General features: G+C 60.6%; 52 protein-coding genes and 1 pseudogene (2 of these 53 cut by a window edge). 27 read left to right on the forward strand and 26 right to left on the reverse strand.

Annotated features, from left to right (window positions below):
• The 3 genes from B5526_RS16535 to B5526_RS16545 all read left to right on the forward strand — a co-directional run.
• Nucleotides 1-482, forward strand: partial view of a ketopantoate reductase family protein gene (locus B5526_RS16535; protein ID WP_079539585.1) — the 3' portion only. The gene continues 493 nt to the left of window position 1, outside the view; 482 of the gene's 975 nt are visible here — the last part of the coding sequence; its start codon lies off the left edge, out of view; its stop codon occupies nucleotides 480-482.
• 97 nt (nucleotides 483-579) lie between these two features.
• Nucleotides 580-843, forward strand: a complete 264-nt coding sequence (locus B5526_RS16540; RefSeq protein ID WP_244562311.1) for a hypothetical protein — start codon at nucleotides 580-582, stop codon at nucleotides 841-843.
• A 229-nt stretch (nucleotides 844-1,072) separates the two neighbouring features.
• The gene (locus B5526_RS16545) at nucleotides 1,073-3,097 is read left to right on the forward strand and encodes a DUF2278 family protein (protein ID WP_079539587.1); all 2,025 of its coding nucleotides are present in this window, start codon (nucleotides 1,073-1,075) and stop codon (nucleotides 3,095-3,097) included.
• A 43-nt stretch (nucleotides 3,098-3,140) separates the two neighbouring features.
• Here the strand turns inward: B5526_RS16545 and B5526_RS16550 are convergent.
• Nucleotides 3,141-3,314 (reverse strand): annotated as a pseudogene (locus B5526_RS16550) (MFS transporter); the annotation flags it as partial.
• A gap of 641 nt (nucleotides 3,315-3,955) precedes the next feature.
• On the opposite strand from B5526_RS16550, the gene B5526_RS39020 reads away from it, so the two are divergent.
• Nucleotides 3,956-6,583 carry an autotransporter outer membrane beta-barrel domain-containing protein gene (locus B5526_RS39020; protein ID WP_244562312.1) on the forward strand — a complete coding sequence of 876 codons (2,628 nt, stop codon included), beginning with the start codon at nucleotides 3,956-3,958 and terminating at the stop codon, nucleotides 6,581-6,583.
• A gap of 185 nt (nucleotides 6,584-6,768) precedes the next feature.
• On the opposite strand, the gene B5526_RS16560 is transcribed toward B5526_RS39020, so the two are convergent.
• Nucleotides 6,769-8,190, reverse strand: coding sequence for an MFS transporter (locus B5526_RS16560; RefSeq protein ID WP_079539591.1), 1,422 nt, complete (start codon nucleotides 8,188-8,190; stop codon nucleotides 6,769-6,771).
• A 150-nt stretch (nucleotides 8,191-8,340) separates the two neighbouring features.
• Here B5526_RS16560 and B5526_RS16565 point away from each other — a divergent pair, with 150 nt between their 5' ends.
• On the forward strand, nucleotides 8,341-8,748 hold the full coding sequence (locus B5526_RS16565) for an EF-hand domain-containing protein (RefSeq protein WP_079545054.1): 408 nt from the start codon (nucleotides 8,341-8,343) through the stop codon (nucleotides 8,746-8,748).
• Nucleotides 8,749-8,762: 14 nt separating this feature from the next.
• Here the strand turns inward: B5526_RS16565 and B5526_RS16570 are convergent, their stop codons facing one another.
• The 3 genes from B5526_RS16570 to B5526_RS16580 form a co-directional block, all read right to left on the reverse strand.
• Nucleotides 8,763-9,155 carry a hypothetical protein gene (locus B5526_RS16570; RefSeq protein WP_079539594.1) on the reverse strand — a complete coding sequence of 131 codons (393 nt, stop codon included), beginning with the start codon at nucleotides 9,153-9,155 and terminating at the stop codon, nucleotides 8,763-8,765.
• Between the two features lie 176 nt (nucleotides 9,156-9,331).
• Nucleotides 9,332-9,763 (reverse strand): YkvA family protein, encoded by a 432-nt coding sequence (locus tag B5526_RS16575; RefSeq protein ID WP_433994630.1) that lies wholly within the window; start codon nucleotides 9,761-9,763, stop codon nucleotides 9,332-9,334.
• Nucleotides 9,760-10,944 (reverse strand): ABC transporter substrate-binding protein, encoded by a 1,185-nt coding sequence (locus tag B5526_RS16580; RefSeq protein ID WP_172842058.1) that lies wholly within the window; start codon nucleotides 10,942-10,944, stop codon nucleotides 9,760-9,762. Before B5526_RS16580 ends, B5526_RS16575 begins: the two co-directional genes overlap by 4 nt.
• 150 nt (nucleotides 10,945-11,094) lie before the next feature.
• Between B5526_RS16580 and B5526_RS16585 the strand changes: the two genes are divergently transcribed.
• The gene (locus tag B5526_RS16585; protein ID WP_079539600.1) at nucleotides 11,095-12,078 is read left to right on the forward strand and encodes a PQQ-dependent catabolism-associated beta-propeller protein; all 984 of its coding nucleotides are present in this window, start codon (nucleotides 11,095-11,097) and stop codon (nucleotides 12,076-12,078) included.
• 1 nt (nucleotide 12,079) lies between these two features.
• On the opposite strand, the gene B5526_RS16590 is transcribed toward B5526_RS16585, so the two are convergent.
• On the reverse strand, nucleotides 12,080-12,286 hold the full coding sequence (locus tag B5526_RS16590; protein WP_079539602.1) for a hypothetical protein: 207 nt from the start codon (nucleotides 12,284-12,286) through the stop codon (nucleotides 12,080-12,082).
• A gap of 129 nt (nucleotides 12,287-12,415) precedes the next feature.
• On the opposite strand from B5526_RS16590, the gene B5526_RS16595 reads away from it, so the two are divergent.
• The 8 genes from B5526_RS16595 (at nucleotide 12,416) to B5526_RS16630 (ending at nucleotide 18,241) form a co-directional block, all read left to right on the forward strand.
• The gene (locus B5526_RS16595; protein ID WP_079539604.1) at nucleotides 12,416-12,598 is read left to right on the forward strand and encodes a hypothetical protein; all 183 of its coding nucleotides are present in this window, start codon (nucleotides 12,416-12,418) and stop codon (nucleotides 12,596-12,598) included.
• Nucleotides 12,599-12,715: 117 nt separating this feature from the next.
• A complete protein-coding gene (locus tag B5526_RS16600) occupies nucleotides 12,716-13,825 on the forward strand; it encodes an S-(hydroxymethyl)glutathione dehydrogenase/class III alcohol dehydrogenase (protein WP_079539606.1) in 1,110 nt (369 codons plus the stop codon).
• Between the two features lie 54 nt (nucleotides 13,826-13,879).
• Nucleotides 13,880-14,449: an S-(hydroxymethyl)glutathione synthase gene (gene gfa / locus B5526_RS16605; RefSeq protein ID WP_079539608.1), complete on the forward strand. Its 570-nt coding sequence runs from the start codon at nucleotides 13,880-13,882 to the stop codon at nucleotides 14,447-14,449.
• Between the two features lie 97 nt (nucleotides 14,450-14,546).
• Entirely contained in the window at nucleotides 14,547-15,389 is an 843-nt protein-coding gene (gene fghA / locus B5526_RS16610) for an S-formylglutathione hydrolase (RefSeq protein WP_079539610.1), read from the forward strand.
• Between the two features lie 47 nt (nucleotides 15,390-15,436).
• Nucleotides 15,437-15,778, forward strand: coding sequence for a hypothetical protein (locus B5526_RS16615; protein ID WP_079539612.1), 342 nt, complete (start codon nucleotides 15,437-15,439; stop codon nucleotides 15,776-15,778).
• Between the two features lie 95 nt (nucleotides 15,779-15,873).
• Entirely contained in the window at nucleotides 15,874-16,776 is a 903-nt protein-coding gene (locus B5526_RS16620; RefSeq protein ID WP_244562313.1) for an ABC transporter substrate-binding protein, read from the forward strand.
• The gene (locus B5526_RS16625; RefSeq protein ID WP_079539617.1) at nucleotides 16,777-17,517 is read left to right on the forward strand and encodes an ABC transporter permease; all 741 of its coding nucleotides are present in this window, start codon (nucleotides 16,777-16,779) and stop codon (nucleotides 17,515-17,517) included. It begins immediately after the preceding gene.
• Nucleotides 17,477-18,241, forward strand: coding sequence for an ABC transporter ATP-binding protein (locus B5526_RS16630; RefSeq protein WP_079539619.1), 765 nt, complete (start codon nucleotides 17,477-17,479; stop codon nucleotides 18,239-18,241). Before B5526_RS16625 ends, B5526_RS16630 begins: the two co-directional genes overlap by 41 nt.
• Before the next feature lies 1 nt (nucleotide 18,242).
• Here the strand turns inward: B5526_RS16630 and B5526_RS16635 are convergent, their stop codons facing one another.
• The gene (locus B5526_RS16635; protein ID WP_079539622.1) at nucleotides 18,243-18,863 is read right to left on the reverse strand and encodes a response regulator transcription factor; all 621 of its coding nucleotides are present in this window, start codon (nucleotides 18,861-18,863) and stop codon (nucleotides 18,243-18,245) included.
• 235 nt (nucleotides 18,864-19,098) lie between these two features.
• Here B5526_RS16635 and B5526_RS16640 point away from each other — a divergent pair, with 235 nt between their 5' ends.
• Both B5526_RS16640 and B5526_RS16645 read left to right on the forward strand, forming a co-directional pair.
• Nucleotides 19,099-20,499, forward strand: a complete 1,401-nt coding sequence (locus B5526_RS16640) for a histidine kinase (protein WP_079545055.1) — start codon at nucleotides 19,099-19,101, stop codon at nucleotides 20,497-20,499.
• Nucleotides 20,500-20,622: 123 nt separating this feature from the next.
• Nucleotides 20,623-23,055: a TonB-dependent receptor gene (locus B5526_RS16645; protein WP_079539624.1), complete on the forward strand. Its 2,433-nt coding sequence runs from the start codon at nucleotides 20,623-20,625 to the stop codon at nucleotides 23,053-23,055.
• Between the two features lie 12 nt (nucleotides 23,056-23,067).
• Here B5526_RS16645 and B5526_RS16650 read toward each other — a convergent pair whose 3' ends face one another.
• Both B5526_RS16650 and B5526_RS16655 read right to left on the reverse strand, forming a co-directional pair.
• Entirely contained in the window at nucleotides 23,068-23,913 is an 846-nt protein-coding gene (locus B5526_RS16650) for an ABC transporter permease (protein ID WP_079539626.1), read from the reverse strand.
• Nucleotides 23,910-24,686: an ATP-binding cassette domain-containing protein gene (locus tag B5526_RS16655; RefSeq protein ID WP_244562315.1), complete on the reverse strand. Its 777-nt coding sequence runs from the start codon at nucleotides 24,684-24,686 to the stop codon at nucleotides 23,910-23,912. Before B5526_RS16655 ends, B5526_RS16650 begins: the two co-directional genes overlap by 4 nt.
• Before the next feature lie 297 nt (nucleotides 24,687-24,983).
• Here B5526_RS16655 and B5526_RS16660 point away from each other — a divergent pair, with 297 nt between their 5' ends.
• Nucleotides 24,984-25,346, forward strand: coding sequence for a hypothetical protein (locus B5526_RS16660; RefSeq protein ID WP_433994631.1), 363 nt, complete (start codon nucleotides 24,984-24,986; stop codon nucleotides 25,344-25,346).
• 24 nt (nucleotides 25,347-25,370) lie between these two features.
• Here B5526_RS16660 and B5526_RS16665 read toward each other — a convergent pair whose 3' ends face one another.
• Both B5526_RS16665 and B5526_RS16670 read right to left on the reverse strand, forming a co-directional pair.
• On the reverse strand, nucleotides 25,371-26,222 hold the full coding sequence (locus B5526_RS16665; RefSeq protein WP_079539632.1) for a quinoprotein dehydrogenase-associated SoxYZ-like carrier: 852 nt from the start codon (nucleotides 26,220-26,222) through the stop codon (nucleotides 25,371-25,373).
• Between the two features lie 96 nt (nucleotides 26,223-26,318).
• Nucleotides 26,319-27,221, reverse strand: coding sequence for a quinoprotein relay system zinc metallohydrolase 2 (locus tag B5526_RS16670; RefSeq protein WP_079545056.1), 903 nt, complete (start codon nucleotides 27,219-27,221; stop codon nucleotides 26,319-26,321).
• Nucleotides 27,222-27,671: 450 nt separating this feature from the next.
• On the opposite strand from B5526_RS16670, the gene B5526_RS16675 reads away from it, so the two are divergent.
• The 4 genes from B5526_RS16675 (at nucleotide 27,672) to B5526_RS16690 (ending at nucleotide 31,678) form a co-directional block, all read left to right on the forward strand.
• The gene (locus B5526_RS16675; protein ID WP_079539634.1) at nucleotides 27,672-29,552 is read left to right on the forward strand and encodes a methanol/ethanol family PQQ-dependent dehydrogenase; all 1,881 of its coding nucleotides are present in this window, start codon (nucleotides 27,672-27,674) and stop codon (nucleotides 29,550-29,552) included.
• A gap of 172 nt (nucleotides 29,553-29,724) precedes the next feature.
• Nucleotides 29,725-30,201, forward strand: coding sequence for a c-type cytochrome, methanol metabolism-related (locus B5526_RS16680; protein WP_244562367.1), 477 nt, complete (start codon nucleotides 29,725-29,727; stop codon nucleotides 30,199-30,201).
• Nucleotides 30,198-31,124: a substrate-binding domain-containing protein gene (locus B5526_RS16685; RefSeq protein ID WP_079539636.1), complete on the forward strand. Its 927-nt coding sequence runs from the start codon at nucleotides 30,198-30,200 to the stop codon at nucleotides 31,122-31,124. Before B5526_RS16680 ends, B5526_RS16685 begins: the two co-directional genes overlap by 4 nt.
• On the forward strand, nucleotides 31,121-31,678 hold the full coding sequence (locus tag B5526_RS16690; RefSeq protein ID WP_079539639.1) for a PQQ-dependent catabolism-associated CXXCW motif protein: 558 nt from the start codon (nucleotides 31,121-31,123) through the stop codon (nucleotides 31,676-31,678). Before B5526_RS16685 ends, B5526_RS16690 begins: the two co-directional genes overlap by 4 nt.
• 30 nt (nucleotides 31,679-31,708) lie before the next feature.
• On the opposite strand, the gene B5526_RS16695 is transcribed toward B5526_RS16690, so the two are convergent.
• A complete protein-coding gene (locus B5526_RS16695; protein ID WP_244562317.1) occupies nucleotides 31,709-32,353 on the reverse strand; it encodes a hypothetical protein in 645 nt (214 codons plus the stop codon).
• Between the two features lie 165 nt (nucleotides 32,354-32,518).
• Between B5526_RS16695 and B5526_RS16700 the strand changes: the two genes are divergently transcribed.
• Both B5526_RS16700 and B5526_RS16705 read left to right on the forward strand, forming a co-directional pair.
• The gene (locus B5526_RS16700; protein ID WP_079539643.1) at nucleotides 32,519-34,060 is read left to right on the forward strand and encodes a hypothetical protein; all 1,542 of its coding nucleotides are present in this window, start codon (nucleotides 32,519-32,521) and stop codon (nucleotides 34,058-34,060) included.
• A gap of 124 nt (nucleotides 34,061-34,184) precedes the next feature.
• On the forward strand, nucleotides 34,185-35,105 hold the full coding sequence (locus B5526_RS16705; RefSeq protein WP_154071336.1) for an ankyrin repeat domain-containing protein: 921 nt from the start codon (nucleotides 34,185-34,187) through the stop codon (nucleotides 35,103-35,105).
• Between the two features lie 292 nt (nucleotides 35,106-35,397).
• On the opposite strand, the gene B5526_RS16710 is transcribed toward B5526_RS16705, so the two are convergent.
• The 13 genes from B5526_RS16710 to B5526_RS16775 all read right to left on the reverse strand — a co-directional run bounded on the left by B5526_RS16710 (nucleotide 35,398) and on the right by B5526_RS16775 (nucleotide 52,672).
• On the reverse strand, nucleotides 35,398-35,985 hold the full coding sequence (locus B5526_RS16710) for a c-type cytochrome (protein WP_079539648.1): 588 nt from the start codon (nucleotides 35,983-35,985) through the stop codon (nucleotides 35,398-35,400).
• Nucleotides 35,986-36,105: 120 nt separating this feature from the next.
• On the reverse strand, nucleotides 36,106-37,785 hold the full coding sequence (locus tag B5526_RS16715; RefSeq protein WP_244562318.1) for a pyrroloquinoline quinone-dependent dehydrogenase: 1,680 nt from the start codon (nucleotides 37,783-37,785) through the stop codon (nucleotides 36,106-36,108).
• A 478-nt stretch (nucleotides 37,786-38,263) separates the two neighbouring features.
• Entirely contained in the window at nucleotides 38,264-40,747 is a 2,484-nt protein-coding gene (locus B5526_RS16720) for a two-component system VirA-like sensor kinase (RefSeq protein ID WP_079539652.1), read from the reverse strand.
• The gene (locus B5526_RS16725; RefSeq protein WP_079539654.1) at nucleotides 40,744-41,760 is read right to left on the reverse strand and encodes a cytochrome-c peroxidase; all 1,017 of its coding nucleotides are present in this window, start codon (nucleotides 41,758-41,760) and stop codon (nucleotides 40,744-40,746) included. Before B5526_RS16725 ends, B5526_RS16720 begins: the two co-directional genes overlap by 4 nt.
• 171 nt (nucleotides 41,761-41,931) lie before the next feature.
• Nucleotides 41,932-42,627, reverse strand: coding sequence for a hypothetical protein (locus B5526_RS16735; RefSeq protein ID WP_079539658.1), 696 nt, complete (start codon nucleotides 42,625-42,627; stop codon nucleotides 41,932-41,934).
• 319 nt (nucleotides 42,628-42,946) lie between these two features.
• Nucleotides 42,947-43,672 (reverse strand): response regulator, encoded by a 726-nt coding sequence (locus B5526_RS16740; RefSeq protein WP_079545058.1) that lies wholly within the window; start codon nucleotides 43,670-43,672, stop codon nucleotides 42,947-42,949.
• A gap of 175 nt (nucleotides 43,673-43,847) precedes the next feature.
• The gene (locus B5526_RS16745; RefSeq protein ID WP_172842059.1) at nucleotides 43,848-44,855 is read right to left on the reverse strand and encodes a helix-turn-helix domain-containing protein; all 1,008 of its coding nucleotides are present in this window, start codon (nucleotides 44,853-44,855) and stop codon (nucleotides 43,848-43,850) included.
• A gap of 231 nt (nucleotides 44,856-45,086) precedes the next feature.
• Complete coding sequence (locus B5526_RS16750; protein WP_079539662.1) at nucleotides 45,087-46,469, reverse strand: FAD-binding oxidoreductase; 1,383 nt, start codon at nucleotides 46,467-46,469, stop codon at nucleotides 45,087-45,089.
• A gap of 119 nt (nucleotides 46,470-46,588) precedes the next feature.
• Nucleotides 46,589-46,720: a hypothetical protein gene (locus tag B5526_RS39450; RefSeq protein WP_283807624.1), complete on the reverse strand. Its 132-nt coding sequence runs from the start codon at nucleotides 46,718-46,720 to the stop codon at nucleotides 46,589-46,591.
• 57 nt (nucleotides 46,721-46,777) lie between these two features.
• Nucleotides 46,778-47,728, reverse strand: a complete 951-nt coding sequence (locus tag B5526_RS16755; RefSeq protein WP_079539664.1) for a c-type cytochrome — start codon at nucleotides 47,726-47,728, stop codon at nucleotides 46,778-46,780.
• 164 nt (nucleotides 47,729-47,892) lie between these two features.
• The gene (locus B5526_RS16760; RefSeq protein ID WP_079539668.1) at nucleotides 47,893-49,239 is read right to left on the reverse strand and encodes a glycosyltransferase; all 1,347 of its coding nucleotides are present in this window, start codon (nucleotides 49,237-49,239) and stop codon (nucleotides 47,893-47,895) included.
• A 160-nt stretch (nucleotides 49,240-49,399) separates the two neighbouring features.
• Nucleotides 49,400-50,611: a Bcr/CflA family efflux MFS transporter gene (locus B5526_RS16765; protein ID WP_079545059.1), complete on the reverse strand. Its 1,212-nt coding sequence runs from the start codon at nucleotides 50,609-50,611 to the stop codon at nucleotides 49,400-49,402.
• A 429-nt stretch (nucleotides 50,612-51,040) separates the two neighbouring features.
• The gene (locus B5526_RS16775) at nucleotides 51,041-52,672 is read right to left on the reverse strand and encodes a class I adenylate-forming enzyme family protein (RefSeq protein WP_079539672.1); all 1,632 of its coding nucleotides are present in this window, start codon (nucleotides 52,670-52,672) and stop codon (nucleotides 51,041-51,043) included.
• A gap of 478 nt (nucleotides 52,673-53,150) precedes the next feature.
• Between B5526_RS16775 and B5526_RS16780 the strand changes: the two genes are divergently transcribed.
• From B5526_RS16780 to B5526_RS38665, 4 genes are read left to right on the forward strand one after another with little or no spacing between them, the layout of a single operon-like run.
• Nucleotides 53,151-54,134, forward strand: a complete 984-nt coding sequence (locus tag B5526_RS16780; RefSeq protein WP_079539674.1) for an HlyD family secretion protein — start codon at nucleotides 53,151-53,153, stop codon at nucleotides 54,132-54,134.
• A 1-nt stretch (nucleotide 54,135) separates the two neighbouring features.
• Nucleotides 54,136-55,359, forward strand: coding sequence for an ABC transporter permease (locus B5526_RS16785; RefSeq protein ID WP_079539676.1), 1,224 nt, complete (start codon nucleotides 54,136-54,138; stop codon nucleotides 55,357-55,359).
• Nucleotides 55,356-56,534 carry an ABC transporter permease gene (locus B5526_RS16790; protein WP_079539678.1) on the forward strand — a complete coding sequence of 393 codons (1,179 nt, stop codon included), beginning with the start codon at nucleotides 55,356-55,358 and terminating at the stop codon, nucleotides 56,532-56,534. Before B5526_RS16785 ends, B5526_RS16790 begins: the two co-directional genes overlap by 4 nt.
• Nucleotides 56,531-56,782 (forward strand): hypothetical protein, encoded by a 252-nt coding sequence (locus B5526_RS38665; RefSeq protein WP_197688447.1) that lies wholly within the window; start codon nucleotides 56,531-56,533, stop codon nucleotides 56,780-56,782. The genes B5526_RS16790 and B5526_RS38665 overlap by 4 nt, the downstream gene beginning before the upstream one ends.
• An 847-nt stretch (nucleotides 56,783-57,629) precedes the next feature.
• Here the strand turns inward: B5526_RS38665 and B5526_RS16805 are convergent.
• On the reverse strand, nucleotides 57,630-57,671 hold the 3' portion of the coding sequence (locus B5526_RS16805; protein WP_079545060.1) for a carbohydrate porin. 1,950 nt of this gene lie beyond the right edge of the window; the window shows 42 of its 1,992 coding nt (coding positions 1,951-1,992); its start codon lies beyond the right edge, outside the window; its stop codon occupies nucleotides 57,630-57,632.

Genomic DNA, 57,671 nt, shown 5'->3' on the forward strand with positions numbered 1-57,671 from the left:
ACATGCTGCTGGTCGGGGAATGCGATGACGCCCCGAGCGCACGGATCGAGCGCGTGCGCGCCGTGCTCAAGGAAGCCTCGATCCAGTCGGGCGAGGTCACGCGGATCAGGCGGGCAATCTGGTCCAAGCTGATGACTAACATGTCGATGTCGGTGCTGTGCCTGATTACCGGGCAAACCGCTAGGGCGGCGAGAGCCGACCCCGCGCTCCGCGATGTGGTGCCGCGGCTGCTCGACGAGGCGCAGGCGATCGGCCAAAGCTGCTATGCGGATGTCGAGCGCGTCACGCGCTCCGGACCTGCGCCCGATCACAAGCCTTCGCTGTTGCAGGATTACGAACGCGGCCGGCCGATGGAAATCGATACGCTGGTGCGCGCGCCGGCGGCGTTTGCGAAGGCCGCAGGCCTGTCGACGCCGATGCTCGACCTGTTGGCGGGGCTCGCCGTCCAAAAGGCAGGGGATAAGGGGCTCTACCAGGGTTGAACGCCGGTTCGAAGCAACCGTCATCATCGGCAGGCGGGATTTGCGCTATGAAGGTCAGGAGCAAAATCGCGTCGCGGAAACGCAGCAAGGCAAAGGAGTGCTGCCCTTGAAATTTCTTGCATCCCTCATGCTGGCGCTGTTGACCGGCGCGGCTCCCGCTTCCGCTGAGGTTGAGCAATGCCGCTTCATCCCGGCCAAAGCCGAGCGGGAGGCGTGTTACACGCGACAGGAAGCAGCGCTTGCCGCCAAGCGCAAGCCCGAGCCGAGCCGCGACACCACGACGCTGGACCAGTTGCAGCAAATGCGACGGGACGATGACGCGGTTTACCAAAGCCTGCGCAGCATCTGCCGGGGATGTTGAGCGGGTTTTCCGATCATTTTGCAGCCGCATTCAATCTCGCAATCGTCGAATGCCGCTTCACAAGCGGGGCGAATTGATGGAAGATTGCAACCTCTGGAAGATCGAAGACATTTGAAATATTGGGGCGGGAGAACGGACGGTCGAGATTTTAGGGACGTCCTGCCCACCCCGCGACATTTCGACATTTGCACGCGCCGCCGTGCCGAGAGACATTGTTGGAGAAACGAATATGGCATTCAAAACCTATGGATTGCTGATCGGAAAAATCATCGCATCGCGCCCGAAGCGGCGGGGAAGTCCGCATTGGCTTCTCATGGTGCAGCCCGGAAACCCCGAACATCCCCCCTACCGTGTGGCGGTCAATCTGCAGTCGACGGAGCGCGGACGAACGCCCGAACTGCAATATCAGATCGTGAATTTTGGCAAACGCGGCACGCCCGCCGGCGACAAGCTCATCAAGGATATTGTGAAACTCGGCATGACGGCGGACTTCGTCCCGGCCAGCTCGGGGTCATCCCTGCCGCAGCTGGATTTCGTGCGCGGCGGTTTTCTCAATCCGAAGAAATTCGACGATCTTCGTCGAGGTTCGAAGACGCTGGAGAACGAATTCAAAAAAACGCTGACCGAGGCCAGAAAATCCGGAAAATCGGGCGCGCTGATTGCCGTTTTCGGCACCGGTTCTCCGGTCGACCCGGAGACCCATGAAGCGGTCCCGACCGGCTTCACCGGCATCGAAAACATTCATATGAACCAGGGCGCCAAGAACCTCATCAATGGCAAGCCCCATTATGTCGAAAACGCCCCCAACCAGGACGGCGGCGTCATCTTCTTGCTTCCGGGCGGAGCCAGGGGCTTCTTTGTCAAGTTCCACTCGCAGACGACAACCACCCGCGACGACGGCAACCCCGCGGAGACGGGGATCACGGAGATCGACAAGACCTCCACTTCTGTCCGCAACGCGATCATGCCTAAGCCCCGCAAGCGGTCGATGGCGGCGCGGCGCACCACACGCAATACGGTCTCGGCTCCCGTGACCGCGACCGCACTCCCCGCGAAAGGCAAGACCAACCCACCGGCGACGCTAAATCCGCAAGGCTATATGTTCGCCGACATCGACCCCAAGGATGCGTCCGGCACATTCATTCCGGACGACGACGGGAATACCTACAACACCCCTTACGTGCAGGTGCGGTCCTTGGGCCAAACCAAGGGCCCGGTGCCGACGCCGCGCATCTATCCGCGCATGGATCTCGCGACGGTCATCGGCGCCAACCCGCCGGGTTATGTGAGCAACGCAAGCGGCAAGAGCCTCGCATTCGACGTGATCGGCGACAGTGGTGCTGCGACCGAGAAGAACCTGAACGAATTCGAACTCAAGGTTACGGATTTGATGACGCGCGACGCGGTCACGTCGTCTCCGCCGGCCTTCTTGTATCATGTCGGCGACGTGGTCTATTTCTACGGCGAAGAGAACTACTATTACAGCCAATTCTACGAGCCGTTTAAGGGTTATCCGGCGCCCATCTTCGCGATCCCTGGAAATCACGACGGCATCACCTATAACGATTCCATGGTTTCGCTGGATTCGTTCCAGAAGGCGTTTTGCGCGGAAAAGCCGGGCGACCGGTGGGTCGGCTCCGGCGCCATCCTGCGCTCTCCGATGACGCAGCCCGGGGTCTATTTCACGCTCGATACACCACTGCTGTCGATCATCGGCCTCTACAGCAATATCGGCGAATCCTTTGGCTGGCTCGACGAACCGCAATTGCTGTTCCTCTATCAGGAGCTGGTGCGGCTGAAGAAATTACGCAGCGGCGGAATGCCGGCGGTAATCTTGGCGATCCACCATTTTCCGCGCTGGTTTCCCGATCAAAAGCCGGCGGACCCGACCAGCGCCGCGATCGATGCGGCCTGCAAGAAGGCGGGCTTCTGGCCGGATGCGGTGATTTGCGGCCATGCGCATCTCTACCAAAGGGTGGTGCGGCAAGATACCGGGCAAGACATTCCTTACGTCGTGACCGGCGCCGGCGGCCATGTCGTAACTCCCGGCCAGGAAGTCGGAAAATCCTTCATGAAGCAGCTTGATCCGCATCTGGGCCTTACGATTTTCGAATCCGGCTATGTCCGCGCGACGGTTGCTAGTCCATCGCGCGGCGATCCGACGCTGCGCTTCGAGTATCGCAGCGTCAAGCCGAAGGGCGGCGGTCCGGACGACGCCTGCGAGGTCAACCTCAGAACCAACAAGCTGGTTTGAAGCCGGCTTTCCGGGAATGTTCACTGACCCGAAAGCAAAACACTCACTCGCCTCTTGCGCCGGAGGGCGACAACCTCAGCATGCTGAGCGCCGCGCCGAGCAGGGCAAAGCCAACGCCGGCCAGCAGCGAGAGCCGGGTGCCCTCCACGGGATAACGAGCCAGAAAGAGCGAGACCAGCGCCGCACCTGTGGTCTGGCCCAGCGGTCTACCAAAGCCTGCGCAGCATCTGCCGGGGATGTTGAACGCCCGCGCGTCCCATCGCATGCCGCGGCTCAAGACGCTGCGGCCGTTCCGTCCCGGCGATCGAGGCGGGCACCGAGATCGATCTCTCAGCCGCTCGCTGTGCGAGCGTTCGGTTCCAAGATGACTTGCTGGCGCGGCTTCGAATCGGTCAGCCTCGATTACCCTTCTTAGCGTTTCCCTTCGTCACCGACAGAACGCACGAGTCAGCAGCAGGCTTTTCAAGAATTTTATAAAAGTTTTAGACCGCATCTGTTTTGAAGTTCTGTCGGATAGTGGCAGTCGGGACACGACTAAACGTTGTAGGATTCGCAGCGATTTGCAGTCGGAAAATATTGCTCGCGAATATTGAGCAGCGATTTCATGACCAAGCCGTAGGTTAATCAAGGAACAACTGTTCTTAGAAGGAACAGATGCTTGGAACCGAGGCCCGCAAAGTGTCGCGCCCCCCGCTGATGGGGTTCTCGCCAAAGCACGATGAAGCCGCAGATTTCTGCGGCGTAGATCATGTATGTAATCCAGATCGGTTGCATGATCATGATTCGGCGTCGAACCCGGCGCCCGCGTCCCGAACGATCGATCGTCGTCGTCATGGTTGGCGAAGGATCGCGCTCGCAGTGCTTGCTCTATGCGGTGCGGGTAGCCCGATCGACATCGCGAAAGCCCAGTGTTCGATTTCCTCAAGCTATAACGGCACCTTCGTTCAGCCTGGCGTCGGATCCTGTACGATCACGCCGGGTACCACCCTCGGCGCGTCTCCTTTTGGCTTCTATCCGGCTCCCTACACGGGGCCAGTCTCCATCAACGCAGGTGCCGGCGACCAGATCACCGCCAACGGCATCACCATATTTTGGGTAAACGGCCAGGGCATCGGTGGTCTGGCCCGGAACGGCGGCGTGCTCATCTTCGGCGGCGGATCAACCATCAACGAGGGAATAAATGGCGGCGGCGGGAATACTGGCCTGGTCGCGGATGGACTCAACAGCCAGATCATCGCGACCGGTCTCGCCGTCAATATGGGAGGCGCGGGAAACAATGTTGGCGCCAATGCCGTCAATGGCGGCACGATCACGCTGAACAGCGGGACGGCCGTCTCGTTCCTTCAGGGCGGCGGCGGGAATACTGGCCTGTTGGCATCCGGTGCGGGCAGCCGGATCATAACGAATGACGCGACCGTGATTATCCCGCTCGTCGGGGGTTCGGGCGGTAATGATACCGGCGCGCGAGCCGAGGGAGGTGCTGCCATCACGCTCAATGGAGGCGCGGTCACCCTTCAGGGCAATGGCGGCGGCGAGACGGGTCTGCTGGCGACTGGCTCCGGCAGCAGCATCAGCGGCACCGGCGTGGCGGTCAACGTCTCAAGCAATGGCGGCAATGCTCGCGGCGGGTTTTTGCAAAACGGTGCGACCATCGACCTGACCGGCGGCAGCGTCACCACGTCCGGCGGCGCCGGCAGCTATGGATTTCTCTTGCAAGCGCCGGCAGGCGTGACGAATGCGCTGGGCCTCGACGGCACGATAGTCAGCTCGGCGTCAGATGCGTTCGCGGTGCAAGGGGGCGGCGCCGCCATCAACGCCGTCGACGCGACGGTAACCAGCAATAATGGAATCCTGCTGAGTGCCGTGCAGAACGCCACCGTCACAATGTCGAGCAATCACTCGGTACTGACGGGCGCGATTTTCACCGACAACACCAGCACAAGCAACGTCACGCTCGCTGGCGGAACGATCTGGAATATGACCGGCAGCTCCAACGTCACCAATCTGGTGAACAACGACAGCGATATCATCGTTACCGCACCGGTATCATCAACGGCCTTCAAGACTTTGACCGTGGTGAACTACACGGGCACCGGCGGGACAATCACGCTCAACACCTTTCTCGGTGCCGACAATTCGCCGTCCGATCGGCTGATCGTCAATGGCGGCACGGCGACAGGCTCGACAAATCTCAGGATTCAAAACGCCAACGGCCCCGGATATCAGACGGTTGCCGACGGCATCCTGGTCGTGAATACGACCAATGGCGGCGCCACGACTCCCGGCGCCTTCACGCTCGCTGGTGAGGTGCGCGGCGGCGCCTACGATTATTTTCTGTTCCGCGGCGGCCTCAGCGGCAATGCCCCCGATAACTGGTTCCTGCGCTCTTCGTTCGATGTACCGCCGATACCACCGACACCTGAAGTTCCGCCCCCCATATTGCCACCCGATCCGCCGCCATCGACGCTGCCGCCGGGCATCTATCCGATCATCGGGCCGGAACTCGCTACCTATGGTGTCGTCCAGCCCGTCGCCCGGCAATTGGGTCTTGCGACGCTGGGCACACTCAATCAGCGCATCGGCGACACGATGACACTGGCGAACGCCGGTACTGATGCGGCTGGATGGGGCCGCTCGGATTGGGGACGGTTATTCGGACGGCAGGTCAACGATCATTATCAGGCCTTTGCCGATCCGCGTGCAGACGGCTGGATAGGAGGCTTGCAGGGCGGCGTCGACCTCTGGCGCGCCAACTGGCTTTCCGGCCACCGCGACGCCGCGGGCGTTTATTTCGCCTATGGCCAGGCCAATGTTAATGTGAACGGTCTCGTCACCAATGCGGCTGCAACCGGCTATGTGCTCACCCATACCGGCACCCTCAGTCTCGACGCGTTTTCCGCGGGCGCCTATTGGACTCACTACGGTCCCAGCGGCTGGTATCTCGATGCGGTCCTGCAAAGGACGTCATATGGAGGTAACGCAACGACGCAATTCGCCCAGTTACCGACCAACGGCGTTGGCTTCATTTCGTCGCTGGAAGCGGGCTATCCAATACCACTGCCGCTTGGGCCGCATTTCGTGCTGGAGCCTCAAGCGCAGATCATCTGGCAGAAGGTTTCGTTCAATGATGCCAATGACGGTTTGGGCACGGTCGGCCTCGGCGCGACCTCAGGTCCGACCGGACGGCTAGGCGTGCGCGGCCAATGGACCATCGATAGCAACAATGGAATTGTGTGGCAGCCTTATGTGGGAGTTAATTTCTGGCGAAGCTGGGGTACGAAAGCCGCGACGACGTTTTCCGCGATCGATCAGGTGCAGCTGATCGAGAGCACAACACGCACGGAAGTCCTGGGCGGTGTAACCGCCAAGCTTAACAACCGTCTCAGTTTCTACGCCCAAGGCGGCTATCAATTCGTGATAGATCGATCGAACAACGGTAACCGCAGCGGCGCCCAAGGCAATATCGGGCTTCGATATACCTGGTGAAACCCCTCCAACCGATTCCTGTCCATTTGGAAGAATCGGCAGTTTCCGTTTCTGCACCAAGGCGCACTCCGCTCCGCTTTGACCGGAGGTTCAACTTCGGTCACCATGACGAGGGAATTCACTTTCGGCAACGGAGTTGCGTCAGCCTGCGCAGCATCTGCCGGGGATGTTGAACGGCATTTGCCTCACTCGCCCCTCAGGCGCTGGTCCTCGCGGACCCGCACCCGCTCGGCGCCTCTTGCGCCGGAGGGCGACAACCTCAGCATGCTGAGCGCCGCGCCGAGCAAGGCAAAGCCAACGCCAGCCAGCAGCGAGAGCCGGGTGCCCTCCACAGGATAGCGAGCCAGAAACAGCGAGACCAGGGCCGCACCCGTGGTCTGGCCCAGCAGTCGCGCTGTCCCAAGCATGCCGCTTGCGCCGCCGCTCCGCTCGCGCGGCGCGGCTGCGATCATGGTGCGGTTGTTGGGGGTCTGGAACAGACCGAATCCCGCGCCTGCCAGCGCCATCCGCCATATCACATCGGCAATCCCGGGATCATCCGGCAATAGCGCCAACGCGCCAAGGCCGAGCGCGAATAACAAGAGCCCGATGCCGCCCAACAGCCCCGCCGGGTAGCGTTCAACCAGTCGCCCGGCGAGCGGCGCCGCGAAGGCAACCGCAATCGGCCAAGGCGTGATCAGAAGTCCGATCTCGACCGCCGAATAGCCGAACCGGCTCTCCAGATAAAACGGCAGCGCCACAAGCGCCAGCATCTGGGCGCAGAAGGAGGCTATTGAAGTCGCGATCGACAGCGCGAAAATAGGAATCCGCAGCAGGTCCAACGGCAATAGTGGCGAAGCCATTTGGGTCTGCCGCAGCACCAGCAAAACGCCGGCGACGGCAGCGACGCCGAATTCCGACAGGCTGGTGATGAAAGCTCCGCCATGACCGGCGCTATCGATGGCGAGGATGCCGAGGCCGAAGGTGACCGCGCTCAGCGCAGCGCTCTGCCAGTCGAAGGCGTGACCGGCCGGCATTGTGTGTGGCAGACAGCGCCACCCGATGAGGAGCGCGATGATGCCAAGCGGGACATTGACGGCGAACAAATACGGCCAGGTTCCGACCGCCAGAATGGCGGCTGCGACCGTCGGTCCGACGGCGGCGGAGACGGCAACCACCATGGCGTTGATGCCGATACCACGCCCGAGCAGGTCGCGCGGGTAGATGTATCGGACCAGCGCCATGTTGACGCTCATGATCCCTGCGGCGCCAAACCCTTGCAGGATGCGCGCCACGGTCAGCAGCGGCAGCGTATGCGCCAGCGCGCAAAACAGCGATGCGATCGTGAACAGCAACAGCCCCGCCAGATAGACGCGGCGATAGCCGGCGATCTCGCCGAGCGACGACAGCGGCAGCAGCGAGATCGTGATCGCCAATTGATAGCCGTTGACGATCCAGATCGAAAACGCCGGGTCCGCGTTGAGGTCCCTGGCGATGGTGGGGAGTGCAACATTGGCAATGGCACCGTCCATTACCGCCATCACAAGGCCAAGTGCTATCGTCAGAATGGCCCAATTGCGCTGCGGCGGCGGCAGGCCATCGGCGTGCTCGATCTTGGCGGACGACATGGGATGAATTTGGGCTTTCAATATCCTGGCAGTTTTGCGCGGGCGTTAGGCCGCGGGGAGGAATTATCAAGGATCGGTCCCAAGGGCGAGGGAACTCACTTTCGGCAGCGGAGTTGCGTCATGCAAGTCGAAACCGGACAGGCTGACCCCATGATATCGCGCCGCACATTGGTTCTCGCATTTACCGCGACTGCGCTGCTCGCCGGTGGGATGCCGGTCTCGGCAAAATCCCCCCGCTCTCGGCTGGTCGGGATGCTCGATACGGATAATGATGGCACGGTCGACCTCGCCGAGGCCAAGAAGGCCGCATCGGATCTGTTTGACAGATTGGATCGGGACCATGACGGCACGCTCGACCAACGCGAGCTTGCTCGCAGATTAACTCCGAAGGAGTTCGCCGCTGCCGATCCCGACCACGATGGGACCCTCACCAAGGACGAATACCTCGCCGTGGTCGAGCAGCGCTTCAGCGCCGCGGATCCGGATCATGACGGGACGCTGGACGCCAAGGAATTGAATTCAAAGGCTGGTCAAGCTCTCTTGCGACTTTTGAAATAGTCGCAAGCCGTCAATCAGACCCCGCCGGGTTGAACGTAGCAGAACACGTACCCGCCGCGACTCAAGAATACGATGCCGTGACCGGTTGGATTCGACCTGTCCCATTTGAGCTTGTTATTCGGGATCTCGATTTCCGTTCCGAGCGCGACGTGAGGCCGGCCGCGCGGTTCGTCGGGCCGGTCATCTGTGATGGTCGCGTAGGTTTTGCCGTCTTTGACGTGGATCTCGTCAGCCCAATAGGCGTCGGCCTCGCCGCAACATGACGCATTCGGAACGTCCGGCTGCATGAGGGCCTGATACCATTCCCGGATTTCGGGATCGACTGCTCCCCATTGTCCGATATCGCGGGCGTTAACGACTGAAATCGAGCAAGCAAGAATACCGAGACAAAGGATGATGCGCTTCATCCGGTCCAACTCCTGGGTTTACCGGCGAAGTCAATTCAAGCAAGCTTCGTGCCGAAAATCGTTGCACTGCGGTAAGTGACAGGGATATCAACAACATTTGCGCAGTTCCGACGCCGCTGAGCCCCGTATTTTTACGGACGGCCCAAGCTGACCACCGCGGTTCCAATAGGGGAACCCTACCTTGGACCCCAGTGGGCAAACACGATCCAGCCGAGCGCAGCCGCCGCAAAAATCCAGATCGCAATGATGGCGGCCGCGGCGACCCTGTTGCGCGGTCGCGTCGCGGCCTCGTCCGCCATCGCGCGACACTCGGCCATGACGTCTTCGGGGATCAGCGACAGCACCAGCCAAATGCCCAGCGGCACGATGATCAAATCGTCCACATAACCCAGCACCGGAATGAAATCCGGAATGAGATCGATCGGCGAAAGCGCATATCCCGCGACCGCGATGGCGAGAATCCTTGCATGCCAGGGCACGCGCGGGCTTTGAGCCGCAAGATAAATCGCGTGCGCATCCCGTTTCAGTCTGCGCGCCCAACTCTTGATCTTGTTGAGCATGAAATAGCTCAAATCACCCTTCGCGGCCGGACGGCCAACTATCGTCACTTAAGCTTGCACTTGGTTTCGGGCCGATCGAGGCCAAGCGTATCAAGCGCCGATACCTGATGAAGGAAACCCTCCTGCGGCGATACCGACACCGTGTTTCTGCCGTCGAACAGCAGGATGGGCTGGCGCAGTTGCAGGTTCCAGTCACGCAGCGTGAGCTTCTGACCCTTGAAGGCGGCAACCGAGAATTCCGGGCTCTTGATGTAGGCAAGCATCTTGCCGGGTTCGCCGGAATTGGCGCGGACCGCCGCTTCGCCGATCATGCGCACCGCCGTCCAGGCCTGGATGTCCTGCGCCGTCATCGGGCGCGAAAACGCTTTCGTAAAACGGTTTTGCAGCTGCACGGCGCCCCATTGATCGAAAGCGGCATTCCATGTGGTGGGCACGAGTCCCGCGGAGCCTGCGACCGGACGGGGATCCCAGGTACGATACGGCAGGTACCCGGCAAAAACCTCGCTTTCATCCGCCGCAACAAGCACGTCGTGGTCGGGCAGGCCTTGCGTCACCACCGGCATCTGCCGCTGAATCTCGGCGACGCCGCTATCGGTGCGTCGCGCGCCGCCAGAGTCCTTGAATTCACGCTCCTCGACGATCTTGGCGCCGAATCGGATCGCGGCATGGCGCAATGCATCGGCAAACAAGACATCGTTTTCGTGCGAGCCTTTCAGCAGCACCCATTTGCGCCACTTCTTCCAGATCAGATATTGCGCGAGCGCGTCGGCGAGCATGGAACGCGTGGGAGCGACATGAATCACATTGCCCCGACAATCCTGTTCGCGCAGCCGTTCGTCCAGTGCGGATACGTTGATCAAGGTCTCGCTGCGCGCTAGGCCTGCGTCAGCCACCTTCAGCAGCCGATCCGCATCGAGGTTCGTGACGATGAACGACACGCCCTGGTCGGCCAGCGAATTCATGGCTGCGACCGGGTCGTCGCCCTCGCCGAGCAATTTATCGATCAGCGTATAGCGCTGATTGAGGAAGCGCCCGGTGGCATTGTCGTCTTCGGTTGCGAGCTGGGCTCCGGCAAGCCCGTCATTGCCGGCCGGGATATCGATCAGCGATATCCGGATTCGCGATGGTGCCTGGCGGAGGTAGCCGATCTTGATTTCCAGCGGCTGCTCGGAGAGGCCCGCTGCGCTGGAAGCGATCAGTGCGCAGATACCAAGCAGCAGCCGAAGCAAATCACGCCTCCCATAAATTATTTTTGTCATTCTTTGTCACACTTGGCGCTCGAAAGTACTCCATTTACCGCTTGGCGCAATGCGACCGATATTCATTGCATCGACGGAATGGCACCCTATTGTTCCAGATAAAAGTCGGGAGGACGCTAAATGTTCGATTTGCGCTGGATCGCGGTAGTTGGCTTTTCACTACTATGGATGTCTGTCTCGGCCGATTCTGCCTTCGGTTACCTTGCCTATGTTTCGAACGAAAAGGGCAATTCCGTCTCCGTGATCGACACCGACAAATTGGAGACGGTCGCAACCATCAAGACCGGGCAACGGCCGCGCGGCATCGAAGCCTCCCGCGACGGCAAATACGTCTATGTGGCGCTCGGCGACGACGACCTGATCCAGGTCATCGACACCAAGAGCCTGACCGTCATCGGCGACTTGCCCTCCGGCCCGGATCCCGAACAGTTCACCCTCGATCCCTCGGGAAAGATCCTTTACGTCGCCAATGAAAATGACGCGATGGTGACCGTGCTCGACCTGGAGAAGCGCGCATCGATCGGCGAGGTCTCGGTCGGCATCGAGCCCGAGGGCATGACGGTCAGCCCGGATTCCAAGATTCTGATTTGCACGTCAGAGACGACCAGCATGGTCCATTTCATCGATACGGCAACCCGCCAGATCGTGGACAATTTGCTGGTCGGTTCCCGTCCGCGGTTTTCGGCATACAAGGCTGACGGATCGGAGTTATGGGTCACCTCGGAAATCGGCGGCAACCTCGCGATCATCGATCCGGCCACGCGCAAACTCAAGCAGACGGTGACGTTCGAGATCCCCGGCCTTCGATCCGAGGCCATTCAGCCCGTCGGCATCAACATTACCAAGGATGGCAAGCTTGGCTTCGTCGATCTGGGGCCTGCCAATCGGGTCGCTGTGGTCGATGGCGTCACGCACGCGGTCCTGAAATATCTATTGGTCGGCCAGCGGGTTTGGCACGGCGCCTTTACGCCGGACGAGAAATATCTGCTGGTCGCCAATGGCGTCTCGAACGATGTCTCCGTCATCGACGTGGCGCGCTTGCATGTCATCAAATCGATCCAGGTCGGAGAATTGCCCTGGGGCATAGCCTTCGGCCCGCACTGAATTAAATTTTCCGCTTCTTGCTGTCGGGATAGTTGCAGCTCCATTTCCTGGCCTGCCACTGCGGATGTTTGCCGATCCACTCGGCGATATAGGGCTGCGCAGCCATCATGCATTGCTCGACTGAACCGTCCCAGGCGAACTGAAGATATTTTTCTTCGCAATGGGCGGGATCGGCGATGGCACAGACGGTCAGGATGATTTCAATCAATCTGCCCTCCCCTCAAAGCCGCTTCGTCACATTACGCCCAATTGCACCGACGTTTTCAAATTTCGAAAATAATCTCGCGCCGCAGCGGAACCTGATCCGCGATGTCCGTCGCCGTCGTCGATCACCGCGTTGCCCACATTTCCTGAAGGACATGCCGGCGATCTGCACGGTGGGCATTGCCGCATCTCGATCGGCGAGAAAAAAGACAGCGAGACTTACAAAAAAATCGCCGGCCTTGACATTGAACGCGAGCGTGCAATCTTTTCAAAACTACGGATCGATTTGCTCAGGAAGCACGATGTTACATTATAACATCGTGATCGCAGTGCGATTTGCCCGACGGACTTCCAATTTTCAACGGACTTCCAATTTTCAAAGACCATCAATTTTCCAAGCTCAAGAAAAACGATTTGAGTGGAGGAACGGCAAATGAAGACACGCGCCGCTGTCGCGTTTGAGGCAAAGAAGCCCCTTGAAATCGTCGAGCTAGATCTGGATGGCCCCAAGGCGGGCGAAGTCCTTGTCGAAATCAAGGCGACGGGGATCTGCCACACCGACGCCTATACGCTTGATGGCTTCGACAGCGAGGGGATTTTCCCCTCGATCCTCGGCCATGAGGGCGCCGGCATCGTCCGGGAGGCGGGAAGCGGCGTGACCTCGGTGAAACCAGGCGATCACGTGATCCCGCTCTACACGCCGGAATGCCGCCAATGCAAAAGTTGCCTGAGCGGCAAGACCAATCTATGTACCGCGATCCGCGCGACCCAGGGCAAGGGCCTGATGCCTGACGGCACCACCCGCTTCAGCCACAAGGGCAAGCCGATCTTCCATTATATGGGCTGCTCGACGTTTTCGAACTTTACCGTGCTGCCGGAAATCGCGGTGGCGAAGATCCGCGAAGACGCGCCCTTCGACAAGAGTTGCTACATCGGCTGTGGTGTGACGACCGGTGTCGGCGCGGTGGTGAACACCGCCAGGGTGACGCCGGGCGCCAACGTGGTCGTGTTCGGGCTTGGCGGCATCGGGCTCAATGTCATCCAGGGCGCCAAGATGGTCGGCGCCGACAAGATCATCGGCGTTGACGTCAACGACAGCAAGGAAGAATGGGGCCGCCGCTTCGGCATGACGCATTTCGTCAACCCCAAGAAGATCGATGGCGATATCGTCCAGCATCTGGTCGCGCTGACCGACGGCGGCGCCGACTATACCTTCGACTGCACCGGCAACACCACCGTGATGCGCCAGGCGCTCGAGGCCTGCCACCGCGGCTGGGGCACGTCGGTCATTATCGGCGTGGCGGAAGCCGGCAAGGAAATTTCAACCCGGCCATTCCAGCTCGTGACCGGCCGGGTCTGGAAGGGCACCGCGTTCGGCGGCGCGCGCGGCCGAACCGACGTGCCGAAAATCGTCGACTGGTACATGAACGGCAAGATCCAGATCGATCCGATGATTACCCATGTCCTCAAGCTGGAGGAGATCAACAAGGGATTCGATTTGATGCATGAGGGCAAATCGATCCGTTCGGTGGTTGTTTTCTAAACCAAGAGCCGTGTTCTAAATCAAGAAGCGTCAAACAAACAGGAGGAATGACCCATGACTGTTCATATCCACCCATCGGTTGACAGCGGAGTAAAGCAGGGCACCGGGAACTTCGCCGGCGGAACCCTTGTTTGCAAATGCCAGGACAAGCCGGTCAAGGTCGGCATCAAGGGCGACGTCGCACACAATCACGCCTGCGGTTGCACCCAATGCTGGAAACCCGAAGGAGCAACCTTTGCGGTGATCGCGGTCGTCCCGCGCGACAACGTGACCGTTCTTGAGAACGGCGACAAGCTGCGCGTGATCGACGCGTCGGCGACGATCCAGCGGCATGCTTGCAAGGTTTGCGGTGCCCATATGTACGGCCGCATCGAGAACAAGGGCCATCCGTTCTATGGTCTCGACTTCATCCATCCCGAATTGTTCACCGAAGGCGGCTCGGCCGCTCCGGGATTTGCCGCGTTTGTGTCCTCGGTGATCGAGTCCGGCGTCGAGCCGTCCGAGCTGCCAGCGATCAGATCGCGCCTCAAGGAACTCGGACTCGAGCCCTATGATTGCCTGTCGCCGGCACTGATGGATCACATCGCCGCGCACGTGGCGAAATCGAGACCCAAGGCGGCCTGATCGCCATGCCCGGCTCGGTCGGTGAACAACCACCTGCCGAGCCTGGGCCGACCGCCGTTGCAATCCCGTCGCCGTGCGGCGCTGGAGCCGTAAGATCATGACGGTCGAAACCGTTTCCCTCAACCGGTCTCACGATGGCATGCAGGGCGTCTACCGGCACGCCAGCCGCGAGACTGGAACCGGCATGACCTTTTCGGTCTTTGTCCCTCCACATCAAGACGGCGCGAAGCTACCGGTGGTCTGGTATCTGTCAGGCCTCACCTGCACCCACACCAACGTCACGGAAAAGGGCGAATTTCGCCAGGCGTGTGCCGAATTGGGCCTGATCTTTGTCGCGCCGGACACCAGCCCACGCGGAAATGTGCCCGGCGATCCTGCAGGCCTCTACGATTTCGGGCTTGGCGCCGGATTTTATGTCGATGCCACAGAACAGCCATTCGCGCGCAATTACCGCATGTGGAGCTACGTCACCGAAGAGCTGCCTGGGCTGATCGCCGAGCATTTTCCGGCCGATCCCAAGCGCCAATCGATCCTCGGCCATTCCATGGGTGGGCATGGCGCACTGACGATCGCGCTGCACCATCCCGACCGCTATCGCGCGGCCAGCGCGTTTTCGCCGATTGTGGCGCCGTCACAAGTGCCTTGGGGGATCAAGGCATTGTCCGGATATCTCGGCGAGGCGCGCGACGCCTGGCGCAAGCACGATACCGTCGCATTGATCGAGGATGGCGCGCGGTTTTCCGATTTTCTGGTCGATGTCGGCGATGCCGATCAATTCCTGAGCGAACAACTTCGCCCCGAACTATTGGAGCGCGCCTGTTCGCAAGCCGGTATTCCCCTTATCCTTCGCCGCCAGCCCGGCTATGACCACTCTTATTACTTCGTATCGACCTTCATGGCAGATCACATGCGCTGGCACGCCGCGCGAATGAAAGCATGATCCAGCCTCAATCGCGTGGCGGTATCGGGCCAAGGGGAGCAGCAGGAATGGCGAAGACGACGGCCCGGATAGCCCTCATTTTGGCGTTCGTTCCCACCGGCGCGCTCGCCAAGGACACCCAGTTCTGGAACCTGACGGCCAATACGATCACCGCGCTGCAGCTTTCTCCGGCCGGCAAGAACGAGTGGGGTTCGAACCAGGCCGACAATGACCGCGACCACACCGTCGATCACGACGAGCGGCTGAAAATAACCGATACCGCGACCGGCACATATGATGTCAAATTTGTCGACAAAAGCGGGAGGACCTGCATCGTCGCGAATGTTCAGGTCAAGGCGGGCTCGATCTTCACGATCGAGGAGAAAAATCTAACAAGCTGCTCCAGATAGAAGCGATCGATCGCGCGGAAACATCGGCAATGTTCAGATTTTTCGTAACACTCTGCCTTGTGGTCGCCGCTGCACCGGCGCTGGCCGGCGAGACCTTGCGCATCGGCCTGCAGACGACCGGCACGTTTGCCTGGCAACTCGACGTGATCCGCCGCCACCACCTTGCCGATCGCGCTGGCCTCGATTTGAAAATCAGCGCATACGCTTCGCCAGATGCCGGCAAGCTCGCGCTCAATAGCGGCTCGGTCGATCTCGCCGTCGTCGATTGGCTCTGGGTTGCGCGAGCGCGCGCGCTCGGCGCCAAATGGCTGTTCTATCCCTATTCCAGCGCGGCCGGCGCCATTATGGTGAAAAGCGAATCGCCGGTACGGAAGATCGACGATCTCAGGGGTCGGGTTCTCGCCATTGCGGGCGGTCCGCTCGACAAAAGCTGGCTTATTGTCCAGGCGGCGGCGCTCCGCCGGGGCATCGATCTCAAGCGCGAGGCGACCCTCGCATACGGTGCCCCGCCGCTGATTTTTCAGAAATTAGAGCAGGGCGAAGCCGAAGCGAGCCTCAATTTCTGGAATTTCTGCGCCAGGCTCGAGGCAAGAGGCTATCGGAGGATCCTCGATGTGCGTGATGCGGAAGTGGCCCTCGGGCTGCAACAGCCGGTGGGCCTCATCGGCTACACGTTTTCTGAGGAATTCGCCGCGAGCCACAGGAGCATGATTGATCGCTTCATCGCGATTAGCGAACAGGCCGATGACATCATGCTGCGATCCGACGGGGAATGGGAAGCCCTTCGCCCGCTGATGAACGCAGAGGATGAACCGACGTTCAAGGCATATCGTGATCAGACCAGAGCGGGAATTCCGAGACGGCCGATCGCCGAGGAGGAAGCGGACGCCCGCAGGCTTTTCAAGGCCCTGGCGAGCATCGGAGGCCCGGAGCTCGTGGGTCCTTCGCAAGAACTTGATCCAGGTCTCTATTACCAGCCTGCTCCGAACGGAAACTGAGTGTTACCGAGAATCTATTCGCTGGCCGCTCTGATCGCCATTTGGGCCCTTGCAGCGGCATTGGCTCAATCACGTCTGTTGCCGGGCCCGCTCGCGATTGGGACGACAATCCTCGCCGACCTTCGTTCCGGCGAGCTGCCGTACCAGATCGGCTGCACGCTCGCGCGCGTGATCGTCGCGTTCGCGATCGCGATGGTGCTGGGCATTATCGCAGGTTATGCGATGGGCCGCTCGAGAACGATCGATCGATACGCCGATCCGTGGCTCGTCGTGCTTCTCAACATGCCGGCGCTGGTGACGATCATCTTTGCCTATATCTGGATCGGCCTCAACGAGACCGCCGCGATCCTGGCGGTAGCAGCCAACAAGCTGCCCAATGTGGTCGTCTTCATGCGCGAGGGCGCCCGCGCGCTCGATCCCGACTTCGACGAGATGGCGAAGGCCTTCAAATTCACCTGGTTTTCCAGAATTCGTCATGTCGTGATACCGCAGCTCGCGCCATTTCTGGCGGCAAGCTCGCGCTCCGGTCTGTCGATCATCTGGAAGATCGTTCTGGTGGTCGAGTTGATCGGGCGCCCGAATGGCGTGGGCTTCGTCCTGGGTTCGGCATTCTCGTTGTTCGACATGGCCAAAATACTAAGCTATGCGATCTCCTTCATCGCACTTATGCTGGTGATCGAAAGTCTTTTGGTGCAACCGCTTGAACGACGCGCAATTCGCTGGCGACGCCAACCCGCTTGAGCTCCGCATCGATGCGAAGAGCTTTCTGTCGGCGGATGGCACGCCGGTGGAAGTCGTCCGCGGCCTCGACCTTCGGCTCGAAGCGGGGTCGTTCGGGGCGCTGATCGGCCCTTCCGGATGCGGCAAGACCACGATCCTTAGAATCGCAGCCGGGCTCGATCCGGATTTCCGCGGCGTGGTTTGTGCACCGGGATCCGGGCGTCTGGGCATGGTATTTCAGGAGCCCCGCCTGCTGCCTTGGCGAACGGTCGAGGAGAACATCCGGCTTGCGCTGCCGGCAGGCAAGGCCGCCGCCGATCTGACGGAACTGGTCGAGATCCTTGGCCTCGGTTCCCACCTGGCACGATATCCCGGCGAGTTGTCATTGGGGCTTGCACGCCGCACCGCCATTGCCCGGGCATTTGCGGTGCGGCCGGATTTTCTGCTGCTGGACGAACCTTTTGTGTCGCTGGATGAAACGGTCGCCGCAAGACTGCGCAACGAGCTTGTGGCGCTGACGACGCGGACAAAAGTGACGACCTTATTTGTGACCCACGATCTGGCCGAAGCCATCCAGCTGGCGGATCGCCTGTTTTTTCTGTCCGACCGCCCTGCGCACATTATCGCCGAAAGGACGCTGCCGCCGCCCCGGGGAGCGCGCAGCAGCGACGTCATTGCGTCGATCGCTGCTGAAATGCGGCTGTTGGTGTCGCAGGCGACGGCCGATGCCAAACGAGGTTGTTAGGTCATACCAGCCGACTCTCGATGGCGAAGCGCACCAGTTCGGAGGAAGAGCGCAAACCGAGCTTCTGGCGCATGATGGAAGACGTATTGGCGATCGTCTTGTAGGACGCATTGATCAGCCAGGCGATCTCGGAAAGGCTCTTGCCGGCGCCCAAGAGACGCAGGATCTCGATCTCGCGCTGCGTCAATTTCGCAAGACGGCTTTCGGCCAATCCCGGCCCGGCAAAGGCGATGCTTTGTGCGATGGCGGACGGCAAAAATACCCCGCCGTCGCCCACCTTGCGAATGGCTTCGAGGAGATCGCCGGGGTCACCAGACTTGGAGACATAGCCTTTGGCGCCGATCTCGATGGCGCGCGCCGCAAAGATCGGATCGTCGTTCATGCTGAACATGATGATGCGGGCGGTTGCATCGCGCGCCAGGATTCGCCGCGCCAGTTCAAAGCCCGAAACACCCGGCAAATTGATGTCGAGAACGCAGACATCGGGACGCTCAGTGATAAAAGCCCCCTCGCCGCTTTCGGCATCCGCCGCTTCCAGAATCGTCACATCGGGATCGCCGGCCAAGAGCGCGCGGCAGCCCGAGGCAACGATGGGATGATCGTCAACGATCAGGATGCGCATTGATCTCGATCCGAGGCGCTCGCAGTTAAGCATTTGTAGACCAGTTTGCAGCGCAACACGAACGGCCCCGGCCAAATGGCCGCAGGGTGCGGATGTTGACCGTTTGCCTCCACCACCTTCGGACGATGCCTTTCCGGAAGAAGTGCAGTACCGTTCAATTAGATAATCAGTGTTTTTGGCTGTCAACGTTTTGCAACTCTGCAACCGGATGCAGCCGCCGAAGTGGAGCCTGGCAATGTGGCAGAAGCTCTCTTTGCGCGCACGGCTGAACACGCTTTTGGCGCTCGTGATGGTGCTCGGTCTGGTCGTCAACATCGCACGGCTGCTGCTGGAGGCAGGCCCGCGGGTGGCGGCCGAAGATCAAAGCGTGATCAGGCTGGCGCGCGGTTTTGTCGAGACTTCGGTGTCGGATCTCAACGACGCGCCAGATCCCGAAGCAAGGCTCGACCAGATAGTCGCGGGCCTGAAGCAATTGCGCCATGTCAGTATCGCGCGCGAGCCTCATCCGGCCGCCGGCAGCGCGCCCGCGGCCTCAGCGTCGCCCAGCGACCCGGCCGAGCCGCGGCAGGTTCCCGAATGGTTTCTGAGCGTCATTCACCCGGAACAGACAACGGTGCGCGTTCCGATTGCCGTGAATGGGCGGTCGCTGGGGTCGCTGGTCATTACCTCGCACCCGACCGACGAAATAGCCGAGATCTGGGACGGCATCGTCACCCAGATTGGAATCGGCTCCGCGATCGCGTTAGCGCTCTTTCTCATCACGATGACCGTCGTCAACCGCGCGCTGGAGCCAATAAAATCGCTCGCGGATGCGATGGGCTCAATCGAGGCGGGCCGCTATGATACCCGTGTCACGCCCAGCGGCTCGCCTGAGCTCGCCGCGATCTGCCGAAAACTGAACGATCTGGCATCCGTGCTGCAAACAACCGTCGAGGACAAGCAACGCCTCGCCGAGCGGGTGGTTTCGTTGCAGGACGTCGAGCGCAAGGAGATCGCGCGCGACCTGCACGACGAGTTTGGCCCCTATCTGTTTGCGCTCCGCGCGCACACCACCTCGCTGACGCGATTGGCAGATAGCCCTGAGCCCGATCTTGGCGCTTTGCGCCGGCACATCGGCGCCATGTTCGATCAGGTCAATGCGCTGCAGCGATTCAACCGGCGCGTCCTGGAGCGACTGCGGCCCGTGGGCCTTGCGGAACTTGGCCTTACCGATGCGCTCGAGGCGCTGTTGCGGCTTTGGCGCGAAACCTATCCCGGTGTCGTAATTCAAACCTCGATCTCGCCATCGCTCGGCGCCCGCGGCGAGACGGCGGAATTGACGATCTATCGCATCATTCAGGAAGCCCTGACCAACGTGTTCCGCCACGCCCGCGCGACAGAGGTCGATATCACGATCGCGCCGGCGGCACCCCGCCGAACGGGAACCGCCGAAACGGAAGCCATCATGGTGAGCGTCCGCGACAACGGCGCTGGCCTTCCGGCCGATCACAAACAGGGCTTCGGAATGCTTGGCATGCGCGAGCGGGTCTTGGCATTGGGCGGCACGATGACGGTTGCGTCGACAAATCGTGGCGTCACCGTGGAGGCGCTGGTTCCCTGCGGGCTCCAGCCATCCCCAATATTTCAACCAACGTGAGTCAAAACCAGCCGATCGGGATTTTTTCCCGATGGCGCGACCTAATTTTCCCGATGTCGATCGCCTGTCGATATCCTAGCATTCCTGACCTGGAGACTTTAAGAAAAGCCAAAGCGGAATGCGATGCGGCGGATACGCGCTCGATCCCTGTTTATCGTGCCGGCATCGATATGCCTGTTTTCCGGGAATGATATCGCGCGCGCCGAGGATCCGCCCGGCGCGGTGCAGGCATTGCCGCCCATCGTGGTCACGGGAACCAAGACTGGCGTTAAGCGCGGCCAGACGACAGGCGCCACCCGCATCGCCCGGACCGTGCCGAGGCTCGTGGTCTACCCGACCACGCCGTTATCGGGCCCAGGCTCCGGTATCGATCCCGAAAAGGTGCCGGCCAGCGTCAACGTCGTCGACGCCAATCAGATCAAGCAGGCCGGCTCGCTGAACGTCAGCGATGCCCTGCAAAAATACGTGCCGGGTATCGTCGTCAATGAAGTTTCCGGCAATCCATTCCAGCCGAACGTGCAATTTCGCGGCTTCGTCGCTTCGCCTGTGGCCGGCACCCCGCAGGGGCTTGCGGTCTACCAGAACGGCGTGCGCATCAACGAAGCGTTCGGCGACACCGTCAACTGGGATTTGATTCCGACCGCGGCGATAAAATCGGTCACGGTGGTGACCAATAATCCAGCCTTCGGCTTGAACGCGCTGGGCGGCGCCATCGACATGCAGATGAAAGACGGCTTTGCCTATCAGGGCGCCGAAATCGACACGATGGGCGGCTCGTTCGGGCGCATCCAAAGCTCGGCGCAGTGGGGAAAACAGGTCGATCATTTTGCCGTCTACGGCGCGCTCGAGGGATTGCACGATGACGGATTTCGCAATTTCTCGCCCTCGGATGTTCGCCGCTTTTACGGTGATGTCGGCTACCGGAACGATGGAAACGAATTTCATCTCAACATGGGCGCCGCCGATAACAGGTTCGGCGCGACCGCAACGGCGCCGGTCGAGCTGCTTCAGCAATTTTGGGGCGCGACCTTCACCACGCCGCAAATCACCAACAACCGCGTTGGCTATGTCAATCTCACCGGGAAAGTCGAGGCCACGCCGAGCTGGACGATCGAAGGTGTTGCGCATTTGCGGGTTTTCGACCAGAAGACCGAGGATGGCAACCCGACCGGAACTCAGCCCTGCACCACCGATCCGACGCTGCTCTGCTTTGGCAACGGCAGCACGCCGGCAAATGGCCTGAATGGGGCCCAGCTCGCTAATCCCTTCGATCCGAGCGCCACACTGGGAGAGATCGACCGAACGACGACGCGATCGACGACGACGGGCGCGTCGTTGCAAGCCACAAATACCGATCAATTGTTCGGTCACGGCAACCATTTCACGGTCGGAACAAGTTTCGATTCCAGCGTGACGCACTTCTCGGCCCTCCCGGAACTGGGCACGATTGGTCCGAATTTCGTCGTCAGCGGTAGTGGAATATTTCTCGGCCAATCCGGCAATCCGGTTTCGATCGGCCCGGTGGCGCTTCGCACCACCAATCAATATAGCGGGCTTTATGCGCTCGATACGTTCGACGTCACCAACGCGTTCTCGATCACCGGCGGCGGCCGCTTCAACCTCGCTGATATCAAGCTCGAAGACCAGATCGGCAGCGCGTTAAACGGCAATGCCAGCTATACCCGCTTCAATCCGCTGATTGGCGGCACCTATAAGATCACCCAGGGCGTTTCGGCCTATGCCGGCTATTCCGAAGCCAACCGCGCGCCAACCCCGCTGGAACTCGGTTGCGCCGATCCCGCCCGTCCCTGCATCGTCGCCGCATTCCTGGTCTCCGATCCGCCGCTGAAACAAGTCGTGTCCCGCACCGTGGAAGCTGGCCTGCGCGGCAGCAGTGAAGTGAACATCGGCACGCTCGGGTGGAAGCTCGGGGTATTCCGCGCGGATAATACCGACGACATCCTCGCCATTCCCAGCCCAGTGCTGCAGGGATTCGGTTATTTTCAGAACGTCGGTTCGACGCGCCGGCAGGGGATCGAGGCCGAAGTCAATCTCAAATCGAGCGCCCTGCAGCTATACGCCAGCTACGCCCTCGTCGACGCCCGATTCCTTGATGCTCTGCAGGTCGGCTCCAACAGCCCCTTCGCAGATGCCAACGGCCACGTCCAGATCGTTCCCGGCGATCGAATCCCCGCCATCCCGCGAAACCGGGTCAAGGCCGGCATCGATTATTCGATCACCGATGCGTTCAAGATCGGAGGCGACGCCCTGTTCGTCAGCAGTCAATATTTTGTCGGCGACGAATCCAATCAGGCGCCGAGGCTGCCGTCCTATGCGGTTTTCAACCTCCACGCCTCGTACCAGATCGACAAGACGATGCATATCTACGCGCGTGCGGACAATATCTTTGATAATCGCTACGCGACCTACGGAACATTCTTCAATACCGGCACGGTTCCGAATTTCGCCAATGGCGGCGCGCCCTTCACCGACCCGCGCTCGATCAGCCCGGCGCGGCCGCGCGCGCTCTATGTCGGCCTGAAGGCCACGTTCTGAAGGATGCCCTGCTCAGCCGGCGGGACCATTGCGGCGGGCGAGGAAGCCGCGGGCGGGATCGTAGGCCAGGATCGCGCCAAACAGAAACGCCAGCGTGCAACCGAGCACCACGCCGAGCGACACCCAGGCCACCTGCCCATAGAGCGCAAAGCGGATCAGCTCAACCGCATGCGTGAAGGGATTGAGCTCGCAGACATAATACAGCAGCAGGCTGGATTCCTTGATCCGCCACAGCGGATACAGCGCCGACGATGCAAAGAACATCGGAAAGATCACAAAATTCATCACGCCGGCAAAATTCTCGAGCTGCTTGATCAGCGACGAAATCAGCATGCCCAATGCCCCCAGCATGAATCCGCTTAGCAGCAGTGCCGGCAGCAGCGCCAGATAGCCGAGCGGCGGCGCCTCGATATCCCAGAACCAGGCGATCAGCAGGAAGGCGTAGGCTTGCAGAACGGATACCAGCGTGCCCGCCAAAAGCTTCGATGTGAGCAGCCACCAGCGCGGGAACGGGCTGACAAGCAGCGTGCGCATTCCCCCGGTTTCACGGTCATAGACCATCGTCAGTGATGATTGCATGCCGTTGAAAAGCTGGATCATCGCGATCAGGCCGGGCGCGATATAGACTTCGTAGAGCACGTAAGTCTCGTAGGGCGGAATGATGGAGACGCCGAGCACCTGCCGAAATCCGGCGGCAAAAATGAAGAGCCAGACCAGCGGGCGCACCAGCGCGGAGACAAAGCGTTCGCGCTGATGGATGAAGCGCAACGCCTCGCGCCAGACGATGCCCTTGAGGCAGATGAAATACTGCGAAAGCGTAAAACCTTGGTGGTCCGTTGCATCGACCGTGACCGTCATCCCGCCGGCTCCCGTTCTTCCTGGTCGGCGGCCCCGGTCAGCCGGTTGAATGCGTCGCGCAAGTCGCTAGCTCCGGACTTACCGACGACCTCGCCGAGCCCGCCATGCGCAAGGATGTTGCCCTTGTGCAGGACCACCACATCGTCGCCGGCGCCGGCTTCGTCGATGAGATGCGTCGCCCACAGCACGCCAATGCCCTCCACCATCGAAAGCCTGCGAACGTGGTCGAGAATGTCGGCGCGCGCCTTGATATCGAGGCCGACGGTGGGTTCGTCGAGCAGCAGCAAACGGGGCTGGTGCAGCAGCGCCCGGGCAATCTCGATGCGGCGCATCTGACCTATTGAAAGATTTCCGACCCGATCCAGCGCGCGATCGGTCATGGCCACGCGATCCAGGACTTGCGCGATCAATTCCTTGGCTCGCTTGCTGGCGATACCGTGCAGCGCAGCATGGTACATCAGGTTCTGTCGCACCGAGATGTCGATATCGAGCGCGCGGGACTGAAACACGACGCCCAATTTGCTCAGGGCCGCACCCGGATCGCGCGCGACATCGTGCCCGAAAATGCGGATTTGACCCGATCTTATCGCATAGAGACGTGTAATCAGCGAAAACAGCGTCGACTTCCCGGCGCCATTCAATCCCAACAGGACGTTAAAGGACGACGGCCTGACAGTGAGGCTGACATTATTCAATGCGACCCGCGCACCGTAGCGATGGCTGACGCGATCGATCTCAAGCGCGGGCACTTGCGCAAGCGGGAATGGCTTCATTACCACTCCCGAACGCGCCTTGCCCATCCGCAAGCTAGCACATCGGAACCCCATACGTCGCGCAATCCACCGCCGATGAAATGCGTCATGCTTGGTATTTCCGACACGCAGGTCTTGAGGTTCATGTTCGCGATTTAGCCTACCGCGTTGTGTGCAGCAAGCTTCGGCGACGCTAGCTTGACCCGGATTCCCGATCCTGACAAAAATTATTCATGCTGGCGAAATTCAGTGCTGTACCTTGTGTTGCAGCGCACCGAACGTTCGGCATGTAAAACGCGCCGCTAGAGAATGTTCACGATGGCCTGCCTGCGCATCTTGTTCCGATCAAGCGCTTTGTTGGCGATCTCAATCGCGGCCGCGAGCCCGCGCGCCATGGCCGAAGATCTCAATGACTATCCAACCGCGGCGCGCGCGGACTATGTTTTCGGCTGCATGAAGGCCAACGGCGAAACTCAGGAACTTTTGCAAAAATGTTCCTGCTCGATCGACGTCATTGCCTCGATCATCCCTTACGACCGTTACGTGACCACCGAGACTGTTCTCTCGATGTCCCAGGTCACGGGTCCGGTCGGTTCCGAGTTTCGATCGACCGAGCAAGCCAAGCAGGCGCTGCAGGAATTCCGCCGGGCCCAAGCGGAGGCAGAAGTTCGCTGCTTTTGAACGAACTCCCTTCGGATTCCGCCGCTACAGCAGCGATTTTTCGATCGACCATTCGTCCTTGAAGCGATTCTTGCTGGTATCGACGGCTTCGGCGCGGAAACTGGCGGCGCCATTGGGCTGGTAGTTGAAACGGATATTGGGATCCTCCGAGATCGCGATCCCGCCGTCCATCGCCACCACGAGATCGTCGCCCTGCCATATCCTGAGATTGTCGATAAAGAACGGCGGCACGTAAAGCCGCGTCAATTGATCCATCTGCAGGCCCGAATTCTGCGGATGACGCAGCATGATCTGGGCCTCCGGCAGCGCGGCGCCCTCGACGCGGAAGCTGCGGAACTTCATCTGACCCAGCATCGCCTTGGTCGCGTCGCTATTCGATGCAGCCGGCGCGGAGCACCCGCCGGACGCTTTCACATAAGCCTTGACGCCATAGAGCTGGCCATCGCTGAGTTCGGCAATCGCGCGCACATAGGAATAGGAATCGACCCGGACCCGGGTTGAAATCGAGGTGACGCCGGACCGTGGACCGATGGTAAACGTCCCGGCGACGGGCGCGGGGTTTTCGTCGATGACAAGCGTCAGCGATTGCAGCGTCCGCTTTTCGTCACCGGGAAGGTTGACGCGCATGCCGATCGGCACGATCGCGGCATCCTCGGCGCGCCGCGGCGCATCGAGGATCACGAGCCCCGAACCATCGAGGATCGGACGATTTTTGAAAATGTCGCCCTTGATGCTGTTCCAGGTATCTTCCGCGGGCTGCTCAGCCTGGGCGCGCGCCGCTGGCGGCCCCGCAAAATAAGGCCCTGCAAAATAAGACCCTGAAAGACAAACCGTGGCGATCAGAGCCGGCACGGTCACTCTGGAGAGAATCGACATGGTCGACCTCCATTTCCGCAATGAAGCGCCGGTCAACCTATCTGAAACACGCTCGAGCAACAAGCCGCGCTTGCCGTTGTCGGAGATTCGGTGGCGTCACTCCCATTCGAGCTCCCCGAAGGCGGCAATGACGTTGCGCGAACTGTATTCGTCGAACAGCTCCCAGCGCGACTGTTCGCTTCGTCCGGCCTCTTTGGCTGCCTTGGTAAGGGGTATCCCTTGCGCGATGAGGCCGCGCACTTCGGCAGCGAGGCTTTCGAAGTAGCGGCGTTCGTCCTCGACCGCACCGCGCCAATCGCTGACGACCGGACCATGCCCGGGAACAACGCGTTCAATGGGCATGCGCCGGAGCTCCTCGAGGTCGGCGAGGAAGCCGCGAATGCTGCCGTCGAGCACCGGCAGGTGCCCGACGAACAGGAGATCGCCGGCAAACAGCGTAGAACTTTGGCCGTCGAGGACCGTCAGGTCGTTGTCGGTATGCGCCGGCTGCCAGGCCTTTAGGCTCAATAGACGGCCGCCGAGATCGATCTGCATGTCGTTATCGACGAGCAGCGTGGGCGGCACAATCCTCACCTCGTCGATGAGTGCATCGCCGAGCAACCGACGAAACGCCTTTAAATAAAATTCTCCGCGTGCCACCAGCGCGCGCGGCAAGTTCCTGTGCCCCACGAAAATGGTCCCTTCGCTTGCGAATGCGGCGTTGCCAAACAAATGATCGGGATGAACATGGGTATTGATGACATAGCGAACCGGCTTTGACGTCACGGCGCGGATCGCCGCAAGCAGGCGCGCTCCTTCGCGCACGCTGCCGCCGGAATCAATCACGGCCACCGTATCGCCGCCGACAACAAAACCGACATTGGCGGTGTCACCCTGATTGGCCTCGCTCATCATCTCGATATTGCCGATGTGAGCGTAGACGCCGGGCGCGACCTCCGAGACGGATAACGGCGTGACCGCCGCTTGCGGCTGCGCATTGCCATCGCGCGGAGGCAACATCAAACCAAGAATCGCGCCAAGGACGATGCCCACGAAACGCAATGCCCACCTCACGCGCCCATCGGGGTGGGCACGGCAAAGCACCGAGCAAAACAAAGTGCTTCGGCAAATCGTCAGTTTATTGCCTCCCACAATTCACAACGAAGCTCGCGGTTCCCACATGGTCTGAAAAATTTCTACGCGCATCGCGGTGCAGTGCAAGAGCGCCGAAAAAATCGGACATCGACGCTGTCGCATTTCATAACTTGCGTATGCTTGCAGAGTTACATAAGCTTTTTCTTCTTCTGAAACCAAGGTGAAGCGTGCTTCCTGATTCACAGATGTGAAACGATTCACAGGACTGTGACAGGTGCCGGAAGAATTCATCCAAAAGAGGGCGGCCGACGTCCCGCGGAGAATCTGATCCAAGGAGCGTCAGCCACCCTCGGCAAAAACCCAGGGAGGAAGCGAATGAACAAAATCTTAATCGCTACGACTTCGATCTTCGGCCTATTGGCCGTGCAAGGCTTTCCCGCGCGCGCCGATCAGGACTTGGACAATCGAGCCAAGGATCCCAAACAATGGGTTATGCAACAAGGCGATAACGCCAACACGCGCTATTCCAAGCTCAATCAGATCAATTCATCCAACGCCAACAAGCTGCAGGTAGCCTGGACGTTCTCGACCGGCGTGCTGCGCGGTCACGAAGGCGGACCGCTCGTGGTTGGCGACGTGATGTACGTGCACGCGCCGTTTCCAAATACGGTCTATGCGCTCGACCTGAACCATGAAGGCAAGATTCTCTGGAAGTATGAACCGCGGCAAGATCCCAACGTCATCCCGATCATGTGCTGCGACACCGTCAATCGCGGCGTCGCCTACGCGGATGGCAAGATATTCCTGCATCAGGCCGATACGACTCTCGTCGCGCTCGATGCCAAGACCGGACAAAAGGTCTGGTCGGTGATGGATGGCGAAGCCGGCAAGGGACAGTCCGGCACGGACGCTCCGTTCGTATTCAAGGACAAGGTTCTCGTCGGTATTTCCGGCGGCGAATTCGGCGTGCGCGGCTGGGTCAGCGCCTACAACATCAAGGACGGCAAGCTTGCCTGGCGCGGCTTTTCGGAAGGGCCGGACTCCGACACGCTGATCGATCCCGTCAAGACGACGGCGCTCGGCAAGCCGGTCGGGCCTAATTCGTCGACCTCCACCTGGCAGGGCGACCAGTGGAAGATCGGCGGCGGCGCCACATGGGGTTGGTATTCCTACGATCCCGAATTGAACCTCGTCTATTACGGTTCGGGCAACCCCTCGACCTGGAATCCGGTGCAACGCCCCGGCGATAACAGGTGGTCGATGTCGATCTGGGCACGCGACCTCGATAGCGGCGCCGTCAAATGGATCTACCAGATGACGCCGCACGACGAATGGGACTTCGACGGCGTCAACGAGATGATCCTGACCGATCAGACCGTCGGCGGCACGCCGCGGAAGCTCCTCACCCATTTCGACCGAAACGGTTTCGGTTACACGCTTGACCGGACCAACGGCGAATTGCTGGTCGCGGAAAAATTCGATCCGGTGGTGAACTGGGCAACCAAGGTCGACATGGACAAGTCGTCCAAGACCTACGGTCGTCCGCTGGTCGTCGACGCCTATTCGACGCAGCACAACGGCGAAGACTCTAACTCCAAGGGGATTTGCCCGGCGGCGCTTGGCACCAAGGACGAACAGCCTGCGGCCTATAGCCCCGACACGCAGTTGTTCTACGTGCCGACAAACCATGTCTGCATGGACTATGAACCCTACAAGGTATCCTACACTGCCGGTCAGGCCTATGTCGGCGCGGCGGTGGCGATGTATCCGCCCAAGGGCGAGACCAACATGGGCAACTTCATCGCCTGGGACGGCAAGACCGGCAAGATCGTGTGGTCCAACAAGGAGGAATTCTCCGCCTGGGGCGGCGCGTTGGCGACCGCCGGCAATGTCGTGTTCTACGGCACGCTTGAGGGTTACTTGAAGGCCGTCGATGCCAAGACCGGGAAGGAACTCTACAAGTTCAAGACCCCGTCCGGCATCATCGGCAACGTCATGACCTATGAGCACGGCGGCAAGCAATACGTTGCCGTGCTTTCCGGCGTCGGCGGTTGGGCCGGCATCGGCTTGGCGGCCGGTCTGCTTCAGCCTGAAAACGCCGCCGCCTGGCATGGCGCGGTCGATCAGGGCAAGTTGCCGCCCAAAGAGAAGACTGTCGATACCGCGGGCCTTGGTGCTGTCGGTGGCTATGCGGGTCTTGCGTCCTATACCTCGCTCGGCGGGACGTTGACCGTGTTTGCTCTGCCAAGCAACTAAGGCCGACGCCACGGCTGGGTGACAATGAATTCGGCGCGCCGCCGCTTGCGTTGCGGCGCGCCGATTTTTTTGCCCAACCACCATCTCCCAAAATTGTGTGAGGACAGTTTACGTGAGCATCAATCAGTGGAAATTCGTGCTCGTCCTGTTGGCGGGCGTGTCGGCGAGTACTTTGGCGAGCGGCGTCGCATGCGCCGACGGATCGGGCGATCCGGCGGTGGCTTCCTCCGACGACGGCAAGTACGCGGACAAGGACGGCAGTCCGACCTACAAGGTCGGTGAGGACGGGGTTGTCGACTGGTACACTTATTCCGGCTTTCGTCGCTATCATTCCGACTGCCATGTCTGTCATGGCCCGAATGGCGAGGGATCAAGCTATGCGCCGGCGCTGGCCGATTCGTTGAAGACGCTGAGCTACGTCGACTTCAACAATATCGTGACCAATGGCCGCAAGAACGTGGACGCCGCCAATGACAAGGTGATGCCGGCGTTCGCGGACAACGTCAACGTGATGTGCTTCCTCGACGACATCTACGTGTATTTGCGAGCCCGCGCCAACAACGCCATTCCGGGTGGCCGTCCTCCGAAGCACGAGGACAAGCCCGAGGCAGCGAAGGCGGCCGAAACCAGCTGTACGGGCATCAAATGAGTTCGGGACGCAGCAAAACATCGGCGACGCCGACACCTCATATTTCGAGGTGGCCGGCAATCATTCTGAAAGGCGTGACCGCCGTGCTGGCATGCGCCCTTGTCGGTTTGCAATCCGGCAGGGCCGCGGCCCAGGCCAGCGATCCCGGGTCGCTCGAGCTTGTCGATCCCAACGTCTTCCGCGCCTGCGGCGATCCGCGCAATCTGCCGTTCTCCAATGAGAAAGGCGAAGGGTTTGAAAACAAGCTCGCCGAACTCTTTGCCGCCAAGCTCGGCAAGAAACTCAGCTACACCTACGTCCCGCAGGCAACCGGTTTCGTCCGGATGACGCTGGGCTCGTACCGTTGCGATATCATCATGGGATTTCCGCAAGGCGACGATCAGGCGCAAGTAACGATCCCCTACTACCGGACCACCTATGCCTTGATCGCAAAACGCGGAAGCGGCCTGGAAGACGTCACCGCTATCGATGATCCAAAGCTGAGGGATAAGCGAATCGGCATTGTCGCGAGGACGCCGCCGACCACGAACATGGCGATCAACGGCCTCTTGGCCCACGCAAAATCCTACCCGCTTTTCATCGACACCCGCGCGGACTCCTCGGCGCAGGCGATGATCGACGATCTCGCCCGAGGCGATATTGATTGCGGCATATTATGGGGGCCGATGGCGGGCTATTACGCCAGCCGGGCCGACCCGCCCTTGTTGGTCGTGCCCTTGACCAAGGAAACCACGGGACCGCCGATGATTTTTCGCATCGGCATGGCGGTGCGCCCGGCGGACCAGGAGTGGAAACGTGCGATCAACAAGCTGATCACGGAAAATCAGGCGGAGATCAACAGACTGCTGATCAGCTACCACATCCCAATCCTCGACGAGGCCAACGTGCCGATCACGGCCGAGACGCTTTCGAAGCGGCCATGATCGCAACCGCCATCCGCTTCGCGTTCGCTGCAATGGTCATTGCTGCCGCTGAGGCTTTGGCAGCCGACGTGCCCGAGCCGGATGCCTATCGCCTCGACAACTACCGTGCGCCGACACCCGCAACACTGCGCGGCGCCAGTGTCATCGGGACGGACGAAGCGGAGGAGATCTGGCGCAGCCATACGGCTTCCTTTGTCGACGTGATGCCGAGGCCGCCGCGACCGCGGGAGCTACCCGCCGGAACGATTTGGCATGACAAGCCACGAGCCAATATTCCCGGCAGCATTTGGCTACCTGACACCGGCTACGGCGAACTCGCGCCGAGCATGGCTGACTATTTCGCGAAAGGCCTGGAAAAGGCGACCAATGGCGATCGCGCCAGAAGGCTGGTCATATATTGCCTGGAGAATTGCTGGATGTCGTGGAATGCCGCCAAGCGCGCGCTGGCGCTCGGCTATTCCGACGTCGCGTGGTACCCTGAAGGGACCGACGGCTGGTTTGCCGCGCTGCTTCCGCTGGAAGATGCCACGCCGGAACCGCGTCCGGGCGAATAGACCGATCCATCGGCGCCACGCTCAAGACTCTCATTTCGCCGGCGCATCGGCGCTCAAGACGTCCTGTATCGCTCTTCCCAAGTCGAACAGCCGCTTCTCGATCAGGACGGGCACGTCGCAGACATAGGTGGTCGATTTCCGCCGGTCCTCGAAAATACGGGTCTGCCACGACAGTTGCGTGGCGAGCGCCTCGCTCGAGGTTTGATCGGCGTCGGGCTTGTCCTGCAATTCCCTTATCTTCTGGGTTTTGTCGCGGATGTCCTCGGCCATGGCCTTCTGTTTGCGTGAAAAGCGTTCGATCCCGCTCATGACCTGGTCGCGCCGCGCGTTGAGCGTCGAATACAACGCGACGAACAGCGATTTTGCCTTCTGCTGCTTCACCTCGGGCGTTCCGGTTACATAGTCGGCGATCAATTTGCGCGCGTCGTCCATGGAGGTACGGCGCGCGGCCAGACGCGCGACGAGTTCCGCATCCTTGGCGTCGACGGGCTTATCCTTGTCAATTGCCTCGATCGGGGGACCGCTCCAGACACTCGCGATCGAAATCTCCGGAACCTTCAATTGCTGGCAAGGCCAATCCGGATAGCGGGGGTCGAGCGCAAGTGCCGGCTGCGTCGCGCACATCGTCAGCGCTACCGCGACGCAGCACAAAAAAATACGCGTCGAAAGAGCCACGCCGCCTCCCTGGAGTCCTGTATTCGTCTTTTTCGCAGGCCCGCCGATGCTTGTCGAAACGAGATCGCTGATGCAGGCCTATCGAAAATATATTCGGTATGCTGTGGTCCCCGCAAATCAAATTCGGTCGGGTTTACGATGCACCCTGCCCCGGAAGTCTTGCGCATGCTCACGCCCTTTGTCGCGTGGCTTTACGGTTGCCTGACGTCCGCGCTGCCGATCACTCCGGTGTATGCCGATGCCGCCGGCGCTCCCATGATCGAGCCTTCAAGCTTGCCGCGCATCGGCAGCGTCGACCAGCGCTTCCAGTCCTACAACATCGAAATGGTCGAAGTCACCGGCGGAAGATTTTGGAAGCCCTATCGATCGGAAGGCGGCGCTCGGCCGGCGCCTTCCCCGCGATCGGGATCGGACACGCCAGCGAGCATGCATTCGAATTTATATCAATACCGGCCGCCGATTGATCTCACCAACGCGCGCTTACGAAAGCTCGCGACGGCGCTGGCGCCTGCCTACCTGCGGGTCAGCGGCACCTGGGCCAACAGCACTTACTTTGCCGATCAGGACAACGCGCCGTCGTCGCCTCCCGCCGGATTCAAAAGCATCCTGACGCATCAGCAGTGGCAAGGCGTGGTCAATTTCGCGCAAGCGGTCGACGCGCGGATCGTGACCTCGTTCGCGATAAGCGCTGGCACCCGTGACGCCGTCGGCGTCTGGCAGACGGATCAGGCCAATCGTGTTCTTGCTTTTACACGCTCGGTCGGAGGCCGCATCGCCGCCGCTGAATTCATGAACGAACCTGATCTCGCCGAGATGGGCGGCGCTCCATCTGGCTATGACGCTGCCGCCTATGGAAGGGATTTTGCAATTTTTCGCGCGTTCATGAGGCGGACTGCGCCTGAGACCATGATCCTGGGCCCCGGCACGGTCGGCGACCCCACGCTCGCCTCCGACCTGCTCGCCGCATCCGATCCCAGCGTCGATGTGTTCTCCTATCACTATTATGGCACGTTGTCGGAGCGGTGCAGCGGCAACAGCGCTCCGGAGGCTGCGCTTTCCGAACCATGGCTTTCGGGGACGGATCGGGCCCTGAGTTTTCACAAAACGCTTCGCAACAAATTTGCACCCGGCAAGCCGATCTGGCTCACCGAAACCGCGGAGGCCGCGTGCGGCGGAAACAAGTGGGCCGCAAGCTTCCTGGATACGTTCCGGTATCTCGATCAGCTCGGGCGGCTTGCCAAGGCCGGCGTTCAAGTCGTGATGCACAACACGCTCGCGGCAAGCGATTACGGCTTGCTCGACGAGAGGACGCTGCAGCCGAGGCCGAATTATTGGGGCGCGTGGCTCTGGCGACAATTGATGGGACCCACGGTGCTCGACGCAGGTCCGTCCAGCCCATCCGGACTTCACGTCTACGCCCATTGTCAAAGTGGCACGCCGGGCGGCGTGGCGCTTCTCGTGATCAACACCGACCGCGATGCACCGCATACGCTCATGCTTCCGATCCCGTCGCGGCGTTACACGCTGGACGCCGCTAGTCTCTTGGACGAGCGCGTCAGGCTAAATGGCCGCGCCCTGGCGCTTGAGACGGGTGATGAATTGCCGACGATCGCAGGCGCTCCAACGGACGCCAGTACCCTGGTGTTCGAGCCGACCACAATTACTTTTCTGGCCGTTCCAGAGGCCGGAAATCGGGCGTGTCGATAACAGTCGTTGCCGCCGAGCTCGGCGCGGCATTTTTTTCTGCTGAAATCCCTCTTGTCCCTGGTCTAGGATTGCCGCTGCAGCAGCCTCATGGCTGAAATAACAAACGTCCCCGGGAGCGACCGCCTTGCATCGCCACACTGCGTTTCTATGCTCGATTACGATCGCGGTGCTGAGCGCAGCACCCGATGCGCGCGCCGCGGACCCCGACCGGTGCCAGGGACTATCCCGCCGGCATGAAATTGCAAAGCCGCAAGTTTCGGCGATGGAAGTGTCGTTGACGCTGTTTTCGGCGGTCGACGGCAATTGCCTCGACCTGACGACAAAACTGCTCGATGAGGGCGCATCCCTCGACGCGCGGGACCGGCTTGGCGCCCGGCCTCTGAGCCATGCCGCGAAGTCCGGCCATCCCAGGATGGTCGAGCTGCTGCTGGCGCGCGGCGCGCCGATCGATGCCCGCAATCTCGACGGTGCCACCGCGCTGTATTTTGCCGCCGAAGGCAGCCATATCCTGATCGCGCAACGGCTGATCGAACGCGGCGCCGACGTCAATCTCACCGGACCGAGCGCGATCTCCCCGATCGCGGCCGCCGCCTATGCCGGCAATGACTTGATCGTCGAGGCGTTGCTTGCCCATGGCGCCGATTCGCGAACACCCGACGACACCGGAAAGACGCCGCTCATCTATGCGGCGGCGAGCGCCAGGCTCGATATCGTGAAGCGATTGCTGGCACAAAATATCGATGTCAACGCGCGCTATCGCAATGATTTGACGCTATTGATGTGGGCATCGGGTCCGGATGATCAAGTTCCCGAAGCGCAGGCGATCAAGGTTGTTGCTTATCTCGTGGACGCCGGCGCACATATCGACGACCGCGATGACCGCGGCCGCACCGCGCTGATGATCGCGGCCGAAGGCGGCCATGCTGACATCGCCGATCTTTTGCTCGCGAAAGGCGCCGATCCCTCTCTGAAGGACAAAACGGGAAAACGCGCCGCGGATCTGACGGTATTGTCCTCGCTGCGCGAGCGGCTGATGCCGCCGTAGAGCGGGATGCGCTAAGACTGCGCGTGCGCAAACTCGTTTCCTTCTCCCCTTGTGGGAGAAGGTGGCCGTAGGCGGCCTTCGGCCGCCGTTCTTTTTAATTAGGACGCCGATGCTTTGCATCGGCTATGCGAAGTCCGTGACGGATGAGGGGTCTGCATCCGCGGAGAGAACCCCTCACCCGCCTTCGCGGAGTTTATCATCGGGCGGCGCTTCGCGCCGACCCGTTGGCGAAGCCACCCTCTCCCACAAGGGGAGAGGGTACAGCCGTCGACTAATCTCACCTGCTAAGTACTCACAGGCCCGCCAGATATTCCGCCAGCGGCGCAAGGTCCTCAGGCGAGGTGGCGAGCATCAGGTCGGACATGCCCGGATTATTGCCGCGCGCGCGGGTGCGGAAATCGTCCATGGTCTTGGTCAGGTATTCCTTGCTCATGCCTGCGAGCCTAGGGATCGTGCCGTCACCCTGAAAGTGATCGAGATGGCAGCCCGTGCAACCCACCGAGCGGTTGGCGTTCAGCGCCTTCTCGGCCATTTCCTTCGGCGCGCGAGGCTGGCCCAGATCGGGCCACGGCTTCTTCGAAAAATAATCCGCGATATCGAGCATGTCCTGTCGCTCCAGGGAGGAGGCGATCGGCTGCATGATGTCGTTCTTGCGATCGCCGCGCTTGAAATCACGCAGCTCGATATAGAGGTAGCCCGCTTGCTGCCCCCAGATGATCGGTGTGGTCTTGTCGACCGGTTTGCCGGACGCGCCATGGCAGCCGGCGCAGACTTGCGTCTTTTCTTCGATGCTTTGGGCGTAGAGCGGCGTTACGCCGACGTTCAACAGTGCCGCCAAAGCGACGGCGCCGAAACTGCACGATCCCAACCTGCCGCTCATTGATCCGATCCAGTGAAGAAACCTGACAATAAAAGAAGCGGGACCGCAAACGGGTCCCGCTTCACGCTTGGACAATCGCAGATACCGCTTAGATCATGATCCGATTAGATTGATCACGCTCTAGTCAAGCGAAAACGCGATGATGTTGTTGCCGCGGTGGAAGTCGATCTGGGTGTTACCGCCCGCTCCCACCACGATATATTGCTTGCCGCCCACCATGTAGCTCGAGGGTGGCGCGTTGACGCCGGCGCCGGCACGAAAACTCCACAATTCCTTGCCGTTGGACGAATTGTAAGCCGCGAACTTGCCGTTGCCTTCACCCGTAAAAACAAGACCGCCGGCGGTTGCCAGAATGCCGCCGATCATCGGCTCGGGTGTCTTCACCTGCCATTTGATCTTGCCGGTGTTGTAGTTGACGGCGGTGATGTTGCCCGCCTGGGCCTCGCCTGGGATCACCTTGAAGGCGCCGCCAAGCCACAGCTTGCCGTTCGGATAGGGCGAGTTCTCGACAAAGTAGTTCATCGGCTGATGCAGGTTGATGGCGTAGGCAAGCTCCTGTCCGGGGTCGGTGGCGATCGGCGACCATTCGACGCCGCCGTTCGCCCCCGGAAGCATGCGGGCGCCTTCCTTGGTGGGAAGGGTCCACATGTTCTCCTGCGGCACCATGGCGTCGGAGAAACGGATCAGGCTGCAATCCTTGCGGTCGTGAACATAGATGTGGCCGGTCTTTCCGGCATGGATCAGGCCCGGGATGGTCTTGCCGTCCTTGCCCTTCACATCCAAGAGCACCGGCGGGCTTGCCGCATCGAGGTCCCAGACGTCGTGGGCGATGTACTGGAAGTGGCAGAGGTATTTGCCGGTATCGAGATCAAGCGCGACCAGCGAGTTCGTATAAAGATTGTCGCCGGGCCGGATCGAGCCATCGAGATCGGGCGAAGGATTGCCGACGACGAAATAGATCCGGTTGGTTGCAAGATCGATGGCAGGATTCTGCCATACGCCGCCGCCCAATTTCTTGTAGGGATCGCCGATCTTGGCGAGCTGATCCTTTTCGGCCTGGATATTGCGGTGCATGTCGCGGCCGGTGGCGTCCTTGGTCGCCCAGACGCCTACGCTATTCTCCGGGATGGTATTGAACGACCAAATCAGTTTTCCGGTTTTGGCGTCGTAGGCCCGCATGAAGCCGCGGATGCCGTACTCGCCGCCGTTGGTGCCGATCAGAACCTTGTCCTTGATGACGGTCGGCGCCATCGTCTCGCTGTAGCCGAGCTCCGGATCAGCAATGTCGGTGGACCAGACGACATCGCCGGTCTTGGCATTGAGGGCGACCAGTTTGGAGTCGAGGGTGGCCAGGTAGACGCGGTCGCCGAGCACCTGGACGCCGCGATTGTTGGGGCCGCAGCAGTAGGTCGTTATCGGTCCCATCTTGTGATTATAGTGCCACAGCTGAGCGCCGGTCTTGGCGTCGAGCGCATAGACATGGCTGAACGACGTCGTCACGAACATCACGCCATCGACGACAATGGGCGACGTCTCCAGCGATTCCTTGACGTCGGTCTGGAAGATCCACGCCACGTGCAGGTGTTTTACGCTGTTGCGGTCGATCTGCTTGGCCGGATAAAACCGTGTCTGGGCGTAATTGCCGTTGGTCAAAAGAAAATTAGTTGAGTTCTTGTCCGCCGAGTTGAGCTGCTGTTGAGTGACCGGAGAAACCATCGCCTGGCCCGACGCCGCCTTGGTCTCCTGCTTGGTTTCCTGTGCGCTGACAGGGCCTGTGAGCAAGCCCGCCACAGCGAACACAGCGGCGCATCCAATAGAAAATCTATGCATGTTTCCGCCCCAATTTTTATTGTTGAATCTAACCGGCACGTTGCACGCCGGACATTTCAAATCTGAACCGACTAGGTTGGTTTGACAAGGAGAAACGGCGCCGGCGAGGTTCGCAGATGTTGCCGTGGCCGGACATTTTGTGATCGGCAGATCGGCGCGCCTCGCAATGTCAGGTTTCACCGACTGAGCGCCTGCAGCAGGCGTCAAGCCGTCTGGATTGCGGGCCCAGAAGCGCGAGTTTCGCGCGTAACATCATTCGCTTGGGAGGCTGTTGCAGTGCATTTATGATTTCGGAGGCAGTCTGAATTTCGCACTGCCGCATCACGCGAGTCTGCTTGCCGAGAAATGATGAAGCACTTGAAAGCGTGATCGCCGCACACCGGCGCCGAAAAATCGCGCGCAATTCTCAATCAGCGAATTCGTGACTTGTTCGTCGCTGGGCGCGATCTTACGATTGCAGCTGCGGGGCTCCAGAGGCCTGAAGACAACGCGACAATGCCCCGGCCAACTCCGAATACGCCAGCGGTTGACGGACCACTTCGAAAATTCCAGAAGATGCCAGCCTTTGAGCGTCCAGATCCCGCGCTGAAGGTGTCGCCAGAATGATCGGCAGGTCAGGCGCAATATCATGCAACGCGGTTGCGAAATCGAGCGCAGCGGCGGCGCCGCGCGGGTGGCTTACGAGCGCCGCGTCAAAACGGGTTTTCACGGCATAGGCTTGCGCGGCCTCAGCAAGCTCGGTGAAGCCGACCGGCTCATAGCCGAGAGCCGCCAGAACCTCCTCATACCGCAGCAAGCGCTCGCGTTCCGCTTCAAGCACCAGCACGGTTTCGCCAGCGCCACGACCGGCCACGCCTGGCGAATGTTGAATGGATATCGGCTCATTGGACGAGACCGATGGAAGCCAGATATCGAACCGCGTTCCAACTCCGGGAGTGCTCGCTACCGTAACAGCCCCGTCGTGTTCCTCAACGATTTCACGAACCGTCGCAAGCCCGAGGCCGTTGCCGTCGGGACGCGTCGTAAAGAACGGCTCGAAAATCCGCTCCAGCGTCGCTTCGTCCATGCCACGCCCCGGATCCGAGATCGACAGGATCGCGAAGCGACCAGGGCCGATATCGATACGCCCGACCCGCAACGCCTCTGTTACCTCCCGCACTTCAATCAGAATCTTGATGTCGCCCGGCCCATCCATGGCTTGTGCAGCGTTGTTGCAAAGATTCAGGATGACCTGCTGTAATTGCGCGGGTTCGGCCGATACGACCGCCGCTTCGGACGTCTCCTTCACCCTGATCCCGACCTGGGAAGGTAGCGACGCAGCCAGCAACCCCTTGGTTTCCGCAACCAAGGCCTTGAGACAGACATGCTCCCGCCTGCCCTCGCCGCTTCGCCCGAATGTAAGAATCTGATCGACGAGTTGGCGTGCCCGCTCGCCGGCGCGACGAATTTCGGTGAGGTTGGCTGCCGGCTGCCGGTCTGAGCTGACCGGGGCATCGGCCATTTCCGTATAACCGAGGATGGCGCCTACGATGTTGTTGAAGTTATGGGCGATCCCGCTCGCAAAGTTGCCAATGGTCTCCATCCGGCGGGCCTGTTGCAGGTTCGCTTCCAGACGCTCCTTCTCCCGCTCGAGAAAGACCCTGCCGACCGCTTGGCCGATCGCATCGAACGCCATGCGAAACAGTGAGACTTCAGCCGATGGGATAAGGGCTCCTGCGCGCAGTGCATCGAAGCCGAGAATCGCAGGGGTTCTCTTCTGACATATGTTTGAGATACACAGCCAGCCTTGAACGCCGGCGCCGGCAAGTAAAGTCATCGTGTCATCAGGATGCGCCGGCCTGACCTTTGGAATTTGAATCACACAGTCCTCACCCCGACCAAAACGCGGAGCAAGCTGCAGCGCACGCTCGGGCCAGCCTGGCGGAAATTCCGCTCCTTGGCGCGACCATCGATAGATTTGCTTCGCCTCGCCGGCCACCACGAAATAGGCGCGATCCGCGCCGACGCATCCGGCCAGTCTTTCGAGCGCACTGCCGACATGCTCGGCGATCTCATGGTGCTGTGAATTGATGAATCGCGTCGAGATGCCGGCGATCACGTGCTCGAACGCGGCGCGCCGACGCAAGGCCACCGCCCGCGCCCGCAATTGCAGCCCAAGATAGATGAGGGCAGCGAGCAGCATCAGCGACGCCGAGTAAAGCAGAACTCTGTATTGCCGCGCCTTCGCGCGCTCCGCAAGCTGACGTTCCATGATCAACGAACGAACGATGTCCTGCTCGCGCGTGCTCGCCGCGGCGGTCAGCTCCTTCAGCGCGGCATCGGTCGCCGGCAGCAGATCATGCAATATTCCGCCATGCGCGATTGCCGCCTGGACAGAATCGGCATCGCTGGGCGGGCTTTGCAGACCCGCAAGCTGCTCCAGGCGATTCTTGACCTCGTGCACCGCAGCGGGCGACGTATCGAGCGTGAGGTGCAGCATGGCAGATGAGAGCGAGCTGGCGGCAGCAACCAGCGGCCGGTCGTACGAACCTGCAAGACGCGCGCTGAACATTCCAAAATAGGCGAAAGAGTTCCGCAGCAATGCATTCCTGCTCTTGAACTTCTCAACGAGGTCGCGCTGCCGGTCGGCGCGTTCAGCCAAGACATCAATTGCAGCGCGTAGTTCTGAATCCGTGGCCGCTGCTTCTCGCAATCGATCAAGCGAGCCGGCGTAGGCATCCGTCAGGTGTGCCAACGCATCGTAGTTTCGTGACAGACCGGCGCGCGCGGTCAACACCTCCCGGTTCAATCCTCGCTCGAGTCTAGAAAACTCGTCAAGCGCTTGAAGCTCACGATCGTAGCGAGCGTAATTCGGATATAACCCGCTCAGCAGCAGCCAGGTGAGTAGCAGGATAAAGAACGCGCCGACGATAGCGATAGACGTTATCCTCATGGCGACGCTCCGACAGGCGAGCCGCGGTATTTTCCAGTCAGGGTCTGGAGATAGGCAACGATCGCGTTCACCTGCTGGTCTGTCAGTGTTGAATTCAGTTGAGCAAGGCCCATTTTCCGGACAGCCTCATCGAGGGTCTGCGCGCTGCCGTCGTGAAAATAGGGCGGCGTTGTCGCGACATTTCGCAGGCTCGGCACCCGTAGAATTTCGGGCTTCGGCGACGCCAACGGATGGAAAATTCCATGTCGCTCGAAAAGATTGCCACCGACATTCACGCCCTGGTGACAGGACACGCATCCCAAGGATTTAAATAGCCAATATCCGTTCAGTTCTTCCTTCGACAACGCTGCTGCATCTCCTGTCAACCAACGATCGAATTTGCTGTCAGGTGTTACCAGCGTTCGCTCGAAACTTGTGATCGCGTCCACCATGTTCGCTGCGTCCGGGCCACTGCCATAGGCGGCAGTGAACTCCTTGCGCATGTCGGGATCAGCGGCGAGCTTTGCTACCACCTCGGAAATGCTGATGCCCATGATCTGAGGATTCGCCAGTGCGGCTTGGACATCCGACTCCATGGTCCGGAGTCTTCCCTCCCAACCAAGGCGGAAGTTGAGCGTCGCATTGAATATCGTAGGGGTGTTGAATGGCAGGCTTGAACCATCCAGGCCGATGTCCTGCCGCTTCGTGGTTGCGCCATTGCTGCTGACATCGTGACATGACAAGCAACTTCGCGAATTGTCGCGAGACAAGCGCGGATCGCCGAACAGACGCTCCCCGAGTTTGACCTTCCGTGGGTCGATCGGTGGAGGCTCGGGTATCGGAGTGATGGGTTCTTCGGCGATAGTGCCGACCGATGCGGGTGGCTGGTCGAGCGGCTGCGATGGCGCCGCAGCCAGTTGCAAGCCACAAAGGACCACGACGCCGATCGCGATTGCGCAATATCCGTAGCGGACGAATGCAGCTAGCCCAGGACCAGCGCAATTGCGTAACTCGAGAAGTGTTCTGAACGGCATATTCAGGAAGCTTCGGTCGGAACGGAGATATCCCGCTCCCGACATAGATCGCGCCGTCTAACCCGGTTTTGGGTCATAACGGTGTTCATGCCGGCCGAGAACTTGTCACGGACGAACAAGCGACCCGCTGCATGGATGAAGCCTAGTCCGGCGATGGCATAGGTGACGAGGTCAGCAATCACGGCGGTACCTCGTGACCTGCGCGATCCCTGATCGGTTGGGGATGCCGAAATTCCGCGACGCCCTGCGATCGGGCTGCAGCAGGGCAGCGACCGCCTTTTTGATCTCGCGCGCGCGACGCCGTTGTGCCCACCGGCCTGCGAGGGCGCGCCAAGCCTTGGCTAGCCAACTTCGGCGGGTTGATCCATCGGTATCGGACAAAACATTTCCGGATGCCGTCTCCGATCCGGATCCCGCTCGATTGATCTCGTCCTCAACTTCGGCTACGCCGGAATCCATTGCCGAAACAACGATGGCCATCGCCCTGCGTCGCGCGCGCCAGGAAATCTCGTCCGGCTCTGGAGCACGTACGGCCACGGCAGATGGCTCGACAGGCGACGCCGCAGCCGCGTGCGGATAAGCGTGGTATGACGCGCCGTACAACGCAAAGCCTTCCATAAAGAAGGCAAGGATCGGCGACGACCAGAGCGTAGTATGCTGGCGATCTGATCGCGTCACCGCACCCATCACCGACGGCTGCGACCTCGCCTCTGTCCTGTCGAGCCTTTCTGTTCCGTCGAGCCTTGGCGCCCGCATCAATCCGTCATGCATCATGTTGGGTCTATCGCGCAAGTCGACGCGTATCGAGCGGCTCTGAAGGTCGTAGAGTCTGGTGGCCCTGTTTGCTGATTGGTGCGATTTCGACATCGGTTGCTCCCACGAGCTGTGCGCTGATAAAGGGGGATTTGCTGCGATCGACCCGGATGTCGAGAGCTGCCGCCGAGCTCGTGCAGCTCGCCGCAATCACCAACCTGGCGAGCACGTGAACCAACCATCTCGTCTTCACGGGCGAAGATGCCCCTTGATATCTGCCCAACGAACGAACTCGAAGGGATTGGCGTTTCGGCAACACGAGATTCTCCGTCAATCGATACGGAGACTCTGGTGGTCGCCGGTTACGTGATCATCACGCCCGCAGACAATTCGGTTACAACCGTAACGGCGCGGCGCCACATTTTGATCACTTTTAGAACGGCTCGACCGACAGCGCGAACACGTAGCCGATGCCGCGCTCGGTCTGGATCACGCGCGGCGCACTCGGATCGGTCTCCAGTTTGCGCCGCAGCCGCAACACCTGGACGTCGATGCTGCGATCGAAAATATCCTCGTGAATTCGGGTCGCCTGCAACAAGTGCTCGCGCGACAACGGCCGCTGCGGCGCTTCGAGAAAGGCCAGCAACAACGCATACTCGCCTTTGCTCAGCGCGACCGGCGTCGCATTGGTATCGAGCAGTCTTCGGCCGCGCCGTTCGAGCTGCCAGCCGCCGAACCGGTACCCGCCTCGCTCCGGATCACGTGTTCGCGCAACCCGCCCCATTTCTTGCCGCCGCAATACCGCACGGACGCGGGCAAGCAATTCCCGGAGGCTGAACGGCTTTACGACATAATCGTCCGCCCCGAGTTCGAGGCCGACGATGCGATCAATTTCGTCGGGACGATGGCCGGTCGTGATGATGACCGGTACATCCGAATGCGAACGAATTTCCCGCAAGAGATCCAGCCCGTCATCCTGACCGAGCCGCAGATCCAGGATGATCAGGCTCGGAGGGGGCCCGGCAAAAAGCCGATTGAACTCTGTCCTGCTTGACGCAGACTTTGTTGGTACGTTGTTCTCTTCCAGATATTTGATCACCATTCGCCGCAGCGATGGGTCATCATCAACGACAACGACGTGTCCGCAATCCGCGAGCATGAATTGATCTTTCAATTTTCTTGGTCACTAAGCGGTATTCTTTCAATTGGTCGCTAGGCTGTGTTTTCTCAATTTGTATTATAATCGATATTCATTCTGATTGTATTATAATCGACATTCATTTTGGCATCTTCCGTTTTCAATGCCCGCCCCGAATTACCAGCGCCCCGCGTGTCTAAGACTCCGGAGCTTGAACGTCGTGTGTCAACGACGCACTTTCGTCTGTACCGGCGCGCACTATTCCATCACTATTTCCGGCGTGCGCGCCCGGCGAATAACGGAACCGATGGCGGAATCTTCGCGCGAAATGCGCATAGTCGCGAAAGCCGCAGGCATAGGCGATCTCGCTGAGCGGTTGGCCCGTCCGAAGCAACGCGCGGCGGTGCAGAAGGTGCGCGGCGCGGTCCAGGCGAAGCGTATAGATGAACCCGCTGCAGGTCGCGCCACGCTCCATGAAGAGTTTTTGAACGTAGCGTAACGAGATCCCCACTTCGGCGGCGGCCTCGACAGGCCCGAAATCAGGATCGGAGAGGCTGTCCTTGATCACGCCGCAGATCCGCGCGAACAGCTTGTCCGTGGAGCGCGAGATCGGTGGGGTATCGGACGGTGCAAATAGCGCGCCGACCAGATCATAGACGGCCAGCTGCATGTAGGAATCGGCCGCGGAGAATGATGATCCCTCCCCTTTAAGGGCATCGACGACGACCTCGTGCAGGAAACGTCCGGCCGGTGTTCCGCGCCTGCAAAAACCTCCCTGGGGTTCGAATCCAAGATGAGAAATCAGCGACTGGCGCGGCAAATGAAGCGACACCCATCGCGCGCTGGCGTTGTTACCGAAATATGTGACGGGCCGGGCGGCGTCGACCAGAACGACGTCGCCTACTGCGATCCGCCGAGCCTGATCGTTCTGGATCATCGCTGATTTTCCAGAGACTTGAATCCGAACATAGTAATGCTCCATGCCGTCGAGGCGAGCATCCCGGTAGGTCCGTTCGATCCGGCGTGCATTCCAGCCAATATCTGCTGCAGCGAGCCCGCATACATTCAGCCTCCGCGCCCAGCCCTGAAAGGCGTCGCGTTCGACGCCTTGCGGGCTATACCGCCCGCAAATCGTGCGGAGCGAAGCTCTCCACGCCTCGTAATCCAGTAGAGGCGTGCCTTCAACACCGTTGCTCTGAAGCATGGTCGTCTCCGTTTTGGAGCGCGTCGGTCCGGAGGCGAAGTGGGGTCTCCGACCGGCTCTCGCCATGCGGCGAATTGGGAAGTCTCAGGGACGTGATTAATTGTGATCAAGGTTCCCTGAAACAAACTACGTTTCGAAGCGGCACCGGCGGAAGCGACCCTGCCCATCGCCAGTTGCGATGGTCAGGCGCCGGAATGTGTCGAGCGATCAAACTTTCGGAGCATCTTGCTTCTATTCGGCAGCCAATGTATGCCGATTGACAGGCAGCGGAATCGCGGAACAGAAAACATTGTCGGGATCATATTGCCGCTTGGCCTCGGTCAGCCGATTGACATTGCCCCCATAGCTCTTCGCCGCGCGCTCCGCGTCGCTGCCGGTGAGTAAATTCGGGTATCCGCCTGGAAGCGCCGTGGCACTGAAGGCCCGAAGAGTGGATCGAACCCAGCGCCGATGCCAATGCTCATCGCGCGGCTCTGAACGATCGGCAAATGATGCAAGAATCTCGACCAGCACGTGATCGCGGCGAACGCCGAAGGCTGTCGCCTCTGCGGGCACGCGCGAAGCGGCGCCTCTGAATTCGTGGGTGAGGATGGCGCAGCCCGGTGAGACCGCGGTCCCCATCGCCCGAATGAAGGTGTCGATGCCGCTTCGATCGAGCATTGGAAGCCAGCACGTCCCCATGAACACACGTTGTCCGGTGACGAGAAACGGATCGAATACGGCAAGCGAGGCGCCATACGCCATCGTATCTACGGCGCCGGCAACCAGGGTTCCCAATCTGAAGAACGGCGCCAGGCGGGCTTCGCCTTGCTCCGGCAGACCGCACCATGTCGGCGCGATCATGACGAGCGGAGTGCCGTCGGGGCCGCCGACGAGCCCAAGCTGAACCGTCAGTTCGTCCGGTGCGAACGCCGCGATCTCGACGGCTCCTTCGAGAACAGCTCTCGCTTCATGGAACGGAAAGAGCAGCATACCTGAGTGGACGCTCGGGAGATCGTGCACGCGGTATCGCATCGCCGTCACCACGCCAAAGTTTCCGCCGCCGCCCCGCAACGCCCAGAACAATTCATCTTCGTTGTCATGGCTGGCGGTAACGATGCGGCCATCGGCGAGTACAATTTCTGCGGCGAGTAGATTATCGAGTGCAAGTCCGAACCGGCCGATCAGCGGCCCGTAACCACCGCCCAGCGTCAGTCCGGTCATGCCGACGGAGCTGCACGAACCCGTGACCGCCGCGAGCCCGCGCGGATCGGTCACGGCAAGAACGTCCGAGGCGCGGGCGCCACCCGAAATTTGCGCGGTGCGATTGTCAGGGCCGACGCTCACGCCGTTCATGGCGCTGAGATCGATGACGATCCCCTCGCACAGCGCGCGCCCGGCCCAATCATGACCTCCGCCGCGCACCGACAGCGGAAGGCAAGCGTCGCGTGCGGCTCGAACGGCCGACTGAACCTCTTCGGGCGTGCGGCAGTGAGCGACCGCGCGCGGCATACGCCCGGTAGGTTTCGCCCAGATCGCCGTTGCGGCGGCATAGCGATCGTCGCCGGGCCTTGATAAGCGGCCGGACAGTTGCTTGCCGAGCCTATCGAACGTTGTTTCGATCAGATCCGTCATTGCTCTTCTCCCTGGTCTGGCGGCGCGAACGCGATCATTCGCGCGTCTCGACCGCGATTTTGAAAAATGGCAGCGGCTGATCTTGAAGATTCCTGCTGTTCGGGCTCAGCCCAATTCCGTTAGGGAAACGCCGAGAACACGCCGGACCCAACGCGCGAGGTGGCTCTGCTCGGCGCGCTGCCGGTGACCAACGTCGACGGCGGGCCGCCATCGTCTTGCGCCAGATGAAGTTCTTCACGCCCTATCATCATGTTGGTTCTCTCATGAGCGGGGTGACCCAATTGTGTAAACGCTTTCGTGCAAGGGTCTCAAGCGTTCGGCATGTGCGTCAGATATTCATAGATCGCCCGCAGTTCTTCATCGCCCATTCGTCCGATCGGCCGCCATGGCATTTGCTTGCCGAGTTCGTGGCCGTTGGGATCGACGCCGGTGCGCATGGTGGTGACGAATTCCTCAAACTTCCATAGCTTTACAAGATTGAGGTCGGGCCCGAGCGGCGCCAGCTGTCCAGGTACACCGCCGGTCAACTTGTCGCCGTGGCAGCCGCGGCAGTCCTGATACGACAGGATGTATTCGCCGTACTGCAAATCAGGGCTCCTGGGCCGGGCGGTGACGACACCTGTAGATACCGGCTTACCCTCCGGAAGCATTCCTGCACCGAGCATCATGATCCCTAACAGGTTGAGATGGTCGGGCGGATTACCGGTTTGCTTTCCGGCGGCCGGCAAACTGCGAAGGTATGCGATGACAGCCATTGTATCGTCATCGCTCAGTTTGCCGGCGTTGGTGTAGGACATGATGATCAGCCAATGCCCATCTTTGTCGACGCCGTTGCGAATGGCCCGAAAAATGTCGCCATCCGACCAGTGGCTCAATTGCCCGGCGGGAGTGAGGTTGGAGGCCACCAACGATCCGATCGGTACTGGAAGATCCTCGGCGACATCGAGACCACCGGTGAGCGTGGCGGTTTTCGAATGGCAGCCGCTGCAGAAGCCGTTGGATATCGCCTGGCCGCGCACAATTTGTTCGGGCGTGCCGGCAACTTTCAAGTCGGAGGCCGGCGCGCTGCGAGCATGCAGCTTGATCAGTCCGACGAGCATAATAACGCTTATCAGAGATACGGCGCCTGAGAACAAAGCGGACAAGACCGTGCCGCCCCATTTCAAGAACTTATTCTCTGCCCTCCAGCTTCGCAGGCTCGACTGCGCCAGCAGCGCGGCTGTGGTGATCGACATGGCCGGGCCAAACAATTCAAGCATGGTATATTTCCCGAATAATTTGAGCGATGATGGATAGCTTCAGGTCATGGAACATGCCGGCAAACGGGATGGGTCAGACGCGACCCATCCGCGATGTGCAAAACCGGCGACCCCAATGAGTGCTGAGGCCGATGCAATGGCGATCTCGACGTGGGCTTATCGAGCTAGATTTGTAACTGACGACTGACTGCCCTCGCCTTACTTCGCTGCAAGCCCGCCTGCTTTGAACCATGGGACAGTTGGCCAACGATCCGAAGCACTTCGGATTGCATGTCGATACCGGCGAACTCGCCAGCTATCGCCGCTGCGCGCCGACGATAATCGGGTTTGTCGAGCACGGTCCGAACGGCTTCGCGCAACGCCTGTGGCGTTGGCTCGTTGCTGGCAAGATCGATCCCGACGCCGGACCAGGCAACACGCGCATTGACGTCGGCCTTGTCTTCGGTCAGCCCCGCGGTGACAAGGGGAATCCCAAAGCTCATCGCCTGGTTGACGCTGCCATAACCGCCGTTGGTGACGAACACGTCGACCTTGGGCAGTATCCATTCGAACGGCAGATATTGGGAAAGGCGCGCATTGCCCGGAATTGGGCCAGGTATCGCGTCGATGGGGCGCCCGCCTGCCGTCGCGACGACGAGCAGATCGGGCTCGTGCCCAAGCGCCGCCAGCGTCGGGCCGATCAAGAGGCCGAAATTGTGATTGGCGAGCGTTCCCTGCGTCACCAGCACCACCTTGCGCGAGCCGTCGAGATCGTCGGCCCAGGACGGCAGCGGTGCCTGACCAGCAATGATCGGAGGCGTGCCGACAAAATGTACCGAGGGCGGGATGTCGCGCGGAAACTCGAAACTTGGAACCGTCAGCTGCAGATAGGCATCGGCAAGCTCGACGACGGAATCGAACAGGGTCATCGACAACGGTCCGACGCCGAGGGTCGCCAGGGATCGATTCAACCGATCGGCTACGGGCTGATAAACTAGCCTGTCATGTTCACAATACATCGCCGCGTAATCGTCGCGCTGCTGTTTCGTGGTTGCAGGCGGCAAACCGACAAAATGCGGAGCGCCATCTTCACGGTGCCAGTGCAAGAACGATGTGCCGCAAAGCACGATGGGAGGCCGTTTCGCGCGCGGCCCGAGCAGCATCGGCAATACTCCGAACAGCATGTCGTCACCGATGACGATTTCGGCCGTGAAGTCTCGTATCGCCTGCTGCAGGCCCTTGTGCTGAGCAGGAATGGGGTCGACGAACACACGCTCCATGGCGACGCGCAACCAATCCAGCCCCGGGGGCACGGTCTTCAATTCGGGAGCAACCGATGCGAAGTCGCGCAGATCGAAGTCTGCGCCCGCGGGAAGCGCATAGAATTTTGCGCCGATCTCTTCGATGCGGTCGCGCAGCACACTGCCCGATAGAAAAGCGATCTCGTGGCCATCGACCATCAAGATGCGGGCAATCGCAAGCAGCGGATTGAGATGACCCGTGGCGGGCGTCGAAGCGATGAGGATTTTCATGTGACCTGTCTCTCTGCTGTCGGAAAGAGCTCCCTCCGGAGAATTGTCCGACGGGTCGGCTCAAGATCAGAACAGGTTGGAGGATCGCGGTTACGCTTCGGCTGCGTGGCGGGACGAAACGGTTACGGCTGCAATGTGTGATGGCATTGCGAAGGCGCGCTCAGGACGGAACGACGACGCGTTCGGCTGGACGGGCAAGCAGCAGATATGAGAGTAAGGCGACGAGCGAGCACACCGCCATGAGAGCGGTCATCGAGAGCGCCGAGTGTTCGTCATAGAGCATCGCGACGAGCCCGCTGACAACGGCGCCCGTCATCATTTGAATAGAGCCGGTCGCGGCACCGGCGGCGCCGGCAATCTGCGGCAAGGGCTGCATCGCCCCCTGCATCGCATTTGGCGCGATCAGCCCAAAGGCGAAGTTGGCAAGGACCAGCAGTGAAATGACGAGAGCGAGCGGCATCCAGCCGGCCAGCGTCATCGTCAGCAACGCCATGGCGGCGGCCGCCGCGACCAACAGCCCGATCGTCAGCGGATAGTCTGGCGCGACACCCCAGGCGCTGAGCCGGCCGTTGAGCAGCGCACCCGCCATGATTCCCAATGAGGTCGCAGCGAACACCAGGCCATACTGGTCGGGTCTCATCCCCTCGACATTGATCAGGAACAGCGACGAGCCGCTGACATAAGCAAACAGCGTCCCGAAAGCGGCGGCGTTGACAAGGATGTACCCGAGACAAAGCGGATGCGTCAGGACCCGAAGATAGTTGCGCGCGATGACGGAGGGAACCAGACGGTTGGCCGGGTCTATTCGCGCGCTCTCGGCAAAGCCAATCGATATGGCCAGCAGCAACAACAGCCCGACCCCGGCAAGCACGGCCTGGATGAGGCGCCAACCGCCAAGGGCCAGCAGCGCCGCGCCCGCGCTCGGCGCGATCATGGGGACGATCATGGTAGCGATGGCCACATAGGAGAGTCTCGTGCGGGCAGCCTGACCCTCGAACAGGTCGCGGATGATGGCGAGCGCGATGGTCATGCTCGCGCCGGCGCCGGCCCCCTGGACGACACGCCAGGTCAGCAGCGTTGGCAGCGACCGCGCAAGCGCGCAGCCGATGCCGGCGATGATGAAAAGCGCGCAGGCGAACACCACGACCGGCTTGCGGCCGTATCGATCGGAAGCCGGCCCATAGAATAGCGGCGCGACGGCGAAACCGAGCATAAAGAGGCTCATCATCAGGCCGGCGCGTGCGGGAGCGACGTGCAGTGCGGCACCCATGACCGTGAGCGCCGGCAGGCTCATGTCGATGCCAAAGGACGGCAGGGCGACGAGAAAACTCAACAATAAGGTGAAAGCCATGGAAGCAGGCGGAACGCGCACGCGCATCGTATCCGTTGGCTTTAGGAATCGATCAGCAGCCGCGGCAAATATTGAGCTTGCGATCCACAGCTGCGTCCTCCTCCCCGATATGCTCGAGATCGCCGGGGTTCTCCGATGGAACGTCACGCGCATGCGGTTGGCGGTGGCCGACCGGCGCGCCCGTCAATCGCGTGTTTTGCGTGAGCAATGTGGGCGCGCGCAATGAGGGCACGGTTGCACTTGAGGATTGAGCCGACGATGTCACGCTTCCGACGGTCTGCGCGATCGTTACGCGACTGCCGAACATAGCCAGCAACACAATTGTCCTGATCACGTTTCGCATGATTTAGATCTCCCGAGTTTGGCGCATGTTGTCTCGGCGTTGAGCCGGCGCGCGATGTCGCCGACGTCAGCCGTTTTCGGTTCAGATGGGATCTTGTGTGGAGGGGGTTAGCCGATCCTCGCCGCGCGACTGAGCGGTCGCGTCTCGGCCTGTTTAGGCGGCAAAGCCATCGCTTCGATCAGCGCCCGGCCAGCCTTGTCAGCCTTGTCAGCCCTGTCAGCCTTGTCGGTCTTGGCCGCCATCGCCTGCAACGCGTTGCGGTCGACCTTGCTCAGCGCGTTGCGGGGCAGTTCGTCGAGTATCTCGAGGCCCTCCGGGACCTTGTAGGACGCAAGCCGCGTCGCGACGTTACCGAGGATTTCGGAGACGACCGTGTCCTTGGTCCCGTCTGCGAGCCTGACAAAGCCGAACACGCGTTGACCGAGTACGGCATCCGGTATGCCCACGACTGCGGCTTCCCTGACGGCAGGATGCGAGGCGACCAGCGCCTGCTCCACTTCGACGGGCGAGATGTTGGTGCCGCCGCGAATGATGATGTCTTTCTTGCGGGATACGAACCAGAGCTCGTCTCCCTCGCCGCGCCGCATCAGATCGCCGGTGTGATACCAGCCAGCCCTCAGGCTTTCCCCGGTCGCTTTTGGATCGTTCCAGTAGCCGTCGAAGACGTTTCCGCCGCGGATCAGGAGCTCGCCAACCTCACCATCGCCGACATCTGCGCCTTTTGCATCGACCAACCGGATCCTCGCGCCCTTGGGGACCCGCACGACCGGCCCGGGTCGCAGACCGAAGGTCAGAGATCCCATGACTTCCGTCGCACCCCAGACGTTGTAGAGCGGAGCGCCAAAGGTCGCGGTGACACGCTCCTGCAGATCGATCGGACAGGTATCCGCTCCGGTCAGGCAAATTCGCAAGGACTTCAGATTGCGCGGCCGGGCCAGCTGGCACCCAAGCATTGCCGCATATTGGGCCGGAAAACCGGCCAACCAGGTGCAGCGATGACGCTCGATGGTGTCGAGGACGATATCGGCGTCAAAGTTTTCGAGCAGCACGAAAGGCGCGCCGAACTGAATGAAGGACAGCAACGTGAGGAACCCGCCCATATGCGCCAGCGGCAAGGGCTCGATCATGATATCGTCGTCCGACAATCCCCAATTCCTGATCAGCAGGTCCGTCGATTCAGCCAGTGTCGTCGGCGTATGAACGACGAATTTGGGCTGGCCGGTGGTCCCGGAGGTGATGATCAGCACCGCGGGTTTGTAGGAACCGGGCGAGACGGACAAGTTCTCGTTACCGGGGACGTCGAACAACGCTTCCCACGGCTGGACGCCGTGGTCCTCGAAGGTCCCGTTGACGACAAAGCGCTTGTCCAGCGCCAGGATCGAGGCGTCAAGCGGGGCGACATTATCGTAAAGGCTCATTTCGCCAAGGTAGAGCGCCGGTCTCAGTCGCCGCAGAATGGGAGCGAGCTCGGCGAACTTGAACGCGGTTCGCAATGGCGCCGCGATCGCCCCCAATCGAAAGCAGGCATAATAGGCGACGATCATTTCGGGCCGGTTCATCATGTGAAGCGCGACGCGATCACCCGGTCCGACGCCGCGCAGGGCGAGGCCGCGCGCCAGGCTTTCGGCTTCGACCGCAAGCCGCTCGTAAGTCCATACTTCTTCGTGAAAAACGAATGCCGCACTTTTTGGCCGAGATTGAACCTGGTGCAGCAAAGCACCTGCTGGGGTCACTTTCATTTGGCATCTCCCGTTGCTGATGGCAGGCAGCAAATTGGACGGGCCGCGCTACCGCGCTATTTCAGTCTCGGGAAAACGGTTGCGATTGTAGGCCAGCGAACAAACACAGGGCGAAAACAAGGCAGGACATGGCGCCGACATCGCGAGGCGCCGACTTCTGCTGATTATTAGCAGGCACGCATCAAAATGGATGGGTGAGAATGATCGCAAACAGCTCATGGGGAGCGCTGACTGTGCACGATGAGGAGCAAGATCGTCGTCCATGTCAAACTTATCACCGGTCACCGTGCCGCGACGAATCACCAAAGCTTCAGCTTGACCCGACAAACGTACGGCGCGATGAGCCGATCTCACTGGTGACCTACGACTTCTATGATACGATTGAGCCGATGGACCCGTTCGGCGGCTCAGTCGGCAGCGACACGACTTAATCGACGTGATTCCATTGTATGCCAGCGGATTTGTGGGGGTCTCCAGGATGGGCAAGAATTCGGTTCGTTGGCTGATCGGGGTAGTTGTCGTCGCAGCGTTTGCAACAATGCTTTGGCTTGCGACCCGGCCGCCGCCTCTGATCATTCAGGGGGAGGTTTCGGCGGATCGGGTCGACATCAGTCCGCGGGTCGCGGCGCGGATCGCCAATTTGAAAGCTGATGTCGGCGACACGATGCAGCGTGGTGCGGTGATGGCCGAGCTGGAAAGTCCGCAACTGGTCGCAGCCCGGCTCGCGGCTCAGGCCGCGTTGGCGATCGCAAAGGCCGATCTGGACCGGATCAACAGTATCCGGCCCGAGACCGTCGCGGCGCGCCAGGCTGAGCTGAATGCGGCAAAGGCCGATGAAACGCTTGCGCAGGAAACCTACAATCGGCAGACCGAGCTGGCGCGCACCGGCAACGCGCCACAGGCCCGCGTCGATGAGGTAACCCGCAATCTCGATATGGCGGCCCGCAAACGCGAGTCGGCGGAGGCTGCATTGCAACTTGCGGCGCAGGGGGCCAGCAAGGAAGAACGCACGCTGGCTGCGGCCCAGGTCAAGCAGGCCGAGGCTACATTGAATCAACGTGACGTCGACGTGGCCGAATTCACCATTCGTTCGCCGATCAACGGTCAGGTCACCGCACGCGTCGCAGCGCTTGGCGAGAATTTCAGCCCGGGGGCGCCGCTGTTCTCGATGATCGACATGCAGAACCTGTGGTTCACATTCAACCTGCGCGAGGATTTGCTCGGCGGCTTGAAGATCGGCGACAAATTCGACCTGATGGTGCCCGCTCTGAAGTCGCAGATTATTCCGGTCCGGGTCACGATGATCAATGTACAGGGACAATACGCCGCGTGGCGGGCGACGCGCGCCACCGGTGATTTCGATCTCCGCACCTTCGAAGTTCGCGCGCTGCCGATGCAACCGGTCGACGGCCTGCGTCCCGGCATGAGCGCGATCGTCTCTTGGGCCAATCGAGGGCGCTGACATGCTGGCCCGCAGTCGCATTCGACCCGGCTTCCGGCAGGTGTTCTGGCGAGAGGTCGGCTGGCTGCGGCGTCGCCCTTTCCTGCTTGGCCTCGCGACGATTGTGCCGCTGGCCCAGATGGCTTTCCTCGCCGCGATCTTCAGCGCCGGATTGGCAACGCGACTGCCGATCGGCGTGCTCGATCTCGACAGTTCAGACCTGTCGCGCACCATCATCCGCATGGTCGACGCAACCCCTGATACCGCCGTGGCGGTCCGCGTCGGGGACCTTGCGGAAGGGCGCAGTCTGATCCAGTCCGGCAAAATCCACGGGCTGTTGATGCTGCCGCTCTATCTCCAGCGCGATGTGTTCGCCGGCCGGCGGCCCGAGGTCGTGTTCTTCTACAACACACAAACGCTGACGACGGGAAATCTTACCGTTCGTGGAGTGAACGCCGCGGTTCCGACCGCGGCCGCAGGAATTCGGCTATCGCTGCGCAGCGCTCAGGGTCAGCCGCTCGATTTTGCGGAAGCCGATCTGCAACCGATTCCGGTTCAGACCCATCCGCTGTTCAACCCGACCCTGAACTATGTCTACTTCCTGCTGACCGCCCTGATACCGAGCATATTGCAGGTCATCATGGTGACGACCTCGGCCTACTCCGTCGGCCTCGATGTCGAAACGCCGCATCGCCTTCGTATTCTTCGGTCGCTGGGCGGCGGACTTTGGCCGGCCATGGCAGGCAAGATCTTGCCGTACACTATCCTATTCATGCTGGTGCTGGGCCTGTCGGACACGCTGCTGTTTAAGGTGTTCGAACTGCCGCTACGCGGGCATCCCTGGCTCTTGATCATCGCGGGTCTGCTGTTCGTCCTGTCATGTCAGCTGCTGGGGGCGCTGCTGGCGCTGCTGCTGAAGCCGACGCTCAGCGCGGTGAGCATCAGCACCCTGGTGACGGCGCCTGCGTTCGGCTTCATGGGGATCGGTTTTCCACGCCTCGGCATGAACGCTTTTGCCTATGGCTGGGGCCAGCTGTTGCCGGGAACGTGGTACCTGACCGCTCGCATCGACCAGACTGTGCGTGGCACACCGGTCGACCTTTCCTGGAAGCCGCTGTTGATCCTGGGTGCTTTCACGGTCGGCCTCGTCGGGCTTGCCGCATGGAAGCTGGAGAGCATGCACAGGTCCGCTCATCGGAGCGAAGACCGCCGTGTAGCGCAGCCGCTTGCCGAGGCGTCGTCATGAGCGGAGTTCTTCAGGTTTTTCGGGATGAAATTCGTCGCATCTTTACGGTTAAGCCGGCCTTTTCCGTGCTCATCCTGGGCGCTGCGTTCTATGCTTTGTTCTATCCCCAGCCTTATTTGAATGAGGCCTTGCGCAACGTCCCGATCGCGGTCGTCGATCGCGACGGCACCGAGAGCAGCCGCGACTTCGCGCGGCGGGTCGACGCCACTCCTGACGTGGCGGTTACCGCGCTGTTGCCGGACCTCGCGAGCGCGGAGCGCGAGGTCTACGCGCGCAGGGTCGATGGCATCCTGGTGATCCCGCAATATTTCGAGCGCGACCTTTTGCACGGCCGGCCTTCGCCGGTCGCGCTCTATGCCGACGCCAGTTATTTCCTGATCTACCAGCGTGTGGCCGGGGCCGTCGCGGCCGTGGCGCGCACCGTCGGTACCGAGGTCGAAACCGCCCGCCTGATCGCCATCGGCGTCGATCCGGCCATCGCCGTCGCCGCGTCGGACCCGATGCCCCTGACCGCGGTGCCGATATTCAATCCCGAAGCCGGCTATGCCACCTACGTATTGCCCGCGGCGTTCGTACTCATTCTGCAGCAGATGCTATTGATGGGTGTCGGTTTGCTCGGTACCTTGCCCGGCGCCGATCCCGCTGAAGTCGGCACGCGCCGGCGGCCGCTACCGGCTGCGATCATTGCGGGCAAATTACTCGCCTATCTCGCGCTGGAGGCCGTGATCCTGCCGATATACCTCATCGTACTGCCTTATCTGTACGGCTTGCCACGGTTGGGGGGAACGCTGCCGATTTTGATTTTCGCCGTTCCGTTCGTGCTCTCGGTCGCGGGACTTGGCTTTGTGGTAGCGGGTATCTTTCGAAAGCCGATCCGGGTGGCGCTCATTCTGGCCGCGCTCGGCCTTCCGCTCTTCATGGTCGCGGGTTTCTCCTGGCCCGCCGAGGCGATACCTCCGTTCATAAGGCTTGTATCGCTACTCGTGCCAAGCACATCAGCCATCGATGGTTTCGTGAAATTGTCGCAACTCGGCGCGCCGCTCTCCGCCGCCAATCCTGAATTTTTCACGCTCTGGGCCTTGGCTTTTTTCTACAATCTTTTCGCGCTTTTGCAGGTCGTTCGGGGCGGACTGCCCGGTCCCATCGTATCCGGGAACACTTCGCCGGCGTCATGATGATGAACGCATCCGTAATTACCGCACTCGCGGCACTCGCCGGCGCTGCCATAGGCGGACTTACATCTGTCTTCGCGTCGTGGATGACTCAACACGCGCAGGCAAGGGCGCAGCGGCTTGCGCAGGACAAGCTTCGCCGCCAAGAACTCTACAAAGAATTCATCGAGGTAGCTTCGAAATGCTATATCGACGCGCTTCAGCACGACAAAGCCGATATACCGGCACTGGTCGAACTTTACGTCAGGTAGGCAGAATGCGCATCCTGTCCTCGCCAAAGGTCGTTGAAAGCGCGGAGCTAGTCGCGCGAAAACTTATCGATACGTATCTTGTACCAAACAAGACGTTCCTTGAACTGCGGCAAATGGTCAATAGCGGGACGATCGACCTTCTTCGAGATTTCAGCGAGGCCTGTCGCGCAGAATTTGAGTCACTTCGCACTCAATTCTGACGAGACAGACCGCAAGAATTCCAAACGCAAGCTCAATCGGCGGATTTTGGACCGCCACTGTAGCGGCGTCCCACCGTTTCGGTAAATTGCGCCATTGCGGCGCCGAAGGCACTTTGCGGCCGCTGCATGACCGTTTGGCTTGAGAGCCTGGCCTCGCTGGGCCAATACCTCTTATCAGAGATTGTAGCACCAGCGTAAGCGCTGCCCGAAATCGCCACTAACGCCATCACAGACGTCGCCAAGATCAGTGGTTTTGTAATCACGATCGTCTCTCCTTTGTCTTGCATGTCGCTGCATGGTTGGGAGATGCGCTCGTTCTCATAGGAATTCGAGATTGGTGGGCAGGCCTTCGCATAAACGCTGCATAAGCCCTGCACCATGCGGTGATGGGAAGATCAAAACCTAAGCGGGCAGCCAGCGAACCCATCCGCGCGGGCTCGCAAGATGATGCGTTCCAGCGCAATTAGATTCATCGCCGGCGGCCCGCGCCCAGGGACGGATCTATTTCGCGGACTCGTCCTCGCCGAAGTTTCCGCTGCGCGCTGCCATGCCTCGCGACAAGGACGCGATGCAGGCACCCCTCGGACGAGCAAAGGGCGGCCTCGTTGACCCAATAAAACTTGTCGAAATGAACGGCGACGACTTCCTCAAAACTCAGCATGCGCTCGTGCCGAGAATATCGAGACTGG

The organism is Bradyrhizobium lablabi (assembly GCF_900141755.1).
In the GTDB taxonomy this organism is placed as follows: Bacteria; Pseudomonadota; Alphaproteobacteria; order Rhizobiales; family Xanthobacteraceae; genus Bradyrhizobium; species Bradyrhizobium lablabi_A.

Bases quoted from the DNA above. Each gene is read 5' to 3' on its own strand.
- B5526_RS16545 (WP_079539587.1), top strand. From the start codon at position 1,073: ATGGCATTCAAAACCTATGGATTGCTGATCGGAAAAATCATCGCATCG.
- B5526_RS16560 (WP_079539591.1), bottom strand. From the start codon at position 8,190: ATGTCGTCCGCCAAGATCGAGCACGCCGATGGCCTGCCGCCGCCGCAG.
- B5526_RS16565 (WP_079545054.1), top strand. From the start codon at position 8,341: ATGATATCGCGCCGCACATTGGTTCTCGCATTTACCGCGACTGCGCTG.
- B5526_RS16570 (WP_079539594.1), bottom strand. From the start codon at position 9,155: ATGAAGCGCATCATCCTTTGTCTCGGTATTCTTGCTTGCTCGATTTCA.
- B5526_RS16585 (WP_079539600.1), top strand. From the start codon at position 11,095: ATGTTCGATTTGCGCTGGATCGCGGTAGTTGGCTTTTCACTACTATGG.
- B5526_RS16600 (WP_079539606.1), top strand. From the start codon at position 12,716: ATGAAGACACGCGCCGCTGTCGCGTTTGAGGCAAAGAAGCCCCTTGAA.
- gfa (WP_079539608.1), top strand. From the start codon at position 13,880: ATGACTGTTCATATCCACCCATCGGTTGACAGCGGAGTAAAGCAGGGC.
- fghA (WP_079539610.1), top strand. From the start codon at position 14,547: ATGACGGTCGAAACCGTTTCCCTCAACCGGTCTCACGATGGCATGCAG.
- B5526_RS16615 (WP_079539612.1), top strand. From the start codon at position 15,437: ATGGCGAAGACGACGGCCCGGATAGCCCTCATTTTGGCGTTCGTTCCC.
- B5526_RS16635 (WP_079539622.1), bottom strand. From the start codon at position 18,863: ATGCGCATCCTGATCGTTGACGATCATCCCATCGTTGCCTCGGGCTGC.
- B5526_RS16640 (WP_079545055.1), top strand. From the start codon at position 19,099: ATGTGGCAGAAGCTCTCTTTGCGCGCACGGCTGAACACGCTTTTGGCG.
- B5526_RS16645 (WP_079539624.1), top strand. From the start codon at position 20,623: ATGCGGCGGATACGCGCTCGATCCCTGTTTATCGTGCCGGCATCGATA.
- B5526_RS16650 (WP_079539626.1), bottom strand. From the start codon at position 23,913: ATGACGGTCACGGTCGATGCAACGGACCACCAAGGTTTTACGCTTTCG.
- B5526_RS16655 (WP_244562315.1), bottom strand. From the start codon at position 24,686: ATGAAGCCATTCCCGCTTGCGCAAGTGCCCGCGCTTGAGATCGATCGC.
- B5526_RS16660 (WP_433994631.1), top strand. From the start codon at position 24,984: ATGGCCTGCCTGCGCATCTTGTTCCGATCAAGCGCTTTGTTGGCGATC.
- B5526_RS16665 (WP_079539632.1), bottom strand. From the start codon at position 26,222: ATGTCGATTCTCTCCAGAGTGACCGTGCCGGCTCTGATCGCCACGGTT.
- B5526_RS16670 (WP_079545056.1), bottom strand. From the start codon at position 27,221: ATGTTGCCTCCGCGCGATGGCAATGCGCAGCCGCAAGCGGCGGTCACG.
- B5526_RS16675 (WP_079539634.1), top strand. From the start codon at position 27,672: ATGAACAAAATCTTAATCGCTACGACTTCGATCTTCGGCCTATTGGCC.
- B5526_RS16685 (WP_079539636.1), top strand. From the start codon at position 30,198: ATGAGTTCGGGACGCAGCAAAACATCGGCGACGCCGACACCTCATATT.
- B5526_RS16690 (WP_079539639.1), top strand. From the start codon at position 31,121: ATGATCGCAACCGCCATCCGCTTCGCGTTCGCTGCAATGGTCATTGCT.
- B5526_RS16700 (WP_079539643.1), top strand. From the start codon at position 32,519: ATGCTCACGCCCTTTGTCGCGTGGCTTTACGGTTGCCTGACGTCCGCG.
- B5526_RS16710 (WP_079539648.1), bottom strand. From the start codon at position 35,985: ATGAGCGGCAGGTTGGGATCGTGCAGTTTCGGCGCCGTCGCTTTGGCG.
- B5526_RS16720 (WP_079539652.1), bottom strand. From the start codon at position 40,747: ATGAGGATAACGTCTATCGCTATCGTCGGCGCGTTCTTTATCCTGCTA.
- B5526_RS16725 (WP_079539654.1), bottom strand. From the start codon at position 41,760: ATGCCGTTCAGAACACTTCTCGAGTTACGCAATTGCGCTGGTCCTGGG.
- B5526_RS16735 (WP_079539658.1), bottom strand. From the start codon at position 42,627: ATGTCGAAATCGCACCAATCAGCAAACAGGGCCACCAGACTCTACGAC.
- B5526_RS16740 (WP_079545058.1), bottom strand. From the start codon at position 43,672: ATGCTCGCGGATTGCGGACACGTCGTTGTCGTTGATGATGACCCATCG.
- B5526_RS16745 (WP_172842059.1), bottom strand. From the start codon at position 44,855: ATGCTTCAGAGCAACGGTGTTGAAGGCACGCCTCTACTGGATTACGAG.
- B5526_RS16750 (WP_079539662.1), bottom strand. From the start codon at position 46,469: ATGACGGATCTGATCGAAACAACGTTCGATAGGCTCGGCAAGCAACTG.
- B5526_RS39450 (WP_283807624.1), bottom strand. From the start codon at position 46,720: ATGATGATAGGGCGTGAAGAACTTCATCTGGCGCAAGACGATGGCGGC.
- B5526_RS16755 (WP_079539664.1), bottom strand. From the start codon at position 47,728: ATGCTTGAATTGTTTGGCCCGGCCATGTCGATCACCACAGCCGCGCTG.
- B5526_RS16760 (WP_079539668.1), bottom strand. From the start codon at position 49,239: ATGAAAATCCTCATCGCTTCGACGCCCGCCACGGGTCATCTCAATCCG.
- B5526_RS16775 (WP_079539672.1), bottom strand. From the start codon at position 52,672: ATGAAAGTGACCCCAGCAGGTGCTTTGCTGCACCAGGTTCAATCTCGG.
- B5526_RS16780 (WP_079539674.1), top strand. From the start codon at position 53,151: ATGGGCAAGAATTCGGTTCGTTGGCTGATCGGGGTAGTTGTCGTCGCA.
- B5526_RS16785 (WP_079539676.1), top strand. From the start codon at position 54,136: ATGCTGGCCCGCAGTCGCATTCGACCCGGCTTCCGGCAGGTGTTCTGG.
- B5526_RS16790 (WP_079539678.1), top strand. From the start codon at position 55,356: ATGAGCGGAGTTCTTCAGGTTTTTCGGGATGAAATTCGTCGCATCTTT.
- B5526_RS38665 (WP_197688447.1), top strand. From the start codon at position 56,531: ATGATGATGAACGCATCCGTAATTACCGCACTCGCGGCACTCGCCGGC.